This is a genomic window from Streptomyces sp. NPDC050610 (genome assembly GCF_040654875.1).
GTDB lineage: Bacteria > Actinomycetota > Actinomycetes > Streptomycetales > Streptomycetaceae > Streptomyces.
The window spans coordinates 1-56,832 of record NZ_JBFAIV010000039.1; the positions used below are offsets into that span (position 1 = coordinate 1).

Sequence of the window (56,832 nt, forward strand, 5' to 3'; positions counted from 1 at the left end):
CGCGGTCAACCTCTTCGACTACGGCTCCAAGCACCACACCGCCAACACCTTCGCCCTCGCCCTGCGCGGCACAGACGGCCACAACGGCCCCTCCTGCTCCGTCGACACCAAGGGCGACAACCCCCAGTTCAACTGGACCGAAGCCGACGTCCTGAACTGGAACACCAAGAAGCCCTACAACTTCTGACCTTCCTGAGCAGACCGGGGCGCCGCCGGGGACGGCGGCGACGCGAGTGCTACTCGCCGACCAGGGCCGGCGAGACGCGCACGGGCTTGGCCGACTCCGGGGGCACGTATCCGGTTCGATGCCGCTGAACTGCGCACAGCCGAAGTCGTTCACGACTCGCACTCGGCGACGCCGCCGTCTCAGTCACGTGGAGAGGCCAAGCGCGGAGAGATCAGGCACGGAGAGGTCAGGCGCGGAGAGGTCAGGCGCGGAGCAGGTCGGCCGAGACAGCCCAGAGGCGCTTGGCGGTGGCCGGGTCGAGCGCCCATTCCTTGACGCCGTGCGGGTGCCGCGCGAGGTCGGCGTCGTTCGGCACGGTGTAGGCCTCTTGTGCGTCGTCGAGGTAGTGGCCTCCGGAGTGAGCGAACTCGGGGGCGACGGCCGCGACGATGCTGGTGGCGGCTCCCTGTTCGACCGTTTTGTACGTGAAGACTCCGGCGGCCTCAGCCGCGTCGAGTGACTCCTTCTGCCGCAGTGTGAAGTTCCGCTGCAGTCCCGTCGCGACACCGCCGGGGTTCACCGCATTGGCAGTGATGCCGTCGGACGCCCAGAGACGGGTCGCCTCGACGGCGAAGAGGGAGTTCGCCGTCTTGGACTGGGCGTAGGCAATCTGCGGGTCGTAGCTGCGACGCTCGAAGTGGAGGTCGTCGAAGTCGATGCCGGAACGCATGTGCGCCGTCGAACTGACCGATACGATCCGCGCTCCGTCGCGGTCGGCCGCTCCCCGGGCCAGGGCGTCATGCAGTCCGGTGGCCAGGGCGAAGTGGCCGACGTGGTTCGTCGCGAATTGCAACTCCCACCCCTCAAGTGTTCGTTCGAGGTCACCGGTGACTACACCCGCGTTGTTGATCAGCAGGTGAAGCGGGCCGTCCCACGCGTTGACGAATCGCGTAACGGTGGCCCTGTCGGCGAGGTCGAGGTGGACAACTCGGGGCCGGATCCCTTGGGTCGACTTCTCGATCGTCTCGGCGACGGCGCCACCCGCAGTCGTGTTCCGGACGGCGAGCGTCACCTCCGCCCCGGCGGCCGTCAACGCACGAGCCGTCTCGATCCCGATTCCGGAGGAACCTCCCGTCACGATCGCGCGGACGCCGGTGAGGTCGACGCCCCGCAGTACCTCGTCCGCGGTGCTGGAGGCGGTGAAGGACGTGGAGATGGGTTCGCGAGCAGCCATGGCGGCGACTATACGCACTAGACGCTATTTGTATAGTGCGGCTCTCGCTCGTATGCTCGTTTCATGAGCAGTCCCGATGCTGGCCACCCGCCGTCGCCCGTCGCCGATACCGACCGGCGGTCCATGGTTCTGGACTCCGCCATGGTCACGTTCGCGCGATTCGGTTACCGGAAGACCTCGATGGATGAGGTGGCGCGGGCCGCGCACATCTCCCGGCCCGGGCTCTACTTCCTCTTCTCCTCGAAGGAGACTCTGTTCCGTGCCGCGGTCACCCAGGCTTTGGAGCGTGACATCACCGCGGTCGAACACGTCCTGGCCGACATCGGCCGACCCCTCCCGGAGCGCCTCGTCGAATCGTTCGACCATTGGGCGGGCCGCTATATCGGTCCGCTGGCGCGCGATGTTGCCGTGGTCATCGAGGACAATCCCGACCTCCTCGGAGAGATCGTCCAGACCACGCCGCGACGCTTCGAGGAACTGATCACAGACGCGATCGCTGTCGAGTCAGGACGAGAGACAGCCTCCCCTCTCGCGCAGACGATGATCAGCGCATCGATCGGCCTCAAACATCAGACCGCGTCACGGGAGCTCTACCTCGAACGGCTGGAGGTCGCCATTGATCTCCTGGTGCAGCGCTGAAGTCGCTTACCGAGGCCGCGCGAGTCGCGCCGCCTCGTAGAGCCGCGCTCACGGGCAGCGGGGACCGGCCGGCCGACGCGGACAAGGGCTGAACCGATGCCGCCCTGATCAGCTCCGGTGAATTCACCGGGAAGAAGACCGCCGGCCTGGTCGGCCGCTGGAAGGACGGCGACACCACCATTCTTCCTCGGCGTCGACACCATTGGCTTCTGCCGATGGCGGACGTCAACGCCGATGCCGGACGCCGCCGGAATCTAATTTCCTCGACAGGGCGCGGACAGGGCTGACAGGCTGCGCGTATGACCTACGGAATCGAGTTCCCCTTCGCCCGGTGAGCGCCCAGGAGGAGCGCGACGCGCTCACCCTTCCGCCTGCCTTGTACGACCAAGCGCATCGCCTGCTTAATCAGTGCCCCGACGGGATTCCGCCTCGGCGCGGCTTCTCCCTCCCGCAGCGGTCCGAATCGAGCGGGGTTCCGCTGTCCCGCGAGGAGGCGCGGAGCGCTATCCGGGAAGCGCTGAATCCTCTGCCGAAAGACTCAGCGACCCTGCACCGCCGTTTCGCCCAACTCAGCCTGAGCCGCAGCCAATTGCCCCTTATTCGGGCTGCCGTCGTCGACCTGCCGCTGCCAGACGATCAGCGGGAAGCGGCCCGGGCCCTGGGCCGGCATCTCACTCGGACCGGGACCGCGCAGCCCGCCGTCACTGCCGGCCTTGCCCTGCTCATCCGTCTCGGCGAGCCCGAGGACGTTCCGTATCTCTCGGTTCTCGGCTTGTTCCGGGAGTTCACCCTCCAGGCTGTCGATGCCCTCGACATGATGGATCGCCGGCGCGCAGCCGTCGTCTGGCTCGCCGTTTACGCGCGCCGCGATGAACTGCGGCCACTCGTCCGCGCTCTGTGGGCCGGGGACCAGCAGGCCATCCGCTCGGAACTGCTCGCCTTCCCCACCGGACCACGCTTCCTCGGCGCCGCCACCGCCCGCCGGATCGCAGAGGCCGCCCGGCTGCCCGACCTGCTCGACCAGCACCCCTGCGACACTGCTCTGCTCACCCGGGCGGCCAGGCTCCTGGTCCGGACGGGCGGCGCGCGCGACGACCTGACCGACCTGCTCGCCTACCGTGACGCGCCCACCTTGTACGAGAGCGTCATCTCACGGGCCGGCATCCTGCCGCCCACCGTCGACAACCACGCCACCCTGCTCTCGCTCGCCTTGAACCTGAGCAGCGGCTCCGGTGTGCTGCTGGACTGGCCCGCCGGACGGCGTGTGACGCTGCTGGAATCCCTCGCGCGGCTGTTGAACGAGCCTCCATGGACCTCGCTGCCGGACACCGAGGCGGGCGAAGCCGATCAGCGGCTGCGGGCCGGGTGGATACGGCGCACGGGCCGGCGCCCCTTCGAGCTCCTTGCGACGCCCGGCGGCCTGAGTGTCGAGGTGGTGGCGGGCGACCCCGTGGACCGGGAGCCCGTCGAGACCCGCATCCTCCTCGACGGACGCCCCGTGGTCCCGGCGATCTTCGCCCGCGGCCCGGCCAACAGCCCCGAATTCCTGCTGGACGACGGCCGGCTCCGGGCCGGCCCGGAGCCCAGCGAGGTACAGCTCGCGGAGGCCTACTGCACCGAGGGATGCTGCGGGGCGCTCTACGTCACCATCCGACGCGACGGAGACCAGGTGGTGTGGGAGAACTGGCGGCGGCCGTCCTCTGCGCCCCAGGCCCGAGAACTGGCTGACTACCGGTTCGACGCCGTCGCCTACGACACGGAGATCGCCCGTGCCGAGGCCGACCGCTCCTGGTCCTGGCCGGCCCGCACCACGGCCCGACTGATCAAAGCCGGGCTGGTCGAGCGGCCAGATCTACTGAGCCGGTGGGACGCGAAACGGGGCTGGATCAGCAGCGGCTTCGACGACCCGGACACCACCGTGGTGACCTTCGGATACGCGCCGGGACTCGGCTCAGGGCAACCGGACGGCCTTCCACTCCAGTTCTGTTGGGTCGTACCGGACGACGGCACCCCACCTGAGACACAGGCAGCCGCCGCCCTGCGCCGGCTCGCCGAGGAAGACCCGAAAACCTACGGTCAGGTGTGCGGCGGCACCCGCGAGCGCGCCGAGGAACTCGGCTTCTCCTGGCCCGACAGTGCCTGAACTCCTGTGCGGCGGGCACCACGTGGCGTCGCATCCGGCGGGACAGGTACCGCTTGTACACCGACACCGACACCGACACCGACACCGCTCCAGAGCGAACGCCGCGAAGAAGCGACCCCGTCCCCATGGGGGCGGAGAAACCGCAGCCCGCCGCGCCGTACTCGAACAGCTCGCCCAGGTCGTCGGTCTCGATCGGCATGGAGGCCACCCTGCGCGAGCTCTTCCTGCCAACTCCTGCCACCGGCGCCGCCGTAAAGATGCCTGTCGACTCTCGCCACGAGCCTCGCGCCGGCTGCCGTCCCGCCCCCGGCAGCCGGGAGTTCAGGAACGCACCTGTTCCGCGGCGTCGGGGTCTTCTGGAGGTCGTGCCCCGTCTCGTCGGTGACCGCTTCTTGGAGCCGGGGTGGTAGCAGTCCGGGCGTAGTGGTCGGCGATCTCGTCGCTGGTCGTCAGCCACACTCCGGGGTGGTCGGCGATGTATTCCAGTGCCTGATCGAGGTACCGGTGGCGGAAGGGCTGGCCGGTGACGAACGGGTGGAGGGCCAGTGCCATCACCCGGCCGCTTTCGGCCGAGTCGGCGTGGAGCTGGTCGAGTTGGTCCTTGACGATCTGGACGAAGTCCGGGCCGGTGAATCCCTTGCTGACGAAGAGGCCGATGTCGTTGAGCTCCACGGAGTAGGGCACGCTGAACATGCCGGGGACGTTCAGCCGGTACGGCTGGTCGTCGCTGGTCCAGTCCAGTACGTAGGTCAGGCCGAGTTCGGCGAGCAGCGCCGGGGTGTGGAAGGTCTCGGTGAGGGCCGGACCCATCCAGCCGCGGGGGCGCTGGCCGGTGGCCCGCTCGATGGTGCCGATCACCTCGGCCAGGTAGGCGCGTTCCTCTTCGAGAGGCATGTCGGCTTGGAAGGTGGAGTTGTTCTTGCCGTGGGCGAGCCACGCCCACTTCCGGGCCCGCCCCGCCTCGATGATCTGGGGGTAGCGCTCGGCGGCGTCGGAGTTGAGCAGTGCGCTCGCGGGAATCCGGTGCCGGTCGAGGCTGTCGATCAGTCGCCAGATGCCTACCCGGGGGCCGTAGTCGCGCCAGCCGTAGTTCAGCGGGTCGGGAGCCAGCCCTGCGGTGTCCGGGAAGGTGCTCGTCGCGGGGCGGTCGATCCGGTAGTGCTCGATGTTCAGCCCTACGTAGAAGGCGACCCGGGCGCCGCCGGGCCAGTGGATCGGCTCACGTTCGATGATCGGGCTGTAGTCGTAGAGCTGGTTGTCCAACAGAGCTCACCTCACGGCTGCTGCGGGCGGTGGTTTCGCTGAGCGGATAGACTCCAACCATCACATGGATGTGAAGGTCAAGAGAGAGTCGACGGCGGGGATCACGTGCGTATTGGAGAGCTGCCGGAGCGCGCCAACACGTCGCGCCGGCTGCTGCGCTACTACGAGGAACAGGGCCTGATCGTCGAGGGCCGGTCCGCGAACGGCTACCGGGAATACGACGAGCGCTTCGTGGACCGGATTGCGCAGATCGTAGGAGTCCCCAGGCGAGTCGGCCCTGCCCTAGGAGCCCCGACACCGGAGGGCGCACCTGGCGACACTCGCTGCGAACGAGGGCGCCCGCGATCTTGACGACCTGACCGCCTGCGAAGCCCCGGGGGGGGGAGGACTCGCGGGCCGAGTCCCAGGAGTCAGAGGCTGAGTGCGCGGAGATCGACGGTCGCGGCCATGGCGCGGGCCCCAGCGTCGTTGAGGTGCATGCCGTCTCCGCTGTCGAATTCTGGGCGGAGGTGGTCTGGCCGGTCGGGGTCCTCCACGGCGCGTGCGACGTCGAGGACGGCATCGAAGGCGCCGCTGGTACGGATCCACTCGTTGACCCGGCGTCGTGCGGCGAGGCCCTCGGGGGTGTTGTGTCCGGGGTAGACGGCGCCGGCGAAGGGGCCGATGGTCGCCGCGTGGATCGCCAGGTCGGCGTCGTGCGCGCGACGGGCGAGTTCGGCGAAACCGGCCATCAGTGTGTCAGTGGTGGCAGGAGGCAGGCCGAGCATGCCGGGCAGGCCCACATCGTTGATGCCGAAGTTCACCAGTACACGGGTGGCGCCCGGCACGGACAGCACATCCCGCTCGAAGCGCGCGAGAGCGTGTTCGCCGATCTCGTCGGTGAGCAGCCGGTTGCCGGCGATGCCCTGGTTGACGGTCCAGCCGTGCTCCAGGCGTCGGTTGAGCGCGTCGACCGAGCGCTGGTTGGCGCCGTGGGTGGTGCCGACTCCCGCGAACCAGGAGTCCCCGAACGCGACGGCGACCGCCGCGTTCTCGGCCGTGAGGACGCCGACCCCGGTCACGTAGAACCGCCCGTGAACCTGCTCGGTTCCGGAGAGGCTCGCGGAGCCGGCCTGGTTGCCGCCGGCGACATAGGCGGTCTCGGCGGGCATGTGCGAGTAGGTGGCGAGACCGGTGTCCTGTGGTAGATGGAGGCTGAGAACGAGTTCGGCGCCGGCCCGGGCGGACAGGTCGGCGGGGTCGCTGACGACCTCCTCACCCGCCAGGACCGTCACGTGCCCGGCTCCCGCGAAACGCAAGACGGTGTCGGTCTCGGCCACAGTTTCGTCAGCGCTCTGCCGCCCGGCTGCCCGGGCCTCGGCGACGGCCAGGGGAGTGCGGCCGTAGCGGTTGGACAGGTGTATCCGTATCTGCTCGCCGCCGCCGGCCATGTGCAGTGCCTGGCGCGCGGTGGGCCTGGCCGTTGAGTGAACCGTACGGCGGGGGCGAGCCCGAGGGCCGGCCTACCGCAGCCAGCCCGTCGTAGCTTGCGCCGGCAGGTGACTGCTGTCGGTGGCCTATCGAGCCAGGAAGCCCTCGACCTCGTGTTTCAGGGCAGGCGGCAGATCGGTCAACCCCGAGGCGATCAGGCGGAGCTCCCGCCCGAGATCGGGAAACGCACGCCAGACTTCGGACCCGCGGGTGAGCACGGCAGCCAGCAGATCGCCCTCGTACAGGTCGCCTTCCGCCATGGGGTCGGCCCGCAGAGCCTCCACTGCCAGCGGCAAGAGATAGGCGAGTCCCACGTCCTGCCTGATCAGCATTCGCATGTCTTCGACGGCCAGGTCGCCGACCGGCTTGCGCCGAAGCTCGCGTACGGTCGCCAGAAGCCGGGTTTCTCCGCCCGGCGGGGTCGGCCGACGGTCATGCTCAAGCTCCTCAAGGGAGCGGTCATGATTGATGAGTCGAGTCACCGACCGATCGTCCCATGCAGTCCTCAAACGGCAGTCCCGAAGCCACACCGCATCTCCGAAGCCCCACAGCCCCTCCGCGAGGCCTACGGTCGCAGGCGCTTCGCGTGCCGGAGGAGGAGCAGCGCTCGCTCTCCTTGCTCGTGGCCACGGCCGTGTCCGGGTACGAGCGGGTGGCGACCCGTTCTCCCCGGCGGTACGCCTCGACGGCGGGGTGAGCTTGACGCTCATAGTCCGGTTGCCGGCGGTGTCGCGAGTGAAGATCGAACTCTGCTCAGCCATCGATGGCAGACCTCGCTCGTCACCGGTTCGAAGAGTTCGGGCGTGGAGATCTCGAAGAGGAACTGGGTCAGCAGGTCTTCGTGGCCGTCTTCGATGCCCAAGCCGTCGACGAAATGCACCGTCTGGGCCCAGGCCGTGAGCTCGTCGAGTCCCACCTGCCCGTCGGCGGCCTTCTCCAGTACGGCCGCGATCGCGGTGCGGTCCACGAGGGCGGTGGCCGACGCATCCACGTGGCGGGCGGCTTCCACGAGGTCGGCGAGTTCGCCACGCCAGTGGACGAGGTCGTCAAGCACATGGTCTCTGTTCGAATCCATGCCGCCCATATTCCTGGACGGCGTGGATACACCCGCGAGTGGCTTCTGCGGTTGCGCCAGATGCGTTCGAGCAGATCAAGCACCCGCCCCGCAATGACCGCACGGGCCTTGTGCGAGTGGAGCGGGGACGCGGCGAAGCGGTTGGCGGGCTGGGCGACGGCGGCGCCGGTCACCATCGAGGAGAAGGCCGGCACCATCCTGGACCTGGCGCAGGACGACACGGTGGCCGCGCAGGCGGCGTGCGACCTGCTGCACCACCCCGAGATCGCGTTCCGGGCGCTGCGCGACAGCCGGGTGAGGGAGCTGGTGAAGCAGGCCCAGTTCGACCTGGCCAAGGTGGAAGGGGAGGGCTTCGAGGACGACTTCGACACCTACCCCGAGGAAGACGAGGAGGATGTTGAGGACCCGGTGCGCATCGTGCTGAGTTTCCACCGCTCTATGGACTTCACCGACTTGGTCGGTGTCTGCCAGGGGTTCGTGGCCGGGTCCAGCCGGCCGGTGCCGCGGTTGCGCGGCCAGGAGCTCACCGAGGCCCAGTTGTCCCTGATCCTGCGGCACCTGGAGAAGATTCGGGCGACGGCCGACTGGATCGAAACAGCCGTCTCGACCGGCAAGGTCGACCTGGACGAGACCCTCGCGCAGTTGGTGCGGGGCCAGTAGTCATGAAGCGGGCGGGGCTGCCCGCCCATGTGCACGGCGAGGCAGTACGCAAAGCCTTCCAGGAGGCGCGGCCCGCCGGGCTGACCCTCCACCAGCTCGTACTGGCGACGAAGCGTTCCCCCTCCCAGGTCTGGACGGGCATCCGGTTACTGCGCAGGGTCGCGGTCAAGGAAGGGCTGCCGCCGGTGACCCACAACCGGCGGCCCGGCTTCCAGCTTTCCGAGGAGCCAGGGGTGCGGATCGCGTACGAACGGGCGATCTTCCGGGCGGAGCTGCACCGGATCGCGAACTTCACCGCCGGGTTCGTCGCCCCGCATGCCCGCCGCACACCCGACGACGAGTGGGCCCGCCTGGTCCCGGAACAGCTCGGAGGCGTGAAGGCCACTCTGGAAGTCCTCACCCGGATAGAATGCTGAACAGCCATGGCCCGGGCCGGGGAGCCTTTGGCGGTGCGCGGGCGGCACTACCCCAGCGACACCACTGACGCGGAGTGGGCGGTCCTGGAGCCGTTGTTGCCGGTGGCCGCATGCCAGCTTCCTGCGGACGGTCGCCCGGAGAAGCATCCGCGGCGCGATACGGCCGATGCGATGCGATGCGATCCGGTACGTCAACGACAACGGCATCACATGGCGCAGCGTGCCCATCGACTTCGGTGTTCCGTGGCGCACCGTCTTCGGGTTCTTCCAGCGGGGGAGGGCGCGCGGAGACCTGGCCCGCATGCATGCGTGCCCGTACGAGCTGGTATGGCTTCACGGCGGGATCAACCCGCGGACCGTGGCGGTGATCTTGGACTCGCAGTCGGTCAAGGGGGCCGAGACGGTCGGCAGCGCGTCGCGCGGTTTCGATGCCGGAATGGTGATCAACGGGCGGAAACGGCATATGGGCGTCGACATGCGGGGAATGCCTGTGGCCGTCATGGTCACTCCGGTCTCCCAGCACGACAGTCTCGCCGCCCGGGACCTGCTGTTCCGCCTGAAGATCACCCATCCTGAAATCACCGTGGCCTGGGCGGACTCCGCCTATGGCGGCACTCTCATCACCTGGGCCGACACCGTCCTCGGCCTCACTCTGAAGACGGTCCCCCGCAGGAAGGGACAGAAGGGCTTCGCTGTCCTTGGCAAGCGGTGCCGGGTAGAACGGGCGATCTCCTGGATCATGCGGGCTCGCAGAAATGTACGCGATTATGAGCGTCTGATCTCCCACAGCGAAGCACATCTGGCCTGGACCACCATCACCCTGATGGTCCGCCGTCTCACCCGGCCGCCCCGACACCCTCGCATCGAACCTCACCCGGTCGAGCGGGAAGTTGTCGTCAAATTCAAGCCGTTCCGCATCTGCCGCAGGCAGCAGCCACTCCCCATCCGCCTCGCTCCGATCGCTCCCGCATAGCAGGATCACGCTGTGAACATGACGCGAGCGGAGAGGTGAACCAAAAGCCGTGCCCCGAAGCCGTGCCCCGAAGCCGTGCAGAAATTCGATGGAATTCCCGTTGGGGGAGAGGCACAATCCCCGGGGAACTGAGCCGAGGGAGAGTTTGTTTGCACGTGTTTGCCTGTGCCGGGTGCGGCACGGAGCTGACGGCGCCGGTGTCCCAGGTCGCCCTCCCCGTCCACACCCACCACGGTGGGTGGGAAGAACTCCATCCTCCGCTGATGGAATCCGCGACCTATGCCGTGGACCCCCAGCCCACCGGACCACCATGGCGGCTGTGGGACGAAGTCGGAGAGGACGCGGCTGCCCGACAGGGCGTGTACGCCCCGACGTATTCCGTCTCCTTCGGTGCACGGAACAGAATCGTGATCGCCCCGGGTGACTCCAGGAACATGGCTCTGATTCCCGAAAAGTGCGAGGGCTACTGCCGGGGCGTGGATGGCCGGGCCGGACCCAACCTGGCCTGCGAGGGGTGCGGGCAGGCCGTAGCGACGCGCGTGGACGACTGCGGATCGTGGCAAACGGTGTGGCTGGAACCCGAGGCAGTCGTACGACTCCGCACCGGACCGCCCACCCTTTCGCCCCCCGACTGGGACGATCTGCAGCACGCCGACAACCGCGTCCCACCCGTCGAACCTGACGGAAGGTGGAGCCGCCGCTGGGAAGCTGCGATCGGCGTCGCACTGGCCCACCTCGTGGCAGCCACCGAGGGCCGCCCGGTGCTCCTCCCCGTCGGCCCCGTCGCCGAGCTGCTCGGCTACGCCGTCGAGCAGTATCTTCCCGCCGGACCACAGGCCAGGTCCGTGGGACTGGCCGGCCCCGCGATCCACCTGCGCCACCCCCGTCCCGACATCCTCCTCGTCCCCCGGCACCCGCTCACGGGCACACCCTGGCGGTCAGACGAGGGGACCGTGGTGCCGCTGGACAGCGGAGTCTGGGCATACCTTGCCCACCCAGGCGAGACCTCACCGCTGCCCGCGACCGGGGTACTCCCCGAGGGCGTCCTGCGCGACGACTACCCCCTGCCTCCGCGTCCCTGGTACCCGCTGACGCCCCATCACCACGCCTTCCAGGACACCCTGGCCAGCCTGGCCGCCGCACGCTCGCCCCAACTACTGAGGTACCGCAACGTGTGCCGCTAGTACTCCACCCCAGAGCGTCTCTGGGAGAGCGTGCGTGTCCGAATGAATGCGCCGGGTGAATGCGTCTGCACTACGCGGTACTCCGCGGTTCTCCCGAGAAATACGGGCAGTGTCCTCTGGAACTCGCAGCACCGGACCAGGGAGACCGTTCATGCTGATGATCCGAACGCCGCTACGCCACGTCGCTGTCGCGTTGGCCGTCGCGCTCGCTACCGCAGCCGTGTGGCTGACAGCGGCTCCAGTCGCGCAAGCCGATGCCTACGCCTGTGAACGCTATCTGGACTCGCGCGGGTACAACGTCGGCCCAAAGCTGCTGGCCGCGTGCCTCTACGGATTCGAGAAGAAGAACGGGACGAATCGTGGACTCGTATGCATCGGAATGCTCACAAGGGCCGGAGTGGCCAAAACACATGCCGATCATGCGTGCAGGGTCGCCGTTTAGCTGATCGACCGCGCGATCCGGTGTGACTGGGCACAGGCCACCGACCGGCGTCGTACAGGGCGCTGTTCGGGGACGAGGCGGTCCTGACCGAACGGCAGAGCGGGGCAAGGACCTCAGCTGCCGGCGCTGAAGCAGCAGGAACTGAACCGCGAAACCAGAGACGGCGGCTCCGGGGTGCCGGATGCCATTGCCGGCTTTTCCTGGGAGACCCGTTTCGCTCGGCCAGGTCGGCTGCGGACGTGTTCGTACGGGAGACGCGTTCGGCCTGGTCCGTGCGGGGGATCAGCGGTACGCGCTGTACGCGGCGAAGGAGAAGGGCCCCGTTCGGCCAGCTCTTCACCGGCTGGCTCACGCCGTACGGCGGAGCCGGCCGGTTCTGGTAGTCCGCGTCTTCGGTTGGTTCTCGCGTTGCTGGGGGCGGCCCGGTCGTACGGACCGCCTCACCAGTATCCGCCTCGCTGTCGCTACGTTCGTCGGTGTGCCGGCCGCGACTCTGGTGGTGTGGGGCGGTGTCGACCTGTTCGGACACCCGGCTCAGGATGTCGTGACCGTGCTGCCGGGCCCAGCCGTCTGTCTTCTCCGATGGTTGCCGATGATGTGACGCTGGAGTTGCTGGGGCTGTGGCTTTGCGGGCGCTCATCAGCTGCCGGCCAGTAGTTGCAGCTGGGTCTGTTCAGAAGGCCTACCGGGTGGGACCAGTGCTGTGACGGCACGTTTGCGTGTGCGGAGGGAGGGGATGGCCTCGTGGGAATCTTCCGCTAGAGCGAGCCGCTCGCACCGCGATAGCCGCTCAGGGGACCGCCGCGGTCATCCTGGAGGGAATCGCGACGCCTCAATATGCGGGCTCACCAGTCGGCGAGGCCGTATCCGTAGGGGACCGCCGATGCTTGATAGGGCGTGCTGCTGTGGATTGGATGGCGTCATGGATTCCGGTGGGTTCGCGTTGGTGACGGACCGCAGTTCCCGTTTGAGGAGCGGGGCTGTACTGGCCGAGGCCGTGCGGCGGCTGACGGGTCGAGATCCGGTCTGGCTGGATGCGCGGGACTTCGCTCCGGGCGGCCGGGGCCGGGCGGGTGTCGACGGCGGCGTACTGCGTTTGGAGGTGCCGGGCCGTGCGCCGGCGGTGGCGCCTGCAGGGGTGATCGTCTACGCGATCCCGCCGGCTGCGCGCCATGCCCTGGAGGGGTTCCAGCGGTTGCTGCGGGAGTCCGGCACGGTGTGCCTGGGCGCCGACACCCGGGCTTGGCGGGTGGCCAGCGACAAGGCGCTGGCCGTCGAGGTGTTCGCGCGGCACGGTGTACCGCAGATACCCACGCTCTGCCTGGACCGCCCATGTCTGGAGGAGGCGGTCGCGGCTTTCGTACGGCTCGGGGGTGATGTCTGGGCGCGGCCGGCAGTCGGATTCCGCGGCCGGGACGTCTTCCACCTCACCGCCGTTGAGCAGGTGCGGGCGGCCGTCGCCCGTTATGCGGAATCCGGGGCGCGGTGGCTGATGGCGGCGGACGCGGGCAACTTCGCAGCCAACGGCTTGCGGCATCAGTACCGGGCGGTGGTCCTGGAGGGCGAGGTGATCTGGGGAGCCGAGTACGTCCAGAGTCTCCCGGACGTCCCGTGCAACGTCGCTCGGGGCGGGGTTTCCAGCGTCCTGGGGCCGGACCGGCTGCCCGCTCATCTGCGGCCTCTGGCCGTGGCCGCGGCGGCGTCGATGGGGCTGCCGTTCGCCGGAGTGGACCTGGCCGCTGAGAACGGCGGGGTGGTCTTCGAAGTCAATCTCCATCCGGGACTCATGTCGGACGGCGCCCTCAAAGGTATCGCCATCCCCTACGTCCGGGCCCACCTCGACCGTCTCCACACCCGTGGACCGTACTGAGATTCCTCTGCTCCCGGGCCTCGGCCACACCAGATGAGCTCCGGCATCGCCGGCAGCGGCACGTCGGCCGGCCCGGGATTCGGGCGGCGGTGCCGGGGGCTGGGGCCCGGCTCATGAGGCAGATCCGGTGGCGGAGCTCGGTCTCGGTCCAGTCCAGGCCGGCTCGTACGCCGAGCCGGACCTGGCCCTGGTACGGGCCGGCCGAGAGACTGACAGCAGCCCAGGAGAACACGCCCTGGAGGATCTTCCGTCTCCGTCCGGGGCCGACCACGCAGAGCGCGAAGGGCAGGGTGATGCCGACCCGGGTGACGGTCGTGCGGAGCGCGCGCTGCCGATGCACTCGCGGTCACCCGCGACCGACACTGTGCTGTATCTCCCGCCGAGGGATCGGTGCCCGCGCCTGCGGTCACCGGGGCACGTACACACCCTGCCCGTGCTCGAACGCCAAGCGGCGCGCCGGCGGGACGGTGCCGACGACCTTGCCCTTGCCCCCCGGCACGACTCGTTGTCGTGGACCCGCACGGTCACGATGGTCTTGTTGCCCACCATGAGCGGCCAGTAGCCATCCGGATGGCAACCCCGTGCCGAGGTGTTGGTCTTGGACCCGCCGACCGCAACGTCATCCCCTGCGCTGCCACCGCGGCCCCCGGCGACGACACCGCCGTCTTCCCAGAAGGGTGGGACGCGGCGAGCAGGGGGGAGTACCGCCGTAGCGCTGGCCAGGTGTCCACCGACGGCTCCCGCCTGTCGGTGGTGCTGTGAGGCTGGAGCGATGGACAGGGGGTGAGGAGTTGGCGCGGCCGGGCCAGAGCGCCGATCACAACCAGCCCGGCCCGCGGGCCGGGCCGGCGCTGCGCCGAACTGGCCGTCGGCCCGTTGACGTCTCGCTGCGCCCGACCGTTGGCCACGGGCCTCCGCCGCCTTGAGAGGAGCCGGGCCGGGCAGAAGGCTTTCCGGCTCATCGCGTAGGCGTGTCGAGCACGTGGTCCCGGTCGGAGCACCCGACGGTGTAGACCCGCACGCTACGCCCGCGTCGTTTCTACGGGTCTGAAGATCCTCCAGTGACTTCCGGGCATCAAGCAGACACGAAAGAGTAAAGAGTGATGAATCGTATGCAGACCGTCTTGGGCGCCAACGGGCAGATCGCCGAAGAACTCACCCGCGAGTTGTACCGCGGCTTCACGCACGACATCCGGCTGGTCAGCCGCAACCCCGCGGAGGTCCACGACACTGATCGGCTCGTCAAGGCCGACCTGACGGACCCCGAGGCCACGGCCCGGGCCGTCGAGGGCAGCGAAATCGCCTACCTCACCGTGGGCCTGCCCATGAATGCGCAGCTGTGGGAGCGGCAGTTCCCCCTCATGATGCGCAACGTCATCGACGCCTGTGCGACGTACGGCACCAAGCTCGTCTTCTTCGACAACACGTACATGTACCCAGGTACGACCATCCCGCAGACCGAGTCGACCAGCTTCGAGCCGAACGGTCGCAAGGGGCGGGTGCGTGCGCAGATCGCGACGATGCTGCTGGACGCGGTGAGCGCAGGATCGATCGAGGCCGTCATCTGCCGGGCGCCGGAGTTCTACGGTCCGAGAAAGACCAAGAGCCTGACCAACTCGCTCGTCTTCGACCGGATCAGAGCGGGCAAGCGGCCACTCGTCCCCGTCAGCGCGAAGACCGTCCGGTCCCTCATCTGGACGCCGGACGCCAGCCGGGCTATGGCCCTGATCGGCAACGTCCCGGACGCCTACGGCCAGACCTGGCACCTGCCCGTCGACCCGCACCGCCTCACCTACGCCGAGATGATCCAAGTGGCCGAACAGGTCACCGGTCGCCGGATCCCGTACACCGTGCTGCCATTGGCCGCTTTCCGTATCGGCGATCGCTTCGTCGGGCAGATGGGAGAGGTCCAGGAGCTGCTGCCGCGCTACCGCGGTGACAACGTCTTCGACGCCTCGAAGTTCACGACGCGTTTTCCCGGCTTCACCGCCACCTCCTACCGTGAGGGCATCACCGAGCTCCTCGGCTGAACCCCTCCCGCCCCATCGACACCGGACAACAGTGCCGCGCTTCCTGCAGGGCCGCCCACTGGAGCCGATCCAGTCCTCGTCCCCCGGCATCGCAGCCGACGGCAAGACCCTCCTTCGAGACGAAGGGCCGTCCTGTCCATCCACGCATCTACGAGGCGCCACCGTCCGAGGATTGAAAGGTCCTTCAGGACCAGCGGAGCGGCGATGAGGGGCGAGCGTTCCGGCGTCGACGAGAAATGAATCGACATCGGCCCCGGTCAGTGAGGGCACCGGTCGCACCCATCGCCCAGCGGACCGGGCGCAGCACCGGAGGTATCGGGGCGTCCCGCCGTACGGTGCGCCGGCCGACGTCGTGTACGCGGCGGCGTCTACGATCGCTCGGCTCCTGCGCCGGGAGGGGAGCCTCGGCTGCCGCGGCGTAGAGGACTGCGCGAACCTGCTGGTGCTCTCCCCCGGCCCCTTGACTGGCATCGGTGTGCTGGCTGGACCGGAGAAAGGCCTGTGCCAGTTCGTCCGGGCCGGGTCCGGAGGCGTACTTGTCCAGCCTCGACCGGGCCGGGCAGCACCGTGGGTCTTTCCCCGTGATCCGTGTTACCCTTCGCGCCCCCGTGACCGCTGTGACCGCTTTGACAGGTTGTGGCGTGTCGGCGGGTCAGGGCTGGTCGTCCATCAGGTCCAGCGTGTTCCACGCGTGCTCCACGCGTCCCACCGACCGCAGCCGGTCGGCGGAGGAGCCCAGTTCCGCCACGATGGCCTGGACCGCCGAGACCATGGCGGTCAGCGACGGGGTGGAGTGCAGCCCCTCGATCGGAGTCACGAGCAGGTGGTCGGCGTCTTCCGCGAGGGGAGAGGAGTGCAGGTCGGTCAGTACGCACACCGTCGCCCCTTGTTCGCGGGCGAGGCGGGTGAGCCCGCGCAGGGCCCGGGTGAGGCGCCACACGCTGATGGCGATGACGCAGTCTCCGGCCTGGAGGCGGCTCAGGCGCACGGCCTGCACGGTGGGCGCGCCGAGGGCGAGCTCGATGTCGTAGCCCATGACGGCCCCCAGGTGTCCCAGGACGTGGGCAGGGGCCGCGGCGGTGCCGGACCCGACCACCAGGGTGCGGCGCGCGGAGCGGACGGCCTCGGCGACGCCGCGAATCGCCTCGACGGATTCCGCTGTCATGAGTGTCTGCAGGTTGGCGGCGTCCCGTTGCAGCATGCGGACGGCGGCATCCTGGGCGCTGTTCGACGGGCCGCCGACCCCGGCCAGGCCGTCAAGGTAGAGGCTGCGCAAGCCTTCCCGGAGAGCCGGCCATCCGTCGAAGCCGAGCTGCTGGCAGGCGCGTACGACGGTGGAGGTATTGGCCCCGGCGCGCTCGGCGACTTCACGCGCCGAGGCATAACTCGCGAAGCGCGGCTCGCGGACCAGTACCCGGACCACCCGCTCCGCCTGCGGGCCCAGGGCCGCATGGCCCTCCTGGTTGCGCAACCAGGTCTCGATCACGGACACGGGCGGTTCCTCGGCTATGGGACACGCTCGTTCATGGGCGGCCCGACACTGTATGGGCGACGTCGAACAACTGGCTGTGCACCGCGTCCGGCGAGCTGAAGAAGCGTGCCATGCCCGCCGCACCGTCAACAGCAGCACCACCACCGACCGGAACGGGTGCCGCCTCGGCGGTCGGACGGTGCGGCGCCGTCCTCTCGCCTATCGCCATTGACTACCTCTACAGCCTGGTCGGTTTCACCAGGGTTCCCCTCGTCGGCCAGTTCGCCGTCGCCGTCGTCACTGTGTTCGGCGGGAAGACAGCCGGACACAGCCTGAAGCACATCGAAAGTTGGACCGCATGAACCGCCTGCTCGTCACCAATGCACACCTGCTGCACCCGGAAACCGCTGAGATCACTGACGACTCATGGCTCGAAGCCGCAGACGGCCGGATCGCCGCCACCGGCACCGGCCGCGCCCCCAGGCCGACGGACGGCGTCCGGCACATCGACGCCGCGGGCGCCACCGTCATGCCCGGACTCATCGACGCGCACGTCCATCTCCTGCTGAGCACCCTCGACGCCCAGGAATCCGCCTCCTGGACGCCCGGGTACGCCACCGTCCGAGCTCTCGCCGAAGCCGGCCGCATGCTGCGCCGCGGCTTCACCACCGTCCGCGACGTCGGCGGCGCCGATCACGGAATGGCCCGGGCCATCGAGGAAGGGCTCGCCCCAGGCCCCCGCCTGATCTACGGCGGCAAGGCACTGTCGCAGACCGGCGGTCACGGGGACATCCGCCCGCTCGGCGACGACTCGATGCCCTGCTGCCAGGCCCGCCCCGCCTTCGCCCGCATCGTCGACGGCGTCGACGCCGTCAAGGCTGCCGCCCGCGACGAGTTCCGCAAAGGCGCGGCACACCTGAAGATGCTCCTCAGCGGCGGTGTCGCCTCGCCCCACGACGAGGTCTCCGAAGTCCAGTACACCGACGAGGAGATGAGCGCTGCCGTCACCGAGGCCAAGAACCACAACCGGTACGTGACCGTGCACGCCTACCAGCCCCGCGGCGTCAACCGCGCCCTGCGAGCCGGCGTGCGCTGCGTCGAACACGGCAACCTGATCGACGATGAGACCGTCAGCCTCCTGCTGGAGAACGACGCCTACCTCGTCCCCACCTTGGTCACCTACGACCAGATGGCCAAGAACTGCAAAATGATGGGCCTGGCGGAGGCGTCCTACCGGAAGATCGCAGACGTCCACGAAGGCGGCCTCGCGGCCCTCGAACGCGCCCACACCGCAGGCGTCAACCTCGTCTACGGAAGCGACCTGCTCGGCCCCATGCAAACCGCCCAGCTCGAAGAGTTCACCCTGCGCGCGGAAGTCCAGCCGGCCGCCGACATCCTACGGGCGGCGACCAGCACCGCAGCCCGCCTGCTCAACCTGGAATCCCGGATCGGCACCTTGGCCGTAGGAGCCAGTGCGGATCTCCTCATCGTCGCCGGTAACCCGCTCGACGACATCAGCGTCCTCACACACCCGCAGGACAACCTCCGACACGTCATCAAGGGTGGCACCGTCATCTGACGCCAACCGCCGGAATGCCCAGCGAGGAGGCGAGTTGCTGCTGCGCGTGCTCTTCGCCGTCACGCAGCCCGCGCAGCGTTCGCCCCGGCGCTTCGCGTGGCAGGTCCTTTCCTCATCTGGGAGACGTAGCAGCTGACCGTTCCCACTGAAACGGACCTGCTCAGCCCCGTGTGGCTTCGTGGGCGCAAATCAGCTGCCGACCAGTGGTCGCAGCTGGTCCTGCTCGGCATGTCTACCTGGTGGGAACAGTGCTGTGCTGGCACGTTTGCGTGTACGGAGGGAGGAGGGCGGCCCCGTGGGGGTCTTCCGCTACAGCGGGTCGCACAGCGCCGACGGTTCGACCGTGACGACGAGTCTCGGCGTTGTCCGGCAGCGTCCCGGGCCTCCCTTTCGTGCGCCCGTAACCCACGATCATGCCGGGTAGTTCAGCCAATATGCGCACAACCCCCTCACGCACCCCGCTGCCCGCCGCGCTGTCCGCGCGTGTTGCTGCCGCACCCTCCCTGCCGCGGTTGGCGGCAGCCTCGCTCGCCGGTACCGCCATCGAGTTCTACGACTTCCTCGTCTACGGCATCGCGGCGGCTCTGGTGCTCGGGACGCAGTTCTTCCCGACGATCTCACCCCTGGCCGGAACCCTCGCCGCCCTCGCCACGTTCGGAGTCGGCTTCGTGGCACGGCCGCTCGGCTCCGCTCTCTTCGGCCACCTGGGAGACCGGCGCGGCCGGCGGCCCGTTCTGATGATCTCGCTGCTTTTGACCGGGCTCGCCACGGTCGCTGTCGGCTGCCTGCCGACGTACGACTCGATCGGCATCGCCGCGCCCGTGCTGCTGGTGGTGCTGCGCTTCGTGCAGGGGATCGGGGTGGGCGGGGAGTGGGGCGGTGCGGTGCTGCTGACCGCCGAGCACGCACCGGCCGGCCGGCGCGGACTGTGGTCGAGTTTCGCGCAGATCGGTCCGCCGCTCGGCTCCGTCCTGGCCAACAGCGTCATGCTGGCGCTCTCCGCAGCCCTGAGCGACGCGCAGTTCACGCTCTGGGGGTGGCGGCTGCCGTTCCTGTTCGCGGGCGTACTCACCGCGGCGGGACTCGCACTGCGCACCTCTCTCCCGGAGAGCCCCGATTTCCTCGGCCAGCGCGAGCATGCGCGCATGCCGCTCGTCGAAGTGGCACGCGCGCACTGGCGGCTGCTCCTGCTCACCGCCGGAGCACTCGCCACCGGGGCCGCCGTCTCCTACACCATGTCGACCTGGGCGCTGTCTTATGCCGTTGACCGCCTGGGCGTCGACCGCACCGTCATGCTCGGCTGCACGCTGTCCATCGCCGTCATCACGGGGGCGTTGACCCCTGTGGCCGCCGTACTGGGGGACCGCTATGGGCGGCGGCCGCTGTGTCTGCTCGGGTGCGCGGGTTGCGCAGTGTGGATGTTCCCGATGATCGGCCTCCTGTCGACCGGCCGACCGCCGCTGATCTTCCTCGGTTTCCTGGTCGCGATGCTCGTGTGCGTGACGATGCTCGCCGTCGTCGCGGCGTATCTGCCGGAGCTGTACGTCTCCCGGGTGCGCTGCACGGGCGCGTCCGTCGGCTACAACCTGGGCGCGGTCCTGGGCGGTGCACTCACGCCGATGGTGGCCACTACCCTCGCCCACGGGCCCGGCACGCCCTGGGGCGTGGCAGCGTACCTGACGGCCATCGCCCTGCTGAGCCTGGGCTGCTTCGCCCTCCTGCCGGACACCCGGCCCGCAGCCGTACAACCGGTCGCGGTCACCGGATAGACCGCACCATCAGCACCGACACCGCCAAAACCGGCTACGAACATGAGTGGGGCTCTGCTCCGCTTCTTGTGGTCGTGTACGCGGCGTGCCGTCGATCCTCTCGTGATGGTGGCCGAGATAGCCCGAGGATCGTCCGGCCGGTGGACGATGTGGCCGACAGCGCTGCGACGCGAACGAAGTACAACCGCAGCTTGAAGAGGTGCTGCCCTCCTCGGTGGCGGGCGTGTCCGTGGCGTCGGTCGATGTGATCGGCATGGAGGCCCGGGGCGGGGCCCTGAGCACTGCCATGCAGGTGCCCTGCCCAGGTTGCGGGTGCTGGTCGGGGCGAATCACGGCCCCTACCTGCGCTCCCCCCTGCGGCCTGTCAGCAGCTGGCAAATTCGTCGTGATGGCGTTGCGGGTGCGTCGATTCCTCTGCGCGGAGGACTCCTGTCGGCACAAGATCTTCGCTGAGCAGGTGCCGGGACTTACCGGCACCGCGGCTGCCTGCACCCCGCGCAAGCAACCGCCTGATGAACCACCGGAGTAGCCAGACGGACGAAGAGGAGGCAGGTGCCGGGCCGCACGGCCTGGTCGGCCCGGTGTACTGCCCGGCGTCTGCGTCTGCCCCGTTCCCTCAGCAGCCCGGTCTGGTAAGGGGCGCCCGTGGCGCTGCGTCCTCAGGGTGCTGCGTGGCTTCTGCCTGGTAGTGCCCGCGCCCGCGCCCGTCACATGGGGAGCGAGAACAGCCGCACTGGGCCTGAGGGCCAGTGGGCGCCGTCGCGCAGGGGCGTCACCATGGTCCGCAGCGGCATGGTCACCAGGCGGGTTTCGGGCTGTTCGACGAGTACGTCCGTGTCGAGCGGGTGCCATCCGAGGCGTTGGTAGAGCGGTATGAGAGGAGGCCGGCAGAACAGGATTGCGTGCTGAGGGCCCATCGTGCGGGCGTGTTCCAGTGCGGTCGTGAGGACGAGTCGTGCCAGTCCCTGGCCTTGCATGCCGGGTGCGACGGCCACCCCGCCGACGCCCACCACCTCCGTCTCGGTGTCGCCGATCGCGACGGGCAGCCGCAGCAGGCCGACGTGTGCCACGAGCCGGTCCTCGTGTCTGATGCCGAAGTGCTCTTCTTTCGGCAGCCAGGTCAGGCCGGTCCAGGCGACGCCGAAGGGATCGTCATCGTTGCCGAGGATCTCTTCCTGGTCCGTCTTCGTGTACTGGGCAAGCCGCACCACAGCGGGTGCGGCAGAGGGCCGGGTCTCAGACATTCCCACATGATGATCTTTCTGCCGGGCGTCGGCCAAGCGATTCGCCGGCCGATCTGTGCCGTCCGGGGCAGGGGCTCCGGGCGAGGCCGGCCGCGTTGACGAACGAGCACGGCGCCGATGCGCTGCCGACTGTTCGCGCGGCTGGCCATGGCCCGCCGGGAGGGCTGCTGCCCCGAGCTGATCGGCACTGTCCGGGAGGTCTACGTCCCGCCGCTATAGGCGGGTGCGGACGCGTTTGGCGGGTGTCGTTTACCAGGGCGAGGACGTTGAGGTAGTTCTCGGCGTATAGGTCCTTGGTCCTCCGGCGGGCTGCCTGGCTGTCTTCTTCGAGGAGTGCCGGAGAGGTCTTGAGGATCCTCGGCATTGCGTACCGGCAGACCATGCCGGCCAGGAGGGTTGAGTAGTGAACGCCCCACGAATTGGTCGCGGCCGAAGGCGCCGATCATCTCCGTCGGTACAGGAAGCACGACGACGGAGAGCAGCCACCCCATGTTCCACACCATTAGGGAGCGGGTGACTTTCGTGACCGATGAACCGATGAGAAGGTCCGGTGGTGCTCCCGCCAGATGTTCGCGATGACCGCGAAACTGAGCAGGAAGCTCCAGATTTGGTCGAGGTGACCGGTAAACACCTCGCTGGCGCCCTCATGGGCGGACGCGGCTTCTGGGACGAGGTCCACCAGCGGCAGAATCAGCAGGATGATGGAGATCGCGGTCACCGCGTCGGTGAAGAGCACCAGGCGTTCCCCCGGGATGCCCTACTCGATCCTGTCCGACGCGGGAACCGGCGGCTCTGCCGGGGCGGCCTCTCTCGGCTCGGTCTCGTCGTCGACGCCGCTGACACCCTCGCGTTTGCACCTCTCACTTGTTCGGCCCGTTGCGCCGGCGGGCGCTACAGGGTTTTGCTGGTCGCGGATGTTCTAACGACCGGCGCGGGCTTTCCCCGTGGGGGCAGCGGGACGTGGTCGGGGGCCCGCTGCCGCTGGTTCCTGCGCACCGGGTCGTTTTGTCGCGGCGCGGCAGGAGCCCGGCGTCGTGGAAGAGGTGCCGGACGTCCCCTGGGGAAGGGAGTGCGCGACGCGTTGCCACTACGAGCAACGCGGCCACATGTCTGTGGGACCGCCGGCAAAGGCCGCCCCGGCGCTCGCCCCGCCTGCCGCACGCTCCACCCCCAAGTCGTTGACCAGCACTGGTGGATAAGTCCGGCTGGAGTGCTAGGCCAGTGGCTTGCGTTCGGGCCACCACCGCTGGACGGCCTCGACGGTTGTCGACGGGCTCACGTTGAAACAGAGCTTCGCGCCGGGTACGAGTTCGCGGGTGGTGTCGACCAGAACCTCGAAGAGCGGGGTCAGCACCGGGTCCAGCCGGATGCCGGCGCCGATCACCACGATGTCGTAGTCCTTCCCGGACAGCGCGGCGCGATAGACCGCCTCGGCCGTGCGGCCGTAGTCGAGCAGGCAGACGTCGACGGTGAAGCCGAGCTCCTTGAGACGGGCCCGCTCTGCGGTCACGCCGACCCGGACCACTTGGGAGTCGATCTCGGGGAACGCCGCCCGTGACGAGGGCGCGTCGTCCACCAGCGTGAGATCAAGTCCGACAATGAGTATGGACGGTGGCATGTGCCAATACCTCCTGTTGCTTTCTGTTGCCTTTGCCTTCTGGTTTCCGGACCGATGGTGGCATCGGAGCAGCCGCGCGGCCAGCTCATACTTCTCGGATCCCCTCCGGCCGGTGAGCGGCGCCGCGAGCAGTGTGCCGAGCCCGGTCGGTGCGAGCAGGAGCCCGGCGAGGGCCACGTCCTGCTGCCTCAAGAGGTCCCCAGGGGCTGTGACGCGGTGATCGTCGGGGTTCCTTGGTGCCGGGTGAGTGTGAGGAGCCTGCTGTTCGCCTTACGAGCCGTCCTTCAGGGGCTGCCCGTTCATGCGTCTGCTGCTTCCTGGTCTGGGTGTGCGGAGGCGGTGGTTCCTGGTAGGGGAGCGCGATCGCTTCGCCGTGTTGCGCCGGCAGTCTGTCCGTTCGGTGAGCGGCGGATCTTCTCCCCGCGATGCTCTGGCTGGGCCTGTGCCAGCTTCTCGTCGCTGTCATGGAGTGACCAAGCGGATGTTGTGATGCGGCGTGCGAGGGGAGGGTGAGGGCTGCACTCAACGTCGCTGTACCGTCTTCGGGAGAAGATCACTGGCAGGGGGCGGGATGAGTCAGCTTGAGTTCAGCTGGGAACTCAGCGGTAGTGGTTGGGCAACCTGCCACATCGCGGACGGTGCATCGGAGCGGAAAGACATCGTGAGCTACTGCACGGATGGCCTCGCAGACGTGCTCCACGGTGTCGCAGGGCTCTACGGCCGCACCTCCGTCCAGCGGTTCTCCTTCGATCTTGAGCCAGCCGAAGTGAGGTGGGTTCTGCGGCGCACAAGCTCGGACGTTCAAGTTGCGATCTACCGGTTTCCCGACATGTCCACGAGCTTCGACGCGCCGGACCTGGCAGGCACGCTCGAGTGGACCTCCACTCAGCCACTTAGCCTCCTCGGGCACGTCGTCTTGGAGGCTGCTCAATCGGTGCTCCGGCTCCATGGGGAGGACGGCTACAGGGCGAAGTGGGTTCAGCACCCATTTCCCATTGCCGCGCTGCAAGACCTTCGCCGTCTGCACTTGCAGCACGACAGCTGCGAACGCCAGCACGGCGGGCTGTCCGCGTAGACCACGGTGGTCTGGGCCTCTACCGTGTGGCGGTGCGTGTGTAGTGGTGCTTGCGAGCTCGTCTTCCCACTCCCGCATCCTGAGTGCCTTGCCCAAGTAATCGCCGGGGTACGGCTGGTGGAGATACCGGGCAGGGGACACGCCCTGCCCCGCGCCGTCCACGCGCCCCTGGCCGCGGCCATCCTTGACCACGCCACGGCCGCGGACGCCCGCGCCTGACCAAGGCCCCAGGGCGGGCCATGATCTCCCCGGGGCCCGGATCACGGGGTAGCGCGGTCCATCGGCAGCGCGGCTTCGGCGTCACGACGCGGCCAGCTCCGGGGCTCCGAGCGTGCCGACGACGACGGCGGTTGCGGGATGCCGGGCGGGGCCGCCTCGCGGCCGGGCAGGCGCGCCGCCCCGGCCCCGGCAGAACCGCATCGGCAACGCGGTCGCGTGCTGCCGCGATGCGTGCGCCCTGTTCTGGATGTGGCATTCCACCGTGTGGCGGTGGTCAGCCGTCGATCTCCCGTACGCACCGAGTGCCCGGCGCGGCGCTACGGAGCGATGGTGCTGTCCGCCGTCGTCGACGAGTGGCGTTGAGGCGCCGCAGGTTGAGATCATGCGACGGTGACCTCCCAGCTCCCCGTCGGATGGACGATCGAGCAGATCCGTACGCTCTCGCACGACCGAAGCGCCACGCCGCTGTCCCTCGACAGGTTCGTGGTTGTCGAGGAGCCCGGCCAGAGGGAATACACGGCCCTCCAGCCTGAGATGATCCTCGGGTTCCATGACTTGTGCCTCGTGCTCCATGACGGCGAGTGGTTCATGGGGCAACTCGGCGCCGACGGATCGGTTGCCTGCTGGGCGTCCTACGGCCCCGATCTGGCCGAGGCCATCCGGAGCCTGTGAGCCACCCCTTCGGCCGCCTCTCTCCTTGTCAGCCACCGACCAGGTCGTGGACAAGGGGCCGTGAGCTACAGGCACTCGACCGCCCGGAGACACAACGGTGCGGTGGCGCGCACCTGATGTGCACCCCACTGCGCCATCTTCGGTGCCTCCCACACGACGGTGAGGCGTACCGGGCGCGCGCCGTTCGGTGCGGGGTGCGCGTGGAGGGCCTGGCCTACGCCGACGGCGGTCAGTTGCGTCAGGATGCCGGCGACGTCTTCGTGGTCCTCGGTGATGATCTGCACGGTGAAGTTGCGCGAGGGGGAGAAGCGAGCGGTGGAGACCGCTTTCCATGGCACGGGGGTTCCTGCTCCAGAGCGGCTCGCACGCTGGCGGGACATAGCGCGCAGGAGTCACTCACCGGACGAGATGAGCACCGTCGACACGGAGGACTTCCCCGCCTCGATGCGGCTGCTGTCCTTGGGGCCGGCGCACCAGCCGGCCTATGTCTGTCCGCCGCTGCAGGCCACACTGACACGCAAACTCATCCGGCAGTCGGACCCGGAGACCTTCCACCTTCTCTTCACCCAGCAAGGCTGCATGGGGATCAGCCATCGCGACCAGGAGATTCTGGCTGCCCAGGACAGTCTGGTCCTGCTCAACAGCTCTTGACGCCTGATAATTAGACGGGTTGCCAGGGTGTGAAGTCGCTGCCGGGCCCGTTCTTGTTGCCGGTGCCCACGATGAGCTCCTGGGTGGTGCGAACGTAGACGCTGATGGTGCCGTCGGGGTATTGCACCACTGACGGCCAGGCCGCGAAACCCCTTTGCGGACTGAGCTGCCGCCACGGGCCGGACAGAGCGGATCTACGGCACGGACCACGATGACCCGAATCCGGGCCCGCAGCCGGGCCGGGGCTACGCCGAGTTGGCCGGCGGCCCGCTGGATGGCCTGCTGCTCGACGTCACCGGCTGGACAGCTGAGGAAATCCAGGCCGGCGCCGCGCTGATGACCGAGCTCGGGCAGTTCGGCCCCGGCGGCCGGGCCCTGTACGCCCCGCGCCCCGGCGAGCACAACCGCTTGGACTGGTCGGGCGACGCCCCCCCCGAACGTGGCGCGCCACGACCGGCAGCGGCAATGGGGTCACTTCGTCGACATGGGTCTGCTGCCGTTCTCGCTCTGGGACACCTGAGGTCACCATTTCTGCGGCGAGGAGCGAGCGCATGGCGGCGAAGACGGATATCCGGCGAAGTTTGTGCGTCAGGCCCGAGACGTGATCGAAGAGTTGAACCGCGTGGTCCTGGACGACGCGAACGACCTGTTGGCGCCCGAGCTGCCGAACGCCGTCCAGGCGCTGAAGTCGTTGGTCGACCGGCTCCCGCAGGCGCGCGCAGGAGACGTTCGACTTCGGCTGACCGAACGTCAGTGGGGTCGGACATGATCACCTTGCCCGGCCCCGTTGCTCGTTCCGTCTGCCCGTAGGCCCACTGGCTGAGGTGGGTGCGCGGCCCCACGCGCACTTGAGGTCGCCCAAAAGGACTTTCTCAGTCGCGGCTGTGATCCGCTCCGAGGGCCCGGCAGGTGTTCGTCCCGGGGGTAAGCTGCTGCGATGTCTGACCGAATAGGTGTACGTCCTGCCCGTTTGGCCGCGGCCATATCGACGGTGGCCGTGCTACTGGGCACAGTGGCTGCTTGCGGCGCGGGCTCGGCCTCCCCAGCAGAAACGTCTCCGGCCTCCGTGTCGTCGCCCACGTCGTCGGTTGGTTCAACGCTGTCGGATGCAGGGGCGGAAGACGCCTCGCCCTCTCGCCGTGCCGCTGCGCCGCGGCCAGAGCCTGAACCGTCCACCATGGAAGACGCCGACTCTCCCGGTCGGCACGACGGCAGCAATTACGACAACCTCTCGCCCGAAGGCAAGGAAGCCCACGACACTCAGAACTGCGCAAAGATCCCGGGCAAGAAGAAGGGCAGTTGCAACGAACTGCACCGCAAGTGCCGGGAGAGCGGTGCCACTGCTGTCTCTTCGGCAGGCGAGGAACTCACCTGCCGAACATCGCCGAGGGACGGCCGGCTGCGCTGGCTGGCCGCAGGAGAATGATCAATGAGTAGCCCTGCGGCATGAACCCGCTGGGGCACGTAGCCGTGCGAGCGGGCCCGGGCACGGGCCGGGCCACCCTGCTTGGCGCGCCCGCACCACGCCCTCGTTCTGCGTCCAGCCGGGTCAGCCGCGTCGCGATGGCGTGCAGGCGGTCCTCGTACGCGTCCGGCGTCAGCCCGAGATAGTCGAGTTCCGCAGCATCCTGCCGGCGCTGGCACCGTCTTGGACCATCATGTCGAAGAAGCGCATCCGGACACCACGATTGGCGACCGTGCGCTGGCGATAGCCCCCGCCGGCCGGGCCTGGGTGGTCCACGCCGCCGCCGACTGCTTCGGTGACGGCTGACGGGTCACAAGCCGCCGGCGGTGGTAGGCAGCGGGATGTAGCGCAGACAACGCGGCGGCGCCGCTCACGGCATTACCCCGCAGACCGGTCGGTCCCATGGCGGTTCGTGCGCCATCGCGCGCGCTGCCGGGGATGAGCACGATGCACCCGGGCACGCACCGCATTTGACGATGTCGCACCACGCACCGTGGTGCGGGTGAAGAAGACCGCAAGCCCCCGGCGAAGGGTCAATTCAAGGACCTCAGGAGCGGGAGTTGGTGGCCCAAGCGCCGGAGTCCGCACCGGTCATCGAGGTCGGTTCCGGCGGTCGGACTGTCACCGTCGACCTGGATGCCGAGTTCCCGCACATCCTGGTCAACGCGAGTACGGAGCGAGTACGGACGGCGGCAAGTCGGTGACCTTGCGTTGCATCGCCTGCCAGATGCTCCACCACGGCTCGCACGTCTTCGTCCTGGACGCCAAGCGGATCTCCCGCCTATGGGCGCCGTTACCGGCGGGGCCCCGACCCGCGGTCGTGGGACCTCCCTGGACATGTCCGTCGGCCTGTCGGTGGGGGTTCAGGAGTGATGGCGGAGCACGCGGGGGTTTGCCCAGGCCAAGATGCGATCTTGTAGTTCACGCTGTATGGGGGATCAGGGTGCTTTGTTGAGACGTGTCAGGTTGTTATGGCGTGTCAGGGTCAGGGGAATCTGGGAGACGCCGCTCGGGTGTGTCGCGGTTGCCGCACTGACCGTGGGGGTCCCGACCACCATCATGGTCGCGGTGGTGTGCGCCGAGACAACTCCGACAGAGGCCGACCGACTGCTCACCAGGAGCAGCAGCCTGATCGGGCTGTGCGAACTCGCGCCCCGCTACTTCCGGCGGGGACCAGGACGATCAGTTCGTGCCGCCAGTAGTCGGCGACCACTGGGTGGCCCGTGGTCCGCCGCAGGCTCAGCAGGTCGAGGGCGGCCAGGCTCCGCTCCAACGGTGCGACGACGACGGCGTCGCCGCAGGCGACCAGCCGTGTCGCGTGCTCCCGTGCGGCGAGCAGCGCGTCATGGGTCCGGGCGTCCGGCTGGGCCAGCGAGGACCAGGACGGGCGGGTGCGGCCTGCGGCGCTCGTCGGCCTGCGGTCCGCAGCGTGTTCCGGCCTCGCCGCGACCGCCTCGTGGGGTTGGGGGAGGGCCGGAGTGGGGCCTCGGCGACGGTCCACGCGGCGGATGATCCGAAGCAGCCGTCCGCCCTCGCCGTCGTCAATCTCGTGTACCCGCACTCGTTCTGCCACCCGGACAGGGTGACGACCGCGCGCCGTCTGGCACAGCGCCAGGACGGGGCGTCACATCACGACAGGGCGAGCGTTGCCTGGTGCGGCACGCCCATCACCACGCCTGCTCGTAACGGGGCTCCACGCACACGGGCCGATCCCGCCAAGACGCCGCAGCTTGCAGGTCCGCAACCATATGTAGTAGAACTGCTATCAATGGTTGTAGGTACAGGAAGAATTATCTGGGCCTTTATGCAAGGGACGTGTATAGATGACTCAGCCGTGCGGCGCCCGGCTTCCTTGGGCGGCTCCTGATGCCCGCCGCTAAACAGGACAAGGGAGAAGGAAATGTCCACAACCGGATCCCGATGCTGCGGGCCGAGCGCGGCGTCTCTCGCCGTGACCTGGCCACCGCCCTGGGTGTCCACTACCAGACCATCGGCTACCTCGAACGCGGTGAGTACAGCCCCAGCCTCCACCTGGCGTTGAACATCGCCGCGTACTTCGAGGTCCCCGTCGAGGTGGTCTTTTCCCTCAGGCCCTTCCCCCGGATCGGGAGCAACTCATGACGAACGAAGAACGGCCGGCGAACGACCACGCCCCCACCCGGCTCTCCTGGTGGGGCAAACATCAGGCCAAGTCGCAACTCAAGCGCACTGAACGCCTGCGCACCCTGGAGCAGCGCCCCATCGCCGCCCGCTATGCCAAGCAATGCCCCCGTCGTGCGTTGGCGGTTGCAGGGGGTGCCTGCCTGGGACTGCTCTGGGTGGACGCAGCTGCCTCATGGGTCCTGGCCCCGAGTGACACGGCGATGATCGTCAACTTCGCGGCCCTCGGCGTCCTGCTGGTGGTGGGTGGCCCGTTGGCCGGTCAGCTCATCTTGACCACTCGCGGAACGACCTCTAGGCGCGAGCAGGAACTCGACGAGCGGGAACGGGCCAGCCGGCTCCGCGCGTTCTCGACCGCGCACCGGTGCACGACCGTGGTGATGATCCTCGTCATGATCGTGACCATGTCCGCCGACAGGGACGGCCGGGACTCGCAGATCCCAGGCGCCGCACTGTTCCTCATCCTCTTCGCCCTGCTGGTGACTCATGCCCTCCTGCCGCTCGTCGTAGCGACCTGGCAGATGCCCGACCCGCCCGCCGACGAAGATGAATTCGACGACAGAGACGGCAAGCCCACCTGCGACGAGACCGTGTCCTAGCCGGCGCCCCTGCTGATCATCCGCAGGGGCAGCCGGGCGCGAAGCGGTCAGCGACCCCGCGCAGTCAGCCCGGCTGACCGCAGCAGCCGAGGGCATGACGAACTTCCTGCCCCGCACCGCTCCCTGAGCGCTCAAGCCGCGAGCAGAGGTTCGGCGGCCCGGCCGGTGCGGGGTGCGCATCGAGGGCCTGGTCCACGCCGACGGCCTCCAACTGGCGCAGGGTGTCGGCGATGTCCTCGTGGTCCTCGGTGAGGAACTGCGCAGCGAAGTCGATGACCGCGCGAGCGAGGCCCTCTGCCGCGTCCGGCCCCGGACTGCGCCCCGTTCCGCAGTGAGGTCACCAGGACACGCCCATGGGCTTCCAGGGCGAAGGCGTCCGCGCACGGTTCGCCCGCGTCCGGGCCGGGCAGCGCGGTGACGGGGACGACTATCCGCGTGGCGACGTCGACGAGCAGCTCGGGCACCCGCGGCTCGGTGCCGGCGAACTCGCGGGCGGCTTCGATGTCGTCGGCCTGGACGGCGCGGAGGTAGCTGAACGCGCTGATCGCTGTGTCCGGCGTCATCGGGGTGAGCGGCACGGTGGTGGCGGAAGTGTCGGCTCCTGAACGTACGGGCCGCCCCGCTGATCGCGGCGGCTTCACAGACAGTCTCGAACCGCGGCCCTGTGGACAGAGTCCGGCCGCTGACGGGGCCCGATGCCCTCACGGCGGAGGGGTTTTCCAAGGTCAGTTGGTGGGGCGCGTCATTCGAACTGTGCGGTTTTCCTGCCCGGTGCCGGCCCAGTCAGGAGTGCCCTGAAGGCGCCCCGGTCTGCGGGAAGGCCAATGTCGTCGAACCATGAGGTGATGAGCTGGGTGTGTCGCCAGCACACATCCCGGTCGGCTAGAGCGCTCAGGTAGCGGTGCTGAGCGGGAGTGAGGTTGGTGCCCTGGTCATAGTCGCAAGGGAAAGCCGCTGCGAGTAGCGGACCCCAGTCCTGGGCGATGGTGAGGTTGCTGCAGAGCGGCACGGAGGCCATGGCGGCGGGCAGGAGTTCCTCGAAGTCGGTAGCGCGTTCGATGGCCGCGGACAGAAGGACATATCGCAGACGGCCTTCTATGTGCGGAAGCGGTTCCCCGGACCAGGGGTCGGCGGTGGTGGGTTCGAGGAACCAGGAGTCGACGACTGCGGGTTCGAGTAGAGCGCGGAGGATCGTTCGCTTCGCCTTGGCGTTGTCGGCGCATGCCGGTGACAGGGCGGCGCAGGCGCGGATGGCGGGGTCGGGGTCCTCGATCCAGGTCGTGGTGTCCTGGCCCCAGGCGCCGATGGTCAAGACGGTGTTGGCGCGTTCGCGCCGGTCGGTGCTTTCGGCGAGCAGCCGTCGGAGAACCTGGGTGGTTTCGGAGATTCGACTCGCCAGCTCGGGGGATTGAAGGAGCGCTGCGGTGGTGCTGAGGGCGGCCGCGCGGACGGTGGGGTCAGGGGCCGAGAGGTGAGCTGAGACGGCGTCGTGGATCGTGCCGCGGATGGCGCGGACCGCATCGGTGACGCCCGGATCGTTGCCGTCCTCCTCCTCGTCGCTCGTCTCGCCGTAGGCCGCCGAATCCGCGATCTGACCCAGCCATTCCAGCAAGGCTGCACGCAGTGGTCGAGGCTGGTCATCCCAGGTGGAGTAGTTCTCGTGGCGGGCCAGAGTGCGGGGGTCGTTCAACACTGCGGCTACGTACAGTGCGGCTGGCGCTGTCGCGCTGTACAAGGACTCTTGGTGCAGGACGGACATGTCCAGCAACTCCAGTGCCCCCGCTTGAACCTCCGGGTCCTCATCCAGGAGTTGAAGGAGGCGAGCCGGGGTGTCCTGCGCCACTCCGTAGGCATGCTCCAGTCCGGTCCAGTCCGTTCCCTCGATCACGGAACGTGGATCAGGCAATGGCCCGTGGAGCGTCTGATCGGCACTCTGGTAGTCATCCTGGTTCGTCACAGGGCAAGGATCGCCCCTGCCACTGACATGCCTGTCGGTCGGGTAGGGGAGGGACTTCAGCAAGCCCGCCCATGAGGTGCTACCCCGTCTCCACAGTGAGGGAAGCGGCACTCGGAGTGGTGCGGCTTTGCGGCGAGTTGCGAGGCAGGCACTCCAGTCCGGGACAGCGCGGTGGTGCCACTGTGCGGCGGTGACCACGTGCATGCCGGCAAGCGAGGCAAGGACTGCTGCGGGCAGGCCCTGCGCGAGGTTCGTCAGCGCGGTGATGCGTCCGGCATTCACGTGGATTCCGGCTTGGTTGAGGCTTCTCACGAGGGAGGCGGGAGCACTGTGCTGCCTCGGGAAGAGCCACCGAGGCACCTCGGCACTGTTGCGAATTCGAACAGGTCAGATGCCATCATCGGTGTCCGCTGACGTCGAACCTGGACCGTTTGCCAGGGAACTTGGACCGCCGAGCATGATTACGGTATGGACCAAGCTGAACAGTTGACACGGGCCGCCAAGGACGGTGACGCGACTGTGGTGGCACGGGCGTTGAGCGAGGGCGCCGGGGTGGACACCCCGAACGCGGCTCGGCGTACCGCACTGGATCTCGCGGTGGGGGAGGGGCATGCCGAGATCGTCCGGCTACTGCTCGCGGCGGGGGCGGACCCGCAACAGCGAACAGGTGAGTATGACGAGACGACGCCTCTGCTCCAGGCAGCGACGCACGGGCACATTGAAGTGGCGAGGGCCCTTCTCCGTGCCGGTGCGCCTGTCCTTGCCCAGGGCAGGCTGGGTTACGTGCCGATAGTGCTGGCAGCGACCTCCGGACACCAAGGACACCCGCAGACTGTGGACCTGCTCTTGAATCATGGCGCGGACATCGATGCAGTGATGAAGGACAGGACGCCACTGGAGTGGGCGGCCCTCTTCGGACAGGTGCAGATGGTGCACCAACTGCTCTCTCGCGGCGCAACGCCAACGGGGAAGGCGCTGGGGGAGGCACACGACCGCGCGCAGCAATTGCCGAAGGACGCAGAGCGGTACGCGCTCATTATCGATGCCCTGGATGCTGCCGGTATCGAGGGCTGAACCTCCCGCGGTCCAACCGCGCTGACAAACGGTTCAGGTTCGATGCCAGCGGACAGTCGGCCGTAGCGGAATGACGCATCAGATGATTCCGTCCGCTGGGCGTCACACGGGAGCCGAAATCCGCGCCTGTAGAAGGTGAATGGCGGGATAGGCCCGTCCCACCTCCAGAGCACCCGTGGCGGGCACCGCCGACGAGCCCGAGCAGCCCCTTGACCGGCCTGGAGAGGCCCCCTCCGTGGCCCGCCGCCAGGAAGCTGGCGTTCTTGCAGATCAGGACCGGTGGACAGGGGGCCGCCGCAGGTCCGACAACCCTCCTGTACGAAGAAGCCCTCGTACAGGAGGTCTTCGACCGAGCCTTGACGCCTGGAGCTCCTGCAAGCACTGGGAATCTTCCAGAGGGCTACGCCCGATCAGTTGTGAAAACTGACCCGTCCGGACGACCAGCACGACAAGCTCGCCCGGGACACCCTCCTGGATCTGGAGGACCACCAGCTGGTGAGGATCGAGACGGTGCAGGAGGACCAGCGGCAGGTTCGGGTGCTGACCATGCCCGGACACGGCGAGGCGAAGCAGCTGCTGGAGCCGAAGGGCGTACGAGTCTCGGTGCTGCGTAAGCAGGAGTACGACCCGGACACCGGGCAACTGCTCGACACCGGCTACGACGACCACCCCGCGGCGGTCACCTCGATGGCCGCCGAACCCCACGGCGTTGGGATCGGCCACCGGCTCGGCAGCAGCTACGTCCAGCGGGCGGACCTGGTGGCGCGAGCCCCGGCCGCCGGTGTGCCGGTGCTGCTGCTGGAGATCGACCGCCGAACCGAGGACGCGTACGAGCTGGTGCACAAGTTGCGCCGGTACTGGGAGTGGGGCCGGCTGCTTTCGAAGCACGCGGACAAGCGCACCGCGGGCTGGCCCGCTCCCGGCCGGACGCGATCGAGCACGTCGACCACGGGCAGCGGCTGTGGCGCCGGGTCTACCCGCCGACCGGCCGAGAAGGCCTGCCTCTGGTGGCGTTCGTGTTCGCGGACACCACCGAGGCGAAGGTCGCCGGTGGCAGTGCCCCCGACCCTGCCGTCCGTGCGGAGTCCGTCTGCGCCGTCCGGTTGAGGGCGGGCCGCGCCCCGGGCGCAGCCGCTCCGGCCGGTTGCATCATGCCGGGCGGCGCAGGCGAACCGGCGCGGAGCGCCTGGTCGCCGCCCGGCACAGGAGCAGCCTTTCAGGCTGACGACGGACCGGTCCCCGGTTGAGGGGGCGGGGACCGGCGTGACTGGCGGCAGATGGAACAGGATCGCCGCGGCGACGAGGAAGGCGATCGCGTTGCCGGCGGCCATCAGCTGACGGGCGGTGAGCGTGCTGAGCTGCACCGCCCGGCCCGCCAGCACGGCGCCGAGGGAGATGCCGAGGTTGGTCACCGCACGCAGATAGGCCCGGGACTCCTGCGGCCGGTCCCCTCCGTAGTGCCGGACGAGCGTTGCCCCGGCCGCCCGGCCGCCCGGGCTGATCAGCCGCCCGGGCTGATCAGCCGATGGGCTCGGCCATGATGAGCTGGAATCGTTCGAAGGACAGTTTCACGGTGTTGTGCCGAGCAGTGGCGGTTCCGAGGGACTTGCCGGTGAACGGGTCGGTCAGGCGGTACTGCGTGCGGCCCAGACCGCGCAGCTCGACCGTCCCGTCCCATTGGTCGGCGTAGAAGGCGTAGTGGAGGGTTCGTTTCTTGGCCACGACGTGCGTCTCGGGTTTGTCGAAGCCGATGTCGTAGAGCTCGCCGCGGTATGCGCCGGTGGACAGCATGTTCTTCTTGTACAGGGACACCCACTTGCGCCAGAGGACCTCCTTCTCCGGGGTGAGGTCGGTCGCCTTGTCCGGGGCTCCGGTGCCGGGGAGGGTGAACTTGGTCGACAGGACGGCTCCGACTCCGTAGGAGGATGCGAAGTCGTTCCCGCCGTCGCTCAGTTCGACGTGGTCGCCGGCGTAGCTGCTGCCCGCGCCCATCAGGGCCTTCATCGACTTGCCCTTGCTCCGGACCTGGTAGGAGGACTCCGGGTCCGAGCTGGGGTACTGGTCGACGTAGGGCAGGTTGTGGAAGGCGAAGGCGGTGCCGCAGGGGCAGAGTTCGACGAGGGCGTCGGGGTTCGCCTTGTGCGCGGCTTCGTGGATCGCTTTCCAGAACGTGGCCACGCTCTCGGTGGATTCCTCGGGGCGGGCGTGCCGGTGCTTCGGGTTGTAGCAGGGTGCGACGCTGTTGAGGTGCTGGCCGTCGATCTTGAGCCCCTCGTAACCCCACTCGCCGATGAACCGCTTCGCCTGCTCGACGAAGTAGTCCACCGTCGGCTGGTAGGCCGGACAGATGGTGTAGGAGTCCCACCAGGTGACGTACTGCTTGTTGCCGTCGCGGTCCAGCAGCAGCAGGTCGGGCCGGTCCCGGAACAGTTTGCTGTCGGGGTGCGCCGCCAGCGGGGCCCACCACAGGCGCGGCCGCAGACCGGCGTCCCGTATCTCCTTGGTGAAGGCCCGCATGTCCGCTTCGCCGCGCGGGAACTTCGCCGTGTCGATGTCCCAGTCGCCCACGTTGGTCTGCCAGCCGTCGTCGAGCGCGGCCCAGCGCAGGCCGACCTCGTGCGCCTTCGGCAGCGCTCCGGTGACCTGCTCGGTGGCGAAGCCGCGCTCGTAGCCCCAGGCGCACCAGATGGGTTCGAAGGCCGAGGCGGGGACCTTGGGGGCGCGCTGGCCGATGTCGCTCATGTAGTCGCGGTACCGCTGGAGCGGCACGAAGTGGTCGCCCGGGAGGGCGGTCAGGAACGTGGTGTCGGTGCTGAGCCGACGGCCCGGCTTCAGGGTGCGGGCGGTGTCGTCCTGGACGGCGATGCTCGCTCCGGCGTCCGTCTTGCGGACCGGCATGCGCAGGATCGTCGCCACGGGCTCGACATGTCCGACGGAGAGGCCCGCGCCCCGGCGCCAGACGGTCGCCAGCGGGGTGCCGCCGCCGTAGTCGGAGGAGTCCATCCCCAGCGAGTTCTCCTGGACGTAGCCGTCCTTCACCGGCATCACCCAGTCGCGGCGGTCCGTGTACGTGGTGCCGGAGAAGGTGTAGAAGCCGCCGGGAGTCTCCAGGAGTTCGTGGGCCCCGTTGCGCCACCCGGTCACCTTCAGCGCGGTGGAGGACCTGTTGGTGTAGGTCACCTTCATCACGATCATGCCGGTGAGGCGTTTGAAGGAGGTCAGCTCGACCGTCTTCTGCACGCCTTCCTTGGACGTGCCCTCGATCGTCACCCGGACGCCCGCGCCGTGGCGGGGATGCCGGGTGTGGTAGGTCCGGTGCCCGCGGTAGGCGAACGCCTCGATGGCCCTGCCGTCCACCAGCAGGGCTTCGCCGGCGTCGAAGCGGGTGAGGCCGGCGCCCTTGAGCGCCACCCGGCTGCGCAGTTGGTCGTCGAACTCCAGGGTGATGGAGGTGTCGCCGACTCCGACGAGGTCAGGATCCGAGTTCGGCGCGGCGGCCGCGGGTGAGGCGCCCATGGCCACGGCGGGGAAGGCGGCCAGGCCGGCACCTCCCAGCGCCACCTTCAGTACGCTTCGCCGGTTCATGTCCGTCATGTCGAACTCTCTTTCGGTCGTGCGTGCCCGACTGGAGCAGCCGCCTTTGTCCGTCGTCGTGGATCGTCGAAGTCGAGCCGCACGCTCGCGACGGAGCGACCGTCCGTGAGGCTGGTCGATGCCTGGTCTTACTACCGGTTTTCGCAATGGGTCGGCTGGGGTCGGGGTCGGGGGCGGCGTATCGTCCGAACGGGTGCCCCAGTGCGAGGTCGCCTCCGGCGGTAGCGGGCGGGCATCCTCGGTGAACTGCGACAACGCTGCCTCGATCACCGGCGGGTGCCCGAGGCGCGGCGAAACGGAAGGTCGCTCGCGGGCGACTTCTCCATCATCGGGTGGCCTGCTTCGAGAACGTAAGCGGTATTCGATTGGCATGTCAACGGATTGGTCTCCTGGCGGGCCTCCTGGACGCGGGTTCGCGGCGTCGATCGAATTGGTACGCTTCTGGTATGACAGATGCGAAAGCGTCGATGCCCAGGGGCCTGTTCGGTGACGACGTCCTCCCGTTGTACGAGCGCACGGCCAAGCAGTTGCTCGACGACCTGCGCGCCGCTGCCGCCCGCCCCGGTGACCGGCTGCCCTCCGAGCGGGCTCTGGTCGACCGGTATGCCGTGTCGCGCGTGACGCTGCGGGCGGCCCTCGCGCAGTTGGAGTCGAGGGGCATCGTGCGGCCGTCGTCGTCGCGCGGGTGGTTCGTCGCCGAGCTCGGTCTGCTCCCCGAGGCGACGGTGACGTCGGCCTCGGCGGCCCCGCAGGTCCAGGGGTTCGCCGACTATGCGCAGGTCAACGGCTTGACGACGGCCGGCAAGGTGCTCTCCGCCACCGTTCGCCCGGCCACGGTGACCGAGGCCGAGCAGCTCCGGATCGCTCCGGGCGCCGACCTCTTCGACCTCCACCGACTGCGCTTCCTCGACGGTCTGCTCGTCGTGCTCGAACACAACCGGCTTCCGTTGGCGGCCTGCCCTGCCCTGGCCGAGACCGACTTCCATACGGCCTCGCTCTACGCCACCCTGCGCGCCGCCGACCCGCCGCAGCTGCCCCGCGTCGCCGACTATTCGGTCGAGGCCCGCCATCCGACGCCACGGGAGATCGAGCTGTTCGAGATCGGGGAGACCATGCCGATGCTCGTCGCGACCCAGCTGACGTCGAACCAGGAATCACGCCCGATCGAACTGACCGTCCAGGTCTACCGGGGGGACCGCTACCGGTTCCGGGCCTCCATCACCAACCAGACTTGAACAACCACCAACCGGCCCAGAACGATCACTAACCGGACCCGGACGATCGCCGCGGGTCTGCCGGTGCGACTGTGCAATACCAGAGGCATACCAGAATAAGACTATTGACGACCCCGAATAAGACCAGTACTGTCCGGAATGAGCCGCAGGCCATGACGGCACATTGGCTTGAGATGCACGTTGAGTAAGGGGTTGGCAATGCAGAGCCCATTGAGCGAGGTCGTCCGGCGTCAGAAGGCCGGACAACCGCAGGGCATCACCTCGGTGTGTTCGGCTCATCCGCTGGTCATCGAGGCAGCAGTGGTGCAAGCACGGGAGACCGGCGGTCATGTACTGGTGGAGGCGACCTCGAACCAGGTCGACCAGTACGGCGGTTACACGGGCATGCGTCCCGCGGACTTCCGCGACCTCGTGTACGGCATCGCCGCCGAAAGCGGTCTGCCACTGGACCGCGTGATCCTCGGCGGCGACCACCTCGGACCGAACCGGTGGCAGTCCCTGACGCCCGACGAGGCGATGGAGCGGGCCGACGCCCTGGTCGCCGCCTACGTGGCGGCGGACTTCACCAAGATCCACCTGGACTGCAGCTTCGCCTGCGCCGGCGACCCCGTACCGCTGACCGACGACCTGGTCGCCGAACGCGCCGCCCGGCTGATCCGGACGGCCGAGGAGACGGCCGGCCCCGAGCGGGCCGAGCGGATCCGGTACGTGATCGGTACCGAGGTGCCCACCCCCGGCGGCGCGCACGAGACCCTCGACGCGCTCGCCCCGACCACGCCCGGGGCGGCACGTACCACTCTGGAGCAGCACCGCAAGGCGTTCGCCCAGCACGGCATCGACGAGGTCTGGCCGCGCGTCATGGCCCTCGTCGTCCAGCCGGCCGTCGAGTTCGACCATGTGCGGGTCGTCGACTACCGGCGCGAGCTGACCGAGGAACTGCGCAAGGTCCTCGACGACGAGCCCACCATGGTCTACGAGGCCCACTCGACCGACTACCAGACCGCCGAGGCGCTCACCGCGCTGGTCGAGGACCACTGGGCGGTCCTCAAGGTGGGCCCCGGGCTGACCTTCGCCCTGCGCGAGGCGCTGTTCGCGCTCGCCGCGATCGAGGACGAGCTGGTCCCGGCCGCCGAGCGGTCCCGCCTGCCCGAGGTCGTCGAGGAGCGGATGCTCGCCGAGCCCGCCAAGTGGGAGGGCTACTACCCGGGCAGCGCCGCCGAACAGCGCCTCGCACGCCGCTACAGCTACAGCGACCGGATGCGGTACTACTGGCCCGACCCTGAGATCGAAAAGGCCCAGGCCCGGCTGATGGACAACCTCTCGGCCGTGGACATCCCGCTGCCGCTGCTCAGCGCCCACCTCCCGCTCCAGTACGCCCGCGTCCGCCACGGCGAGCTCGCCGCCCGGCCGCGCGACCTGGCCGTGGACCACGTCCGCGACGTCCTGCGCGACTACGACCGCGCCTGCCACCCCGACCTGATGGAGCACGTGTGACCACGCCCTCCGGCGCCCTGTCCCTGGACGACGGCGCCGCCCACACCGTCCGCGAGATCGCCCAGCAGCCCGCCCTGTGGCGGGAGGTCGACCGGATCGTCGCGGCCTCCCGGGAGTCGCTGGACGCCTTCGTGCGTCCGCTCGTCGCCCGCGGTGACCTGCGTGTCGTACTCACCGGCGCCGGCACCTCCGCGTTCGCCGGCCAGGTGCTCCAGCCCGCCCTGGCCCGGCGCCTGGGGCGCCGCGTCGACGCGGTCCCCACCACGGACCTCGTCGCCGACCCCCGCGGCGCTCTCGCCGAGGACGTTCCCACGCTGCTGGTCTCCTTCGCGCGCTCGGGCGACAGCCCGGAGTCCGTGGCCGCCACCGCCCTGGCCGACCAGGTCCTCTCCGAGGTGCACCACCTCGTGATCACCTGCAACGAACAGGGCCGGCTGGCCCGCGAGCACGCGGAGCTGCCGAAGTCCCACGTGCTACTGATGCCGGCCGCGTCCAACGACCGCGGTTTCGCCATGACGTCGAGCTTCACGTGCATGACGCTCGCGGCACTGCTCGCTCTCGGCGGCAGCGCCTACGACGGGGTCGCCGGACGCCTGGCCGAGGCGGTCGAGTCGATCTGCGAGAGCGACGCCGTGGACCGCACCGTCGGCGCCCTCGTGGCCCGCGCGCCCGAGCGCATCGTCTTCCTGGGCAGCGGCCCGCTGAAGGGCCTCGCCGAGGAGTCGGCGCTGAAGGTGCTCGAACTCACCGGCGGGAGGCTCATGGCCGTCTCGGAGACCTCGCTGGGATTCCGGCACGGTCCCAAGGCGGTGCTCAACGACCGTTCGGCCGTCGTGGTGTACATGTCGAACGACCCCTACACCCGCAAGTACGACCAGGACATCTCCGCGGAGCTGCGCGGAAATCTTCCCGCCGGCAGCGTCGTCACGGTCTCCGCGGGCCCCGTCACGGTCTCCGCGGGCCCCGGCGCGGAAGCGGAGGGCGACGATGCCTGGCCGCTGCCGGGCCTCGACGGCGTCGAGGACGTCGCCCTGGCACTGTCCGCTGTGGTGTACGCCCAGCTCATCGCCCTGCGCGCCGCCCAGGCCCGGGGCCTGCGGGCCGACAACCCGTTCCCCTCGGGTGAGGTCAACCGCGTCGTGCAGGGCGTGACCCTGCACTCCTTGCACAACTGATCAAAGGCATCAACGGCGCGGATCCAGGGCGCCGGACGGAGGTACAACGATGTTCCTAGGTGTCGACGGCGGCGGTACGAAAACCGCATTCTGCCTGGTCGACCGGGGCGGACAAGTCGTGGCGCGAGCGCAGGCGGCAAGTTCGTACTACTTCTCCCACGGCATCGAGCTCGTCGAGCGTGTGCTGGGAGAAGGCGTCGACGCTGTCTGTGCGGCGGCCGAGCTGACCCCCGCCGACATCGAGTACGCCTTTTTCGGCTTGCCCGGTTACGGGGAGGCGGCCCGCGATCTGCCCGTCCTGAACGCGACCCCGCGAGCCGTGCTCGGACACGACCGCTACGCCTGCGACAACGACATGGTCTGCGGCTGGGCCGGTTCACTGGGCGCGGTCGACGGCATCAACGTCATCAGCGGCACCGGCTCCATGACCTACGGCGAGCGGCTGGGCCGGGGCGCGCGCGTCGGCGGCTGGAGCGAGATGTTCGGCGACGAGGGATCGGCGCACTGGATCGCGGTCCGCGGCCTCAACGCCTTCTCGCGGATGGGCGACGGACGGCTCCCCGAGGGCCCCCTGGCCGAGGTGTTCCGGCGCCACCTGGATCTCGCGTCCGACCTCGACGTGATCGACGTCGTCCACAACCAGTGGCAGGGCGACCGCGGCCGGATCGCCGCGCTCAGCCGCTCGGTGGCCGAGGCGGCCGGTCTGGGCGACGAGGCCGCCTCGGCGATCCTCGCCGAGGCCGGCCGGGAACTCGCCCTGCTCGTCGAAGTCACCCGCGAGCGGCTGGAGTTCGGCCCGGACGAGACCGTACCGGTCTCCTACTCGGGCGGCACCTTCGGCGCGGACGCGGTTCTGGAGGCGTTCGCCACCGGACTGAAGAGTCGATTCACCCACTACGAACTGCGACACCCTCTGTACGAGCCCGTCGTAGGCGCCGCCCTGTACGCGGCGAAAATCGCCGAAACCCCGCTCGACCAGCCCGCGCTCGACGCGCTGCGCATGGCCTCCGGGATCTCTGCCCCAGGAGGAGAAGACCGATGAACGCAGGCAAGAAGAGCTGGATCCTGTACGCGTCGCTGCTGGTCCTGTTCTGGGGTGTGTGGGGCGCCTTCTCCAGCGAGCCGAACAGCAGATACGGCTACCCCAACGAGATGATCTACATCATCTGGGCCTTCACAATGCTCATTCCCGCGTACTTCGCGATGCGCGGCAACAAATTCGACCGCCGGCCTGTCGCCGCCGTGTACGGACTGATCGCGGGACTGACCGGCGCCGGCGGCCAACTCCTGCTGTTCCACGCGCTCGCCAACGGCCCGGCGTACCTGATCTTCCCCCTGGTGTCGCTCTCCCCGGTGATCACCGTCCTCATGGCGATGGCGCTGCTGCGGGAGCGGATCAACCGGCTCGCCCTGGTGGGCGTCGTCGCGGCGCTGGCGGCGATCGTGCTGCTCAGCATTCCCAGTGGCAAGGACGACTCGAACTCGCACGGCCCGTGGCTGCTGATGGCCATCCTGATCTGTATCGCCTGGGGCGTGCAGGCGTTCTGCATGCGCAAGGCCGCGGTGGTCGGGGTCAACGACGCGACGACCTTCGGCTGGATGACCATCAGCGGACTCCTGCTGGTTCCGGTGGCGTTCGTGATGATGGGCGATTTCCCCTCCGACGCTCCGTGGCAGGCGCCGGCACTCACCGCGGTGACCCAGGTCCTCAACGCGGTCGGCGCGCTGTTCCTGGTCATGGCGTTCAGCCGGGGCAAGGCCACGGTCGTCGCCCCCATCACCAACGCGCTGGCCCCGGTGCTGACCATCGTGCTGTCCCTGGCGGTCTACCAAACGCTCCCGAACGTATGGGGCGCCCTCGGTATCGTGCTGGCCCTCGCGGGCTCGACCCTGATGGTCTACAGCGACGAGAAGAGCGGCGAGGACGCCGAGAACTCCGCGGCCCCGGGCACGGCGGACGACGGCGCGGACGTGAGCCCGGTCCCGCAGAAGTCCTGACCGCCCACATATCCGTACCGGCCGAACCACGCAGCGTACGGGCCGACACCGGCCCGTACGCACCGAACCGACATGAAAGCGAGGGGACACCCCTATGCCCCTGGTTCCCACGCGCGAACTCGTCTCGAAGGCCGCCGCCGCGGGCCGCGCCGTCGCGGCGTTCAACGTGATCACGCTGGAGCACGCCGAGGCGATCACCGCCGGCGCCGCCGCCGCGGGCGCCCCGGGGGTGATCCTGCAGATCAGCGAGAACGCCGTACGGTTCCACGGCGGCCGGGTCGAGCCGATCGCACGGGCCGCCGCCGAAGTCGGCAAGGCCTGTGACGTCGACGTCGCACTGCACATGGACCACGTGACGGACATGCGGCTGCTGCGCACGGCGGCCGACGCGGGGTTCTCCTCCGCGATGTTCGACGCCGGGGCGCAGCCGTACGCCGAGAACCTCGCCGCCACCCGCGCCGCGGCCCAGTGGGCCCACGGCGCGGGCCTGTGGCTGGAGGCCGAACTCGGCTACGTGGGCGGCAAGCCCGACGCTCCCGCGAGCGCCCACGCGGCCGGGGTGCGCACCGACCCGCAGGAGGCGGCGCGCTATGTCGCGGACACCGGCGTGGACGCCCTGGCCGTCGCCGTCGGCAGCAGCCACGCGATGACCGAACGCTCCGCCACCCTGGACCACGCGCTCATCGAATGCCTGCGGGAGGCCGTGCCCGTACCCCTGGTGCTGCACGGTTCGTCGGGCGTCGGCGACGACGACCTGCGACAAGCCGTTCAGGCGGGCATCGTGAAGATCAACATCGGTACCGCCCTCAACGTCGCGTTCACCGGCGCGGTCCGCGAGACACTGGCGGAGCGCCCCGACCTGACCGACCCCCGCCCCTACATCACCCACGGCCGGGAGACGATGGCGGAGACGGTCCGGGTCCTGCTCGGTGTGGTGAGCGGCTGAGCGGGGCCGAGGCTTTCCCCGCAGTTGATGTCGCCCAGTCGGTGACGGCGGACCGCGTGGTCACGAGGGCACCGACGCCACCAGCGTGAACTGCGCCCTAAAGAGACCACCGTGCCCCACCCTTGGCCGTGCGCCCCGCAGTAGACCGGCTGTACCGTAGCCCAAGGTGCACCGGCACCCGCACCGGCCAGCGGAGGTCTTCCGTGAAACGCGAGCGCGCCACCACGCTCCTGAACGACATGCTCGACCGGCTGGAGCAGGGAGGCTGGCCGCTGGACCTCGTCGACGAGATCCTCGTCTTCGGCTCCTATGCACGCGGCGCACTGAACCCCTCGGACGTCGACCTGGTCGTGGAGCACCGCAGGGACGACCGTCTCGTCTCCGAGTTTGTCCACGCCCTGTCCTACGGCCGTGACCCTTCCGCCTCGATGAAGCGCGCCTTGAAGGGCAACAGCCGCGGTCTGCAGATCCACTTCGGTGAACGCAAGACCCTCGAAGCGGAAGGGTTCGAGCTGACCTTGCTATGGACACGGGGCGAACCCGTCGATGCCGCCCGCACCCGGCTCGCCGCCATCACCCCCGACCCCGAGGCAGGCCGGGCCCCACGCGACCACATGATCGAAGCCTTCGACGGCATCGACCGCTGGGTCCCGCGCCCGGTCCGCGTCGATCTCACCGACCTCGTCGACCGCAAGGCCGCCACCATCCGCCAACTCCAGCTCCCCGACGCCGAACCCGCTCATCCCGCAGCCCTCGAAACCCTCACCCGCTGGAGCGAGACCAGCCCGCTGCGCCGCGCCGCGGCAGCCGTCCTCGCCCATCTTGAAGCCACAGCCCGCCCCCTCGACTCCGTCTACCTGCACGGGGAACCGGTCATCGGCAGCCGCTACAGCGGCACCACCTGGCAGACCGGCGTCGGATTCGGCTGGAGCCACCACCGCAGCATCCTTCACCACCTGCAGGGGGGCGTCGACTGGTTCGAAATCATCCGCCCCACCCGGACCCAACCCCTGCACACCCTCCACATCACCGCCCAGGACCGCTCCGCCCTGCCCCGCCTGTGACGGACCGCCCATGCCCCGGTGAGCCCCCGCCGGCCGGCGTTGTCGTCCGGCAGACCGGACGACAACGCTCGCGTCAGATGCCCTGGGCGGCACCGTATTGACGAACGCCTCACCATCGGATGCACACCACGCTCCTGGCGCACGCGGTTACGGATCTCTTCAGGCAGGCGTGTCGATGTAGGCGGCCAGCCGTTGCTGCCAGACAGCGTCCCCTCGAGCACGGCAGATCTACTTGAGGGTGCCGTCGTCGAGCCAGCGAAGGAAGCGGAGCCGGCAGGCATGGAAGGGACCCAGAGCTGGGGGAAGCCGTGTCCACGCCTGTCCGGCGCAGGCGATGTGGACGATGGCTTCCAGGATCCGCCGTTCGCTGCGGGGACGGCCCCCGGTATGCGACCGCGCGGGCAGCAGCCCGGACAGCGTCTGCCAGGCGACATCGCTGATCCGCGGCCGCCACACCGGCATTCCGCCTGTCAAAGACAGCAGTTCATCGACCAGACGCCGCCGCTCTGGCAACAACAGTGTCCGTCGCGCACTCTGCTCCCGCAGCCAGGTGGTGATGTGGCCGTCGCCTGGGGCGCCGGGCCACCACTCAACACCGTCCGGGGCCCAGTCAGGTGGTAGTGGGAGGCCCACCACATGCATTGCCAGGCCACCGGCCAGGGCGGGTTCCACCATGCATCCAGGCGTCGAAGCTGTTCCGTCTGCTTCACGGTCAGTGACGTCGCGTCGGCACGCCGGTTGGCCAGCCACCGACCCGGATCGAACCCTCCCGCACCCCGCTGGCGGTGTGCGCGATGGCCGAATGCCCGAACCACTCCACATGACGACGGACCTGCTCAAGTCCGTCGGTAAACAACTGCGCATGCCGTTGTTCCAGGCCCTGGCCGTGCCCGGCCCTCCGCGGCACCGCCAACTTCACCCGCCATCCTCGAGCCGCCGGTCCGCCACGTCCTGCTGTACCCGAAGCCTCACGGGAGCCTGCGACTGCGCCCAGGGGGTCTGCCAGCCGGCGCAGATCCGTTCCTACTTCCGTCGGCCGGTGCGCGCTGTGTACCCACCACCGTCCGTACCACCGCACGAGCCCAGGACGCCAACGGGCCGCCATGGCCGTCCCAGACGCTCGCCCAACGCGGCAGTAAACCGCTCATCATCACCCCGGCCGCGCACCAGGGCACCCGCACCGCTTCCGGCGGCCAGCTGCTGCATCCGCGGATCCACCAGAGCTTCCGCGATCGCGACGACCTCCGGAAACACCACCACATCCCGTACCGGCAGCCGCCACTGCTCAACGCCCCAGCCCAGCGGATCCGGACACCACCGGCGCGTAGCCGCAACCACCTGCTGCACACGCGGCTCCCACACCGCGCCCCCTTGCGTTGTGACGGGCCGGTGATTTTCAGGTGGTTGGGCTGTTGTGGTCTGGTGTTCTGCCTTTCGGGGTGGGATTCGGGTCGGTTGAAGCGGTTGGGTTCGGGTGTGGTGGGCGTGGCTTGGGGCGTGTTCGGTTTGGTTGTTCGGGGGCTTGGTCTGCGGTCCGGTAGTTGTGCGGGATTGATCTTGTGCTTCTCGTAGGTGTGGTGGCACGTCTATGGGGGCTGCGCTCTTGGGGGCTTGAGGTTCCGGATGGTGCTGGTCAGTGGCGTGTGTGGGTGAGGAAGGCCCGGAGGGGGTCGTTTGCGTTGCTGGCCAGGCGGGGCAGTTCGAGTCGGTGGGCGATGAGGTTGAGGGCGTCGTCGGTGCCGCGGCGTAGCTGGCTCGGCAGGGTGGCGAGTGTGACGGTTTCCGGGTAGATCACCAGATCGCGGGTCAGCAGGGCGGGGGAGGCGCTGCCCGTGGTGGTCAGGTGGGGGTTGGCGGCGCAGAGCCGGGTCAGGCGGGTGTGCCAGCGGTGGGTGAGGTGTTGCTGGTGGTCGTACCAGCGGGTGGTGATGGCGCGCACCGCGGTCCAGGCGGTGCTGGCGCGTGAGTGCCGTAGGAGGCGCTGGTGCGCGTGGTGTGCGGCGGTGAGTGTGGGCGCTGCCCAGGTCCGGATGGTGGTGGTGAGTCGTGGGTCGGGGGCTGCTTGGTGGTGGCGTGGGCACATCAGCCGGTGCGGCGGCCGATGAAGCAAGGCGGTGTCGGTGGTCTCGTGGCTGCGGTGGCGGGTGCACAGGGTGCAGGCGCGGACGGGCTGCTACTCGGTCTCGAGCCGCTTCCAGCGCGCGGCTGCTCCGGCGCCGTGGGCGTTGCCGAGCAGGGCGAGGTGGGGCAGAGCGTGCGTCAGGTGGGGGAGCGGGGCGCAGGCCAGGGCGGCGAGGTGCCGGGCCGCGCGCGGAGTGAAAGTGAGTTCGGCCGTGGGCAGGGTGCCGTGGCCGTGGAGGGTGATGCCGGTGCCGCCAAGGAGCTGGGGGAGCGTCAGCCGGTAGGTCTCGGCGAGGCGTTGGGTGTGGGAGGCGGTCGCTTCAAAGGGCAGTGGCCGTACGCGGAGCACGCCCGGCGCGGCTGCTGAGGGGATCCGCAGCCATGCCCCCGCGACGACGATGTGCTGTGCGGCGCCGCCCCCTGCTGCGGCGCGGGTTGTGACGTCTGTCCGGCTCATGACGTGCCGGTACTCCGGCTTCGCGGCCGCGGGTGGGGGCGGTAGTGCTGTTCGGCGAGGTGGTCCAAGCGGATCGCGCCGAGGGTGGTTTTGGCGATGCGTTCGGTGCCGTCGATGAGGGCGGTGATGGCGGCCTGGCGGATGAGGCGGGCGAGACTGCCGATGCGGCCGGCGGTGCGTTCGTGCAGGTAGGGGGCCAGCTTGGGGAGGGTTCCGGGCCGGTGGTGGCGCAGGTCGAGCGCGCTCTCGATCGCGGTGATGAGGTCGCGGAAGGGCTCTTCGTCGCCGAGACGGGCGGGGAAGGCGGCGCAGTCGATGAGGGAGGCGCGTCCGGCGAGCTGGGCGCCGCGCACTCCGGTGAACAGGGGGGTGGTGGTGACGTCGATACCGGCGTAGACGAAGGTGGCGCCGATGCGTTCGGTGAGATCTTTGAGCAGGTCGGCACTCTGGGCGCCGGTGGTGGTGCGGGGGTTGAGCCGGTGGATCTCGTCGATCAGCACCAGCTGGACGCCCGCGGCGGTGTAGGTGTGGCAGACCGAGTTGGTGATCTGGGCCTGGGACATGCCGGCGGCGACGGGGATGCCGAGGTAGCGGGCGAATTCGGCGGCCAGGGTCTTCGCGCTCGCGGCGGGCGGGACCAGGACGTAGGCGACGGGAACATGCCCGGCCGCTGCTGCAGCGCCGTGGCGGCGGATGTGGGCGAGATGGCAGGCGCGCCCGACCTGGAGCAGCGCGGTGGTCTTCCCGGCGCCGGCGGGGCCGGTGACGATCAGGGACGGCCGTGCGGTGACCGTCTGATGGCGGCCGAGGATCATCAGCATGCGCACGTTCTTGGCGAGAGCGTCGATGGCCGGGGTGCGCACGGTGACGAACCGCGAGTGATAGGCCAGGCGTTCCTCAAGGCTGCGGTGCGGCGTGCCGGGTGGGGGCGGAGCCGCCCCGGGGGTGGTGGCGAAGGCCTGGAAGCCGTCCCAAGTGGTCACCGCCTGTGGCTGCGGATCCTGGCCGTCGTCGGCGCTTGCCGCGGCACCGGGAGACCGCTCCGCCGTCGACAGTGACTTGCCGGCCCGCGCATCGCTCGTGCCCGGCGAGGCGTTCACCACTGCTCGGCTTCCGCTTCGGCGTCCCACAGCCCATACCCGCCTGCCGTTCCCGGCAGCCCGCTGGCGCCCTCCGGCTCGCTCGTGCCGGTCTGGGCCGCGGTGTCGACGCTCATGAGGTCGTCATGGCTCTCGCTCCAGTCCGGTGCCGGGGCCGGTGCGGCCTCTGCGCCGAGTGGGCGCCGCTGGCCTGGAAGATCGGGCAACTGTGCTGCCGTACCGGAGCGGGAGGCCCTGCGACGGCGAGTTTTCTGCTCGGTCTCGGCGGGGTGGCGGGTGCGGCGCAGGAGCTGGTCGAGGGCGTCGGCGAGGTCGGCTTCGTGCTGGTCGCGGTCCCCGCGTTGTTCGATCTCGGCCTGGACGTGGCGCCAGATGGCGTCGTTGAAGGGCTGGTGGACATGGTCGCGGTGGACCCACGGGATTTCGTGGAGCTGTCCGTCGGTGAGGCGGACCCAGATCTGGCGGGCGTCGTGGGGGTTGTGGTGGACCTCCCACTTACCGTCCCTGGCCACGATGGGAGAACGCTGGCTGCGGTGGGGATCGAGGATGTCGTGGTTGTAGGTGCGGTAGTCGAGGCGGATGCCGCGTTCGGTGACGGGCTGCCAGCGCACCGGCAGCAGGTCGAGGTAGTCGGCCCCGGTCAGAGGCACTGGCACGTAGCCGCTGATGGTGATCAGCGCGGCCCACAACTGGTTCGGGGTGAGGGCGGTTTTGGGCAGGACGGGGTGGCGCAGTCCGTCGTGGGGCCGGTTCTGCCAGCCGCAGGTGATCCATTCGTCGAGGAAGTCCTGCAACTGCCCGCTCGTCCACCGTGCTTCGGCCTCCGTCGCTGAGCCGCCGGCGCTGGGGGTTGGAGCCGGTGTGGCCGGCGACGTGCTGGCAGAACAGGTCGTTGATCGAGCCGAAGGTCCGCTCCACCACGGCCTTGGCCTGCGGCCGACGGGGCAGGGCTGGCTGCACGCTCACCCCGAGCGTCTCGCAGGCGGCGGCGAAGCCCTGCGAGAGGTAGATCTTCCCGCGGTCGACGACGATCGTCTCGGGCACGATCACCGGCCGCGCGGCCGCTCCTTCCAGCCGCTCGTCCAGTGACAGCATCCGCTCATAGGGCACTTCAGCCCGCGACAGGTGAAGCGGGGTGGGCCAGGTGGGGCGGGCAGGATGCGGAACAGCCATCTCGGCCAGGAGCAGTGCGGCGTCGACGGCTTTGGTGCTGTGCGGGCGCAGGACGGCGGCCAGGATGGAGCGGGTGGCGACGTCGACGGCGATCGTCAGCTCCGGCCGGCCCAGGCTGCCGTCCTCCAGGACGGCCATGATGTCCAGGCGGGTGGTGTCGATCTGCACCTGCTCCCCGGGCCGCAGCACCACCGGCGCCGACGAGGCGCGGGCGGGTGCGGTGGCGGTGCGTGCCGGGCGTCCCGGGCGGTCGGCCGGGTCGGCCAGCACGCTCACCAGCCGGTAGAACGTCGAGCGTGACGGCATCTCCACCACCCCGCGCCCATGGGTGTCCTGAAGGATCTGCCCGACCAGTACCTGCAGTCCCTTCACCGTCCCCTTCGACCGGCCTCGCTGGCGCCGCAGCGCCTCCAGCACCGCGGCCACCACCCGCTCATCCGCATATTCCGTCGGATGACGGCCGCGGGCCGGCACCGCACGCTTGTCGACCAGCCCCCACAACCCCTGCTTGCGGTAGGCGTGCCGCATCCGCTGCACCGTCGTACGCGTCACCCGCGCGAAGCCGAGCGCCGCCAGCTCCTTCGCCTTGGCCACTTCCCGCTGCGCCAGCGTCCACCGCTCAGGGGCGTATTCCGGCCGCATCGTCTGGCCGTCACGGCCACCCTCAGGGTGCGGCCATCCGGTCTCGACCTTCCGGATGTGGGGCAGCCAGGCCAGCGCCCGCTGCTGGGCCGCCACAGGAACGGTCTCGAACAGTCCCCACTGCGGCACCGTGCCCGGCGCCCGTGCGCCCACTACTTCGAAGCCCGGATCGGCGAACAACCGCCCCAGCAGCAGTCTCGTTTCGGTGCCGTCCTCCTGCAGCAGGTAGACCTGCTGACCCTGTAAGGCGGCGACCTGCCAGGTCTGTCCCCGGTAGGCGACGTGCGCGCCGACCTCCACCACCGGCCGCTGGCTTTTACCGTGTGTGCCGCGCACTGCGCTCACCCCTTCCTCGGCCGCCCCCGGCGCCCAGATGCTCTTCGACGCCCCCACCACCACGTTCTGCGTCAGTGCAGACCAGCGTCTCCTCGTGTAGCGGCTCATCAAGAGGCGTCGTCAGATGCCCGCACCACAGCGCGTGATAGACAGCTGGCAGGACCTGCAGAGGATCACCCACCGATACTGCCCCGTCAGCCAGTGGCCGGGGCCCGGCGAACGCTTCGGCCAGCGCGGCCTGCAACTCGGGCGGGCCCTGATTGCGTGGGTGGCGGTAACCGGCCAGCCATCGCAGGTTCGCCGCCACCACCGCTGGAGGTGGTTCCAGGCGCCGGTAGACCCAGCCGACGCAGGCACACGCCGCCTCCAGAACCATCCGCGCCCGCTGCGCCCTGTCTGCCACGGTGGTCGGGCTGGAGGGACAGTCGGCGAGCAGGCCGGTGCCGTCGGCGTACCGGGCAAACAGCTGAGGCACCCACGAGCGCACCCGTCCGTCGGCATCCCGCCACAGCAGCCGTACCGGACGTGCGGACAGACCGGTCACGTCCGGATCCCGGTCCAGGACCATCAGCTGGGTGCGCATTGCTGCCGAACCGTGCACGACGTGCCGTCCGGTGGTGGCCGACCACCACCAGCCCGGCCCCCATCGGCGGCCCGGAACGACCGGAAACGCGGATACCGGTGCGAGATCCTCGAACCGCACCGACGCCGCCTGATCCCACGGAAGTCGCGTCACCTGCCCGGCGGCCGTGGCGAACGCGGCCTCGATGCCCGCACCAGCGCTCCCTGCGGCAATCTGCTGCACCTGCCTGCTGTGCTCGTGCCCCTCCACACTTAACAGCCAAGTCCATGGCGGGCTGCTGAATGCCGTGATCCGGATCCGCCACCCGAACGGGTGAACGGCGGCCACGATGCCGAGCTCCTGCACCCGTGGTCAGAGTGGGAAGGCACGCAGTTCCGGCAGGAGCCGCTGCTGGCCGGGCAACAAGGTGTGGCGTTGAGCGAGCTGTTCGCTGAACCAGGAGCGCAGCGTGGGCGGTGATTCGAGATCGATTACGTCGCCCATTCCATGCCGAGCTCAGCAAGCGCTACCCGCTGTTCGGCGGTGAGTTTGTCGCGCCGCGCCTTCGTGTTGGAGATCCATACGCCGAGCTTGACGGTTACCGGCTCCGTCTCGCCGTCGACGGCGATTTCCTCAGCGTGGGCGCGCGGTACCGGTCGGCTTGTGCCTTCCCGCTCTACCCACTGCGTGAGGGCCGCGAGTCCGCGGTGGAATGCCTGCTGCGCCTTGCCCGGGCCCTTCGTCGCACGGGCCGCCGCCGGGGCGGGAGAGGGAGCTTCCGGGGCTTTGATGCCCAGCGCGGTCAGCAGTTCCTGCTGCTCGGGCAGGAGCTGCGCCCAGGTGCCCGGTTCCTGCTGCCGCCACCTCCAGGTGCCGATGTCGTCGCCGTCGAAGGTGACGCCCGGTGCGATGTGGGGGAGGTGGCCGTCGGCGTCGATGAGGTCGGCGAGGACGCGGTAGTGGCGCTGCCAGTCCAGGGGCCAGGGGCAGTCCCAGTCCGGGTCGATTGCCGTCAGCTGCTTCGCGCGCTCCGCTGCCCGCTGCGGGTCTTTGCCCAGGCCGTTCTTCGTGCCCTTCCGCCGGAGGTTGGCCATGTGCTGTCCGATGGGCGTCATCGTCTCGTCTTCGCCCCATACTGCGTCCTGGCGGGGGGCGAGGTGCCCCGTCGCCAGGCGGTAGGAGTGCAGCGCGGCGAGTTTGGTCTCCCATGCTTCGTCCCCGGGTTCCCACACCATGCCCTCGTCGTCCAGTTGCTGTTTGCGGTGGTCTTCGAGTTCGCCGGCCCGCAGCGCCTTCCGCTGCTGGTGGACCCACCGGCCGAGTGGGAAGTCCTTGGTGATGCCGACCTCGACCTCGGTGTCGTACGGGACGGTGTGGACGCCGGTGATTTCGTTCTCCTTCCGCCAGCGGATGAGGGCCTGGTAGCCCTCCAGCCACACCAGGGACTCAGGCCGGTAGACCCGGGTGCGCAGGAAGGCCGCGATGGTCGATGCGTCGCGCGGGCTGGAGAAGTGGAGCAGGGCCGACTCGGCAGCGGCGTCGGCGCCGTCCTGCTCCTGGTCCTCGCCGTCGCCTGCGCCGCCGGCCCCGACGATCTGCCCGTCCTCGTCACGACGGACGTGGACCTTGCGCTTGCCGCTCGTGAGCGCGCGAGAGGCGAGCTGCTCGACCAGGCGCTCATCATGACTGCGGAGGCCCTGGAGAACCGCTACAAGGGGGCGGAAGCTGGCGCTGGCGACCATGTCGGTCGGGTCCTCGTTCGGCTCCAGGAAGACCGGCACGATGATCCTGGCCACCTTGGTGGAGCCGTCCTTGTTGAGCCTCAGCGCCCGGCCGATGTTCTGCACGATCTCCACCTGCGAGCCGCGGGTGTCCGCGAAGCAGACGGCTTCCACGCCTCGCTCGCCCGTGATGTCGACGCCTTCCCCGAGGACGCGAACGCTGGCGAGGAAGGCGCGGTGGACCCGGCGTCCGGCCGCGTCGATGCCGTTGGCGAACTGGCGCAGTGCCTCCCGGCGTTCGGCCACCAGGTGGTCGCCGCACAGCCATGCCGACCACACCCGGTCCGGGGGTACGTGGCGGCCGGCCTCCAGCTCGTAGAACTCCGCGTCGATGGAGGACTGCGGCAGCTTGTCGGCGGCGGCCAGGTCGGCGTCGGAGGTATCGGCGGCGTACAGCTCGGCAGCGGTCTCCGGCAGCTTCTCCGCGAACGCGGTGGCCTCCTCCACCTTCTGGTGGAACGTCATCACCGTACGGAGGTTGTACGCGGCGGCGTGCTCCAGGAGCGCGGTCTGCAACAGGGCCAGGCGCCGGCCCCGCCGCGCCTCCTCCGACTCCCCGAGAACCGGCGAGGGATCGCGGTTTGTCGTGGCTCGTTCCATCTGATCAGTATTCGGGGTGTTGAGCTGGGCTGATCAGTTGGCTGGTTGGGGCTGGCGGTGTGGTCTGTGGTGGCGAGGGGCTTGACGTTGCTTGCGGGCTGGGGGTGGGCGGGGTCTGTGAGCTGTGGGTTTCCTGCTTCGGGGTGGCCGTAGGTCCGTTGGTCGGTTCTATTGGTTGGCGGGTCAGTTTCGTTGGGCGGCTGTTGTAGCTGATCAGGGGTGTGGATTCGTGGATGCCGAGGGTGCTCAGGAGGTGTTGTTGGTGGGGGTGGAGCTGGTTCCAGGCGCGCTGCTGGGTGCGGATCCATTTAGTGGTCGTGCCGGGGAAGGTGTGGCCGGCGGTGTGGTGGGCGTGGGCTTGGTGATAGCTGTGGTTCCAGGAGACCCGCCAGGGTGGGTTCCACCACGGGTCGAGTGCGGTGAGCTGTGTGTCGTGGGGCCAGGGCAGGCCAGTGCGGCGTAGGTGGGCGACGGCGCGTTTGCGCTGCTCGTACAGCCACCAGCCCAGGGGGAATCCGTCGTGTTCGGTGGTGTAGTGGGCGGTGCCGAGTCCGCCGTGAGTGTGTGCGTAGGAGCGGGCGTAGGGCAGGCCGCCGTCGATGGATGACGAGACGGTTGTGGGGCGCGACCGGCTGGCGCCGGTTCTGCGGCGCGTGCGTGTTTCCTGCTGGGGGCGGGCGGCGTGTGCGTCCTGGGGTGTTATGCCGAGGCCGGTCAGGAGTTCCTGCTGGCCCGGATGGAGGTCGTCATAGTTGGTGCACTGGGTGAGCAGCCATCTGGTGGCGGCTGGAGGGAGTCCGGGGAAACCTGCGGCCGCGTTCAGAGCGTGGCCGTGGATCTCGTTTCTGACGGCATGGTAGGTGATTTGCCATGGTAGGCCCCAGGATGGGTTCCACCATGAGTCAAGGACGTCGAGGGCCTCGGCGCGACGGTGGGGGAGTCGGCCGTTGGCGGCCCGTTTGCGTTGGTGGGCGAGCCATGTCCCCAGCCGGTAGCCGTGGTGGTTCGCGCTTCTGGGCACGGCGAGGTGTCCGTGTCGGGCAGCGTAGGAGCGGGCGTGGCCCAGGCCGGTGTCGAATGAGGATTGCTGGGTGACGCGACGGGGCCGTGCGGTGGGGGCATTGGTGGCGGTGATGCCGAGTTGCGTGAGCCTGTGTTGCTGCCCCGGGTGGAGGTTCTGGTAGGCGACGCACTGGGTGTAGAGCCACTGCCCAGTCCAGTCGGGGGTGCCGGGGAATCCTTGTGCAGGGAGGAGTTTGATCCCGTTCTCGACGAGTTTGCGGGCGGTGCGGTGGTTGATCTGCCAGTCCCCGTTCCACGGTGGGTTCCACCATGGGTCGACGGCGGCCAGCAGCGGGTCGGCCGGGTAGGGCGCGGCGAACTTGGCGGTGTGAAGGCTGGCCTGGTGCCGCTGGCGGGCCAGCCAGCCTCCGACGGGGAAGCCCTCGTGCCGGTCGGAGGGTGATGCGTTGAGGTCACCGTGCAGTGCCGCGTAGGAGCGGGCGTAGTAGAGACCGGTCTCCAGAGACGGCCTGTGGGTGGCGGGGTTGGGGCGGGCGGCTGCGACAGTCTGCTCAGTCAGTCCGACGGTCGCGAGCTGTCGGCGCTGTTCCACTGCCAAGCCGGGGTAGGACACACATTGGGTGTATAGCCATTGACCGAGTTCGTCGTCGAAGGCTGCAAAGGCGCTTTCGGGGTCGAGGGGGTGGCCGGAGCGGACAAGATCGCGCACGGTATAGCAGGCTCGCTGCCAGTCGGAGGGCCAGGGCGGTGCCCACCACGGATCCATTGCGTCCAACTGCTGTGTGAGGGCGGGATCGAGAATGCCGCGCCGGGCGCGTACGCGGAGGTTGGTCAGCCATTGGCCGATGGGGAAGCCGGCGTGCGTATCGGCAGCGCTCGCACAAAGGTGCCTGTGCTGCTGCCAGTAGGCGCGTGCGTTGCTCAGGCCCTGGTCACGGGCCTCGGCGAGGTTGCGACGCCGCGGCAGTGCGTGGCGGGCGGCCTCGGCACTGATGCCGATCTGAGCCAGCAGTCTGCGCTGCTGGGGGTGGAGGCTGCTGTAGACCTGGCACTGCCGGTACAGCCAGGTGCCGAGATTCTCGCTGGTGCCCGGGAAGCCCTGCTCGGGTCTGATGTTGGTGCCTGAGTCCAGCAGCCGTCGTGCGCGCAGATAGATGCGCTGCCACAGCGTGCTCCACGCAGGATTCCACCACGGGTCAAGAGCGGCCAGGGCCTGGCTGCGCTCGGGGGAGAGCTGGGGGCCTGCGGCGCGCTGGTTGGCCAGCCACAGGCCGAGTTGGAACCCGTCCTTTTCGTACCGGTAAGGAATGCAGAGGTGGCCGTGTTCGGTGGCGTAGATGCGGGCGTGGCGCAGGCCGCGCGCGAACCCCTTGGCGGTCTCGGCCACGTCTGGGGCCGGCGCCCCCTCCGACTCCGTGTTTCCGGGCGCTTCGTCGACGGGCCGGGTTTCGGCCAGGAGCCGGGTGATCGGTGCGGGCCGGTGAGGCGGGGAGACGTGCCATATGCTGCGTGTCTTCGGCTTGTGCCCGGCGCTGGTGCGTACGCAGGCACGTACCCAGGCGTTCAGCGGGCCTGTCGTGATGGCGCTGAGGCGACCGGCGATCCACGGCCGCTCAAGGCGCCGAGCCAGTTCGTCCACGAGGCTGGGGACATCGGCGAGCGCGTGCGGCTGATGCCGCCCCGCGTCATCGAGTAGCCGCTGCTGCAGGCTCGGGTCGGCGAGGGCCGCGGCCAGCGTGACGGCTTCGGGATAGGTCACCGCATCCCGCGCCGCGGCACGCCAAGCGAGGCCGTTGCCGGGTGCCATCAGCCGCAGCCGGTCGGGCCAGAGGATCTCTTCCGGCCAGGGCTCGTCCCACCACGAAGCCATGATTGCCTGCGCCACGGTGAACGCTTCGCCGGCGTGCACAGAGCGCCGCAGCAGCCGTACATGACGGCGCTGGGCCGCCCCGTTCTGCGGTACATACCGTAGGTCCAACTGCCCGGGGTACGCCGTTGCCCCGTCGACGACGGGTGTTTCCAGCATCCAGCACTGGTGCTTGACGCATACCCGGCCGTGCGGCAGCAGGTAGCGGCGTGCTTCTTCCCGGCCTCGTGTGGCGGTCGCGGTGCAGGCACGGCATCCGGGGCCGGTCGGCGGGATAGTGGCTGCGGTGCGGACCCAGGCGGCTGGCCCGTTCCCTAGCCTGCTCGAAGGGACGTCTCTGCCCCAGGCCGGCAGGGCACGGTGCAGGTGTTCTTCGGGCATGCGGCAGAAAGCGGCGACCGCCGCCCGGGCCTCGGCGTTGAAGACCACTTCTCCGTCGGGCCGCACCGTGAACAGGTTGGGCCGCCGTCCCACGTCCACGAGCGCGCCGATGAGTTCTTTGGCCGTGAGCTTGTACCGGGAGGCGACTCTGCTCATGAACGACAG

The 56,832-nt window shown here is 69.2% G+C and carries 49 protein-coding genes and 6 pseudogenes (1 of these 55 only partly in view); 33 read left to right on the plus strand and 22 right to left on the minus strand.

Annotated elements, in window-relative coordinates; all coding sequences use genetic code 11:
* Nucleotides 1-187: pseudogene (locus AB0I22_RS33480) on the plus strand (hypothetical protein); the annotation flags it as partial.
* Nucleotides 188-428: 241 nt separating this feature from the next.
* Here AB0I22_RS33480 and AB0I22_RS33485 read toward each other — a convergent pair.
* The gene (locus AB0I22_RS33485) at nt 429-1,400 is read right to left on the minus strand and encodes an SDR family NAD(P)-dependent oxidoreductase (protein ID WP_363134765.1); all 972 of its coding nucleotides are present in this window, start codon (nt 1,398-1,400) and stop codon (nt 429-431) included.
* Between the two features lie 141 nt (nt 1,401-1,541).
* On the opposite strand from AB0I22_RS33485, the gene AB0I22_RS33490 reads away from it, so the two are divergent.
* Together AB0I22_RS33490 and AB0I22_RS33495 are read left to right on the plus strand one after the other, a co-directional pair.
* Nucleotides 1,542-2,039: a TetR/AcrR family transcriptional regulator gene (locus AB0I22_RS33490; protein ID WP_363134827.1), complete on the plus strand. Its 498-nt coding sequence runs from the start codon at nt 1,542-1,544 to the stop codon at nt 2,037-2,039.
* 589 nt (nt 2,040-2,628) lie between these two features.
* Entirely contained in the window at nt 2,629-4,182 is a 1,554-nt protein-coding gene (locus tag AB0I22_RS33495; RefSeq protein WP_363134766.1) for a hypothetical protein, read from the plus strand.
* Nucleotides 4,183-4,503: 321 nt separating this feature from the next.
* On the opposite strand, the gene AB0I22_RS33500 is transcribed toward AB0I22_RS33495, so the two are convergent.
* Nucleotides 4,504-5,445, minus strand: coding sequence for a polysaccharide deacetylase family protein (locus tag AB0I22_RS33500; RefSeq protein ID WP_363134767.1), 942 nt, complete (start codon nt 5,443-5,445; stop codon nt 4,504-4,506).
* 105 nt (nt 5,446-5,550) lie between these two features.
* Between AB0I22_RS33500 and AB0I22_RS33505 the strand changes: the two are divergent.
* A pseudogene (locus tag AB0I22_RS33505) lies at nt 5,551-5,697 on the plus strand (MerR family transcriptional regulator); the annotation flags it as partial.
* A 158-nt stretch (nt 5,698-5,855) separates the two neighbouring features.
* Here AB0I22_RS33505 and AB0I22_RS33510 read toward each other — a convergent pair.
* The 3 genes from AB0I22_RS33510 to AB0I22_RS33520 form a co-directional block, all read right to left on the minus strand.
* Nucleotides 5,856-6,875, minus strand: a complete 1,020-nt coding sequence (locus AB0I22_RS33510) for a GDSL-type esterase/lipase family protein (protein WP_363134768.1) — start codon at nt 6,873-6,875, stop codon at nt 5,856-5,858.
* Between the two features lie 126 nt (nt 6,876-7,001).
* Entirely contained in the window at nt 7,002-7,397 is a 396-nt protein-coding gene (locus AB0I22_RS33515; protein WP_363134769.1) for a contact-dependent growth inhibition system immunity protein, read from the minus strand.
* A gap of 224 nt (nt 7,398-7,621) precedes the next feature.
* On the minus strand, nt 7,622-7,990 hold the full coding sequence (locus AB0I22_RS33520) for a hypothetical protein (RefSeq protein ID WP_363134770.1): 369 nt from the start codon (nt 7,988-7,990) through the stop codon (nt 7,622-7,624).
* Between the two features lie 93 nt (nt 7,991-8,083).
* Between AB0I22_RS33520 and AB0I22_RS33525 the strand changes: the two genes are divergently transcribed.
* From AB0I22_RS33525 to AB0I22_RS33550, 6 genes are all read left to right on the plus strand, one after another.
* On the plus strand, nt 8,084-8,650 hold the full coding sequence (locus AB0I22_RS33525; protein WP_363134771.1) for a DUF6192 family protein: 567 nt from the start codon (nt 8,084-8,086) through the stop codon (nt 8,648-8,650).
* Between the two features lie 2 nt (nt 8,651-8,652).
* Entirely contained in the window at nt 8,653-9,066 is a 414-nt protein-coding gene (locus tag AB0I22_RS33530; protein WP_363134772.1) for a hypothetical protein, read from the plus strand.
* Between the two features lie 166 nt (nt 9,067-9,232).
* Complete coding sequence (locus AB0I22_RS33535; protein WP_363134773.1) at nt 9,233-10,039, plus strand: transposase; 807 nt, start codon at nt 9,233-9,235, stop codon at nt 10,037-10,039.
* A 434-nt stretch (nt 10,040-10,473) separates the two neighbouring features.
* Nucleotides 10,474-11,223, plus strand: a complete 750-nt coding sequence (locus AB0I22_RS33540) for a hypothetical protein (RefSeq protein WP_363134774.1) — start codon at nt 10,474-10,476, stop codon at nt 11,221-11,223.
* Between the two features lie 1,364 nt (nt 11,224-12,587).
* Nucleotides 12,588-13,535 (plus strand): alpha-L-glutamate ligase, encoded by a 948-nt coding sequence (locus tag AB0I22_RS33545; protein ID WP_363134775.1) that lies wholly within the window; start codon nt 12,588-12,590, stop codon nt 13,533-13,535.
* Nucleotides 13,536-14,647: 1,112 nt separating this feature from the next.
* Nucleotides 14,648-15,565 carry an NAD-dependent epimerase/dehydratase family protein gene (locus tag AB0I22_RS33550; protein WP_363134776.1) on the plus strand — a complete coding sequence of 306 codons (918 nt, stop codon included), beginning with the start codon at nt 14,648-14,650 and terminating at the stop codon, nt 15,563-15,565.
* Between the two features lie 652 nt (nt 15,566-16,217).
* Here AB0I22_RS33550 and AB0I22_RS33555 read toward each other — a convergent pair.
* Nucleotides 16,218-17,057 (minus strand): MurR/RpiR family transcriptional regulator, encoded by an 840-nt coding sequence (locus tag AB0I22_RS33555; RefSeq protein WP_363134777.1) that lies wholly within the window; start codon nt 17,055-17,057, stop codon nt 16,218-16,220.
* A gap of 110 nt (nt 17,058-17,167) precedes the next feature.
* On the opposite strand from AB0I22_RS33555, the gene AB0I22_RS33560 reads away from it, so the two are divergent.
* The 3 genes from AB0I22_RS33560 (at nt 17,168) to AB0I22_RS33570 (ending at nt 20,384) form a co-directional block, all read left to right on the plus strand.
* On the plus strand, nt 17,168-17,398 hold the full coding sequence (locus tag AB0I22_RS33560; RefSeq protein WP_363134778.1) for a hypothetical protein: 231 nt from the start codon (nt 17,168-17,170) through the stop codon (nt 17,396-17,398).
* Entirely contained in the window at nt 17,395-18,615 is a 1,221-nt protein-coding gene (locus AB0I22_RS33565; RefSeq protein WP_363134779.1) for an amidohydrolase family protein, read from the plus strand. Before AB0I22_RS33560 ends, AB0I22_RS33565 begins: the two co-directional genes overlap by 4 nt.
* Nucleotides 18,616-19,049: 434 nt before the next feature.
* Nucleotides 19,050-20,384 (plus strand): MFS transporter, encoded by a 1,335-nt coding sequence (locus tag AB0I22_RS33570; RefSeq protein WP_363134780.1) that lies wholly within the window; start codon nt 19,050-19,052, stop codon nt 20,382-20,384.
* A gap of 707 nt (nt 20,385-21,091) precedes the next feature.
* Here the strand turns inward: AB0I22_RS33570 and AB0I22_RS33575 are convergent.
* From AB0I22_RS33575 to AB0I22_RS33585, 3 genes are all read right to left on the minus strand, one after another.
* Nucleotides 21,092-21,628, minus strand: a complete 537-nt coding sequence (locus AB0I22_RS33575; RefSeq protein ID WP_363134781.1) for a GNAT family N-acetyltransferase — start codon at nt 21,626-21,628, stop codon at nt 21,092-21,094.
* 502 nt (nt 21,629-22,130) lie between these two features.
* Entirely contained in the window at nt 22,131-22,364 is a 234-nt protein-coding gene (locus AB0I22_RS33580) for a TMEM175 family protein (RefSeq protein ID WP_363134782.1), read from the minus strand.
* Between the two features lie 477 nt (nt 22,365-22,841).
* On the minus strand, nt 22,842-23,246 hold the full coding sequence (locus tag AB0I22_RS33585; RefSeq protein WP_363134783.1) for a hypothetical protein: 405 nt from the start codon (nt 23,244-23,246) through the stop codon (nt 22,842-22,844).
* Nucleotides 23,247-23,817: 571 nt separating this feature from the next.
* Between AB0I22_RS33585 and AB0I22_RS33590 the strand changes: the two genes are divergently transcribed.
* The 3 genes and pseudogenes from AB0I22_RS33590 to AB0I22_RS33600 all read left to right on the plus strand — a co-directional run bounded on the left by AB0I22_RS33590 (nt 23,818) and on the right by AB0I22_RS33600 (nt 25,212).
* On the plus strand, nt 23,818-24,321 hold the full coding sequence (locus tag AB0I22_RS33590; protein WP_363134784.1) for a hypothetical protein: 504 nt from the start codon (nt 23,818-23,820) through the stop codon (nt 24,319-24,321).
* Between the two features lie 54 nt (nt 24,322-24,375).
* A pseudogene (locus AB0I22_RS33595) lies at nt 24,376-24,540 on the plus strand (alpha/beta hydrolase); the annotation flags it as partial.
* Between the two features lie 390 nt (nt 24,541-24,930).
* On the plus strand, nt 24,931-25,212 hold the full coding sequence (locus tag AB0I22_RS33600) for a hypothetical protein (RefSeq protein ID WP_363134785.1): 282 nt from the start codon (nt 24,931-24,933) through the stop codon (nt 25,210-25,212).
* A 65-nt stretch (nt 25,213-25,277) separates the two neighbouring features.
* On the opposite strand, the gene AB0I22_RS33605 is transcribed toward AB0I22_RS33600, so the two are convergent.
* Complete coding sequence (locus AB0I22_RS33605) at nt 25,278-25,550, minus strand: hypothetical protein (RefSeq protein WP_363134786.1); 273 nt, start codon at nt 25,548-25,550, stop codon at nt 25,278-25,280.
* A gap of 70 nt (nt 25,551-25,620) precedes the next feature.
* On the opposite strand from AB0I22_RS33605, the gene AB0I22_RS33610 reads away from it, so the two are divergent.
* From AB0I22_RS33610 to AB0I22_RS33630, 5 genes and pseudogenes are all read left to right on the plus strand, one after another.
* Nucleotides 25,621-25,863, plus strand: a complete 243-nt coding sequence (locus AB0I22_RS33610; protein ID WP_363134787.1) for a hypothetical protein — start codon at nt 25,621-25,623, stop codon at nt 25,861-25,863.
* A 192-nt stretch (nt 25,864-26,055) separates the two neighbouring features.
* Nucleotides 26,056-26,289, plus strand: a pseudogene (locus AB0I22_RS33615) (hypothetical protein); the annotation flags it as partial.
* Between the two features lie 175 nt (nt 26,290-26,464).
* Nucleotides 26,465-26,632: a hypothetical protein gene (locus tag AB0I22_RS33620; RefSeq protein ID WP_363134788.1), complete on the plus strand. Its 168-nt coding sequence runs from the start codon at nt 26,465-26,467 to the stop codon at nt 26,630-26,632.
* Nucleotides 26,633-27,040: 408 nt separating this feature from the next.
* The gene (locus AB0I22_RS33625; RefSeq protein WP_363134789.1) at nt 27,041-27,289 is read left to right on the plus strand and encodes a hypothetical protein; all 249 of its coding nucleotides are present in this window, start codon (nt 27,041-27,043) and stop codon (nt 27,287-27,289) included.
* A 602-nt stretch (nt 27,290-27,891) separates the two neighbouring features.
* Nucleotides 27,892-28,032 (plus strand): hypothetical protein, encoded by a 141-nt coding sequence (locus AB0I22_RS33630; RefSeq protein ID WP_363134790.1) that lies wholly within the window; start codon nt 27,892-27,894, stop codon nt 28,030-28,032.
* A 407-nt stretch (nt 28,033-28,439) separates the two neighbouring features.
* On the opposite strand, the gene AB0I22_RS33635 is transcribed toward AB0I22_RS33630, so the two are convergent.
* A complete protein-coding gene (locus AB0I22_RS33635; RefSeq protein WP_363134791.1) occupies nt 28,440-28,829 on the minus strand; it encodes a hypothetical protein in 390 nt (129 codons plus the stop codon).
* Nucleotides 28,830-29,194: 365 nt separating this feature from the next.
* Between AB0I22_RS33635 and AB0I22_RS33640 the strand changes: the two genes are divergently transcribed.
* The 3 genes from AB0I22_RS33640 (at nt 29,195) to AB0I22_RS33650 (ending at nt 30,692) form a co-directional block, all read left to right on the plus strand.
* On the plus strand, nt 29,195-29,449 hold the full coding sequence (locus tag AB0I22_RS33640; RefSeq protein ID WP_363134792.1) for a helix-turn-helix transcriptional regulator: 255 nt from the start codon (nt 29,195-29,197) through the stop codon (nt 29,447-29,449).
* Nucleotides 29,446-30,087 (plus strand): hypothetical protein, encoded by a 642-nt coding sequence (locus AB0I22_RS33645; protein ID WP_363134793.1) that lies wholly within the window; start codon nt 29,446-29,448, stop codon nt 30,085-30,087. Before AB0I22_RS33640 ends, AB0I22_RS33645 begins: the two co-directional genes overlap by 4 nt.
* Nucleotides 30,088-30,440: 353 nt before the next feature.
* The gene (locus AB0I22_RS33650) at nt 30,441-30,692 is read left to right on the plus strand and encodes a hypothetical protein (protein ID WP_363134794.1); all 252 of its coding nucleotides are present in this window, start codon (nt 30,441-30,443) and stop codon (nt 30,690-30,692) included.
* Nucleotides 30,693-30,829: 137 nt separating this feature from the next.
* On the opposite strand, the gene AB0I22_RS33655 is transcribed toward AB0I22_RS33650, so the two are convergent.
* Nucleotides 30,830-32,044: a HEAT repeat domain-containing protein gene (locus AB0I22_RS33655; protein WP_363134795.1), complete on the minus strand. Its 1,215-nt coding sequence runs from the start codon at nt 32,042-32,044 to the stop codon at nt 30,830-30,832.
* A gap of 468 nt (nt 32,045-32,512) precedes the next feature.
* On the opposite strand from AB0I22_RS33655, the gene AB0I22_RS33660 reads away from it, so the two are divergent.
* Together AB0I22_RS33660 and AB0I22_RS33665 are read left to right on the plus strand one after the other, a co-directional pair.
* On the plus strand, nt 32,513-33,118 hold the full coding sequence (locus AB0I22_RS33660) for an ankyrin repeat domain-containing protein (protein WP_363134796.1): 606 nt from the start codon (nt 32,513-32,515) through the stop codon (nt 33,116-33,118).
* Nucleotides 33,119-33,613: 495 nt separating this feature from the next.
* A complete protein-coding gene (locus AB0I22_RS33665; protein ID WP_363134797.1) occupies nt 33,614-34,225 on the plus strand; it encodes a hypothetical protein in 612 nt (203 codons plus the stop codon).
* Between the two features lie 411 nt (nt 34,226-34,636).
* Here the strand turns inward: AB0I22_RS33665 and AB0I22_RS33670 are convergent, their stop codons facing one another.
* On the minus strand, nt 34,637-36,712 hold the full coding sequence (locus tag AB0I22_RS33670) for a glycoside hydrolase family 36 protein (protein WP_363134798.1): 2,076 nt from the start codon (nt 36,710-36,712) through the stop codon (nt 34,637-34,639).
* 446 nt (nt 36,713-37,158) lie between these two features.
* On the opposite strand from AB0I22_RS33670, the gene AB0I22_RS33675 reads away from it, so the two are divergent.
* The 7 genes from AB0I22_RS33675 to AB0I22_RS33705 all read left to right on the plus strand — a co-directional run bounded on the left by AB0I22_RS33675 (nt 37,159) and on the right by AB0I22_RS33705 (nt 44,624).
* The gene (locus tag AB0I22_RS33675) at nt 37,159-37,947 is read left to right on the plus strand and encodes a GntR family transcriptional regulator (RefSeq protein ID WP_363134799.1); all 789 of its coding nucleotides are present in this window, start codon (nt 37,159-37,161) and stop codon (nt 37,945-37,947) included.
* A gap of 198 nt (nt 37,948-38,145) precedes the next feature.
* Complete coding sequence (locus tag AB0I22_RS33680; RefSeq protein WP_363134800.1) at nt 38,146-39,441, plus strand: D-tagatose-bisphosphate aldolase, class II, non-catalytic subunit; 1,296 nt, start codon at nt 38,146-38,148, stop codon at nt 39,439-39,441.
* Nucleotides 39,438-40,616, plus strand: coding sequence for an SIS domain-containing protein (locus tag AB0I22_RS33685; RefSeq protein WP_363134801.1), 1,179 nt, complete (start codon nt 39,438-39,440; stop codon nt 40,614-40,616). Before AB0I22_RS33680 ends, AB0I22_RS33685 begins: the two co-directional genes overlap by 4 nt.
* A 49-nt stretch (nt 40,617-40,665) precedes the next feature.
* On the plus strand, nt 40,666-41,658 hold the full coding sequence (locus AB0I22_RS33690; RefSeq protein WP_363134802.1) for a BadF/BadG/BcrA/BcrD ATPase family protein: 993 nt from the start codon (nt 40,666-40,668) through the stop codon (nt 41,656-41,658).
* Nucleotides 41,655-42,614, plus strand: coding sequence for a DMT family transporter (locus AB0I22_RS33695; RefSeq protein WP_363134803.1), 960 nt, complete (start codon nt 41,655-41,657; stop codon nt 42,612-42,614). The genes AB0I22_RS33690 and AB0I22_RS33695 overlap by 4 nt, the downstream gene beginning before the upstream one ends.
* 94 nt (nt 42,615-42,708) lie before the next feature.
* On the plus strand, nt 42,709-43,560 hold the full coding sequence (locus tag AB0I22_RS33700) for a ketose-bisphosphate aldolase (protein ID WP_363134804.1): 852 nt from the start codon (nt 42,709-42,711) through the stop codon (nt 43,558-43,560).
* A gap of 203 nt (nt 43,561-43,763) precedes the next feature.
* Nucleotides 43,764-44,624, plus strand: coding sequence for a nucleotidyltransferase domain-containing protein (locus AB0I22_RS33705; protein ID WP_363134805.1), 861 nt, complete (start codon nt 43,764-43,766; stop codon nt 44,622-44,624).
* A 228-nt stretch (nt 44,625-44,852) separates the two neighbouring features.
* Here AB0I22_RS33705 and AB0I22_RS33710 read toward each other — a convergent pair whose 3' ends face one another.
* From AB0I22_RS33710 to AB0I22_RS33750, 9 genes and pseudogenes are all read right to left on the minus strand, one after another.
* Nucleotides 44,853-45,299 (minus strand): transposase, encoded by a 447-nt coding sequence (locus tag AB0I22_RS33710; RefSeq protein ID WP_363134806.1) that lies wholly within the window; start codon nt 45,297-45,299, stop codon nt 44,853-44,855.
* A gap of 37 nt (nt 45,300-45,336) precedes the next feature.
* Complete coding sequence (locus AB0I22_RS33715; RefSeq protein ID WP_363134807.1) at nt 45,337-45,543, minus strand: hypothetical protein; 207 nt, start codon at nt 45,541-45,543, stop codon at nt 45,337-45,339.
* Nucleotides 45,544-46,257: 714 nt separating this feature from the next.
* On the minus strand, nt 46,258-46,734 hold the full coding sequence (locus AB0I22_RS33720; RefSeq protein WP_363134808.1) for a hypothetical protein: 477 nt from the start codon (nt 46,732-46,734) through the stop codon (nt 46,258-46,260).
* Between the two features lie 63 nt (nt 46,735-46,797).
* Nucleotides 46,798-47,202, minus strand: coding sequence for a hypothetical protein (locus tag AB0I22_RS33725; RefSeq protein ID WP_363134809.1), 405 nt, complete (start codon nt 47,200-47,202; stop codon nt 46,798-46,800).
* The gene (locus tag AB0I22_RS33730) at nt 47,199-48,185 is read right to left on the minus strand and encodes an ATP-binding protein (protein ID WP_363134810.1); all 987 of its coding nucleotides are present in this window, start codon (nt 48,183-48,185) and stop codon (nt 47,199-47,201) included. The genes AB0I22_RS33725 and AB0I22_RS33730 overlap by 4 nt, the downstream gene beginning before the upstream one ends.
* Nucleotides 48,186-48,298: 113 nt before the next feature.
* Nucleotides 48,299-50,420 (minus strand): annotated as a pseudogene (locus tag AB0I22_RS33735) (Mu transposase C-terminal domain-containing protein).
* A 13-nt stretch (nt 50,421-50,433) separates the two neighbouring features.
* Complete coding sequence (locus tag AB0I22_RS33740; RefSeq protein ID WP_363134828.1) at nt 50,434-51,285, minus strand: TnsA-like heteromeric transposase endonuclease subunit; 852 nt, start codon at nt 51,283-51,285, stop codon at nt 50,434-50,436.
* A gap of 221 nt (nt 51,286-51,506) precedes the next feature.
* A pseudogene (locus AB0I22_RS33745) lies at nt 51,507-53,375 on the minus strand (Helicase associated domain protein); the annotation flags it as partial.
* A gap of 25 nt (nt 53,376-53,400) precedes the next feature.
* Nucleotides 53,401-56,832, minus strand: partial view of a helicase associated domain-containing protein gene (locus AB0I22_RS33750; protein WP_363134811.1) — the 3' portion only. Its footprint extends 138 nt past the window's final position; the window shows 3,432 of its 3,570 coding nt (coding positions 139-3,570); its start codon lies beyond the right edge, outside the window — the gene reads right to left on this strand; it ends in the stop codon at nt 53,401-53,403.

Bases quoted from the DNA above. Each gene is read 5' to 3' on its own strand.
- AB0I22_RS33625 (WP_363134789.1), top strand. From the start codon at position 27,041: ATGGAAGACGCCGACTCTCCCGGTCGGCACGACGGCAGCAATTACGAC.
- AB0I22_RS33550 (WP_363134776.1), top strand. From the start codon at position 14,648: ATGCAGACCGTCTTGGGCGCCAACGGGCAGATCGCCGAAGAACTCACC.
- AB0I22_RS33645 (WP_363134793.1), top strand. From the start codon at position 29,446: ATGACGAACGAAGAACGGCCGGCGAACGACCACGCCCCCACCCGGCTC.
- AB0I22_RS33585 (WP_363134783.1), bottom strand. From the start codon at position 23,246: ATGCCACCGTCCATACTCATTGTCGGACTTGATCTCACGCTGGTGGAC.
- AB0I22_RS33570 (WP_363134780.1), top strand. From the start codon at position 19,050: ATGCGCACAACCCCCTCACGCACCCCGCTGCCCGCCGCGCTGTCCGCG.
- AB0I22_RS33610 (WP_363134787.1), top strand. From the start codon at position 25,621: ATGAGCACCGTCGACACGGAGGACTTCCCCGCCTCGATGCGGCTGCTG.
- AB0I22_RS33535 (WP_363134773.1), top strand. From the start codon at position 9,233: ATGCGATGCGATGCGATCCGGTACGTCAACGACAACGGCATCACATGG.
- AB0I22_RS33690 (WP_363134802.1), top strand. From the start codon at position 40,666: ATGTTCCTAGGTGTCGACGGCGGCGGTACGAAAACCGCATTCTGCCTG.
- AB0I22_RS33670 (WP_363134798.1), bottom strand. From the start codon at position 36,712: ATGACGGACATGAACCGGCGAAGCGTACTGAAGGTGGCGCTGGGAGGT.
- AB0I22_RS33575 (WP_363134781.1), bottom strand. From the start codon at position 21,628: ATGTCTGAGACCCGGCCCTCTGCCGCACCCGCTGTGGTGCGGCTTGCC.
- AB0I22_RS33490 (WP_363134827.1), top strand. From the start codon at position 1,542: ATGGTCACGTTCGCGCGATTCGGTTACCGGAAGACCTCGATGGATGAG.
- AB0I22_RS33530 (WP_363134772.1), top strand. From the start codon at position 8,653: ATGAAGCGGGCGGGGCTGCCCGCCCATGTGCACGGCGAGGCAGTACGC.
- AB0I22_RS33710 (WP_363134806.1), bottom strand. From the start codon at position 45,299: ATGGTGGAACCCGCCCTGGCCGGTGGCCTGGCAATGCATGTGGTGGGC.
- AB0I22_RS33540 (WP_363134774.1), top strand. From the start codon at position 10,474: ATGGCTCTGATTCCCGAAAAGTGCGAGGGCTACTGCCGGGGCGTGGAT.
- AB0I22_RS33510 (WP_363134768.1), bottom strand. From the start codon at position 6,875: ATGGCCGGCGGCGGCGAGCAGATACGGATACACCTGTCCAACCGCTAC.
- AB0I22_RS33520 (WP_363134770.1), bottom strand. From the start codon at position 7,990: ATGGATTCGAACAGAGACCATGTGCTTGACGACCTCGTCCACTGGCGT.
- AB0I22_RS33680 (WP_363134800.1), top strand. From the start codon at position 38,146: ATGCAGAGCCCATTGAGCGAGGTCGTCCGGCGTCAGAAGGCCGGACAA.
- AB0I22_RS33545 (WP_363134775.1), top strand. From the start codon at position 12,588: ATGGATTCCGGTGGGTTCGCGTTGGTGACGGACCGCAGTTCCCGTTTG.
- AB0I22_RS33640 (WP_363134792.1), top strand. From the start codon at position 29,195: ATGCCCGCCGCTAAACAGGACAAGGGAGAAGGAAATGTCCACAACCGG.
- AB0I22_RS33485 (WP_363134765.1), bottom strand. From the start codon at position 1,400: ATGGCTGCTCGCGAACCCATCTCCACGTCCTTCACCGCCTCCAGCACC.
- AB0I22_RS33560 (WP_363134778.1), top strand. From the start codon at position 17,168: ATGCCCGCCGCACCGTCAACAGCAGCACCACCACCGACCGGAACGGGT.
- AB0I22_RS33565 (WP_363134779.1), top strand. From the start codon at position 17,395: ATGAACCGCCTGCTCGTCACCAATGCACACCTGCTGCACCCGGAAACC.
- AB0I22_RS33660 (WP_363134796.1), top strand. From the start codon at position 32,513: ATGGACCAAGCTGAACAGTTGACACGGGCCGCCAAGGACGGTGACGCG.
- AB0I22_RS33695 (WP_363134803.1), top strand. From the start codon at position 41,655: ATGAACGCAGGCAAGAAGAGCTGGATCCTGTACGCGTCGCTGCTGGTC.
- AB0I22_RS33725 (WP_363134809.1), bottom strand. From the start codon at position 47,202: ATGAGCCGGACAGACGTCACAACCCGCGCCGCAGCAGGGGGCGGCGCC.
- AB0I22_RS33675 (WP_363134799.1), top strand. From the start codon at position 37,159: ATGACAGATGCGAAAGCGTCGATGCCCAGGGGCCTGTTCGGTGACGAC.
- AB0I22_RS33590 (WP_363134784.1), top strand. From the start codon at position 23,818: ATGAGTCAGCTTGAGTTCAGCTGGGAACTCAGCGGTAGTGGTTGGGCA.
- AB0I22_RS33700 (WP_363134804.1), top strand. From the start codon at position 42,709: ATGCCCCTGGTTCCCACGCGCGAACTCGTCTCGAAGGCCGCCGCCGCG.
- AB0I22_RS33525 (WP_363134771.1), top strand. From the start codon at position 8,084: ATGACCGCACGGGCCTTGTGCGAGTGGAGCGGGGACGCGGCGAAGCGG.
- AB0I22_RS33650 (WP_363134794.1), top strand. From the start codon at position 30,441: ATGGGCTTCCAGGGCGAAGGCGTCCGCGCACGGTTCGCCCGCGTCCGG.